The organism is Alcanivorax sp. NBRC 102024 (genome assembly GCF_001602235.1).
Lineage (GTDB): Bacteria > Pseudomonadota > Gammaproteobacteria > Pseudomonadales > Alcanivoracaceae > Alcanivorax.
The window spans coordinates 1-41,542 of the sequence record NZ_BDAS01000017.1 but is presented as its reverse complement, the minus strand read 5'-3'; the positions used below and the strand labels follow the sequence as shown (position 1 = coordinate 41,542).

Below are 41,542 nucleotides of genomic sequence, written 5' to 3'. Positions count from 1 at the left end.
CCTATCAGTGCATGGGGATGCGCATGCCACAGCGGGGCGCCAAGATGGCGGGCCTGCAGGGTGTGGATCGCAAGGCACTGGGGATCCCCACGGAAAAAGAGTATGTGGACCAGTACTGCCAGCGCCGCGGTATCGACCGCATCGACAACTGGGAATTCTATCTGGCCTTCAGTTTCTTCCGTCTTGCTGCCATCTGCCAGGGTGTGGCGAAACGGGCCGTAGACGGCAACGCCTCCAGCAAGGAAGCGGCTCAGGTCGGCGCGCTGGTCGAGCCACTGGCGTCCATGGCTGTACAGATCATCAAAGAAGGGGCGTAAAGCAGCTTCAAGCTGCAAGCCTGAAGCTACAAGGAAAACCGCGTTGACGTTGCGGCGCGGTTTTTCCGTTTTTCGAATGGCTACAGGGTCTGCTCGCGTTGAAGCTTGCAGCTTGTAGCTTGACGCTTTTTATCGGGAGAGTCGTAATGAGTACCACCCTTTTTAACCTTGAGGGCAAGATTGCCCTGGTCACCGGTGCCAGCCGGGGGATTGGCGAAGAGATTGCCAAATTGCTGGCGGAGCAGGGCGCCCACGTGATCGTGTCCAGCCGCAAGATCGACGGTTGTCAGGCCGTGGCCGATGCCATCAAGGCTGACGGTGGCAGTGCCGAAGCCTTTGCCTGCCATATTGGGGAAATGGCGCAGATCGAAGCCGTGTTTTCCCATATCCGTGAGGTTCACGGCAAACTGGATATTCTGGTCAACAACGCTGCCGCCAACCCGTACTTCGGGCACATCCTGGATACCCCGGTGGATGCTTTCGACAAGACCGTGGACGTGAACCTGCGCGGTTATTTCTACATGTCCGTGGAAGGCGCCAAGCTCATGCGTGAGCACGGTGGCGGTGCCATCGTGAACACGGCATCCGTGAACGGCCTGACCCCGGGTGACATGCAGGGCGTCTATTCCATTTCCAAGGCGGCGGTGATCAGCATGACCAAATCCTTCGCCCAGGAATGCGCCCAGTTCAACGTGCGGGTCAATGCCTTGTTGCCGGGCCTGACCAAAACCAAGTTTGCCGGTGCCCTGTTTACCAACGAGGACATCTACGATTCCGCCATCAGCCAGATCCCCATGCGCCGCCATGCCGACCCGAAAGAGATGGCGGGCACCGTGCTGTACCTGGTATCCGATGCCTCCAGTTATGTGACCGGGGAATGCGTCGTGGTGGATGGCGGGATGACCATCTAATCGCTACCAGCACAATTCGGGCTTTCTACAAAGCCGCTGTAGGAACGTAGCGGAGCGGAGTAACGCACGCAGGGCGGCCCCGAAGGGGTGAGCGAAGCGAATAACGCCTCTCGAGGCGCGAACCGCGCGCAGCGCGGAAATCGACCGAAGGGCGATCAGGCATTTCAGAGCTCGACAGATTTCTCCAGAAAACCGGAAGCTTGGTCCGAGTCTGACATCGCGCCGCCAGCGACGCTCCTACGGCCAGTCTGAGCGAGCTGGGTTTATAGCCCGTGGCGAGACTTAATTATCAGGAGAATCTTTCATGGATCCAATCCTCGATTTTACCGGCAAGACGGCACTGATCACCGGCGCTGCCAGCGGCTTTGGCAAGTTGCTGGCGGAAGAGCTGGGCAAGCGCGGGGCCGCGCTGGTGCTGGGGGACATCAATATGGATGCCCTGAATGCGCAAGCCGAAGGGCTGGCGGAGCAGGGTGTCAAAGTGGCGGCGTTGCGTTGTGATGTGTCCCGCGAAGCGGACTGCAAGGCCATGGTGGAAACGGCCCTGGCGCAGTTTGGACACCTGGATATGGCGGTGAACAATGCGGGTATTGCCCATGGCTTTATTCCTTTCGATCAGCTCACCGAGGAAGTGCTGGATCAGCAGGTGAACGTGAATGTGAAAGGGGTGATGTTCGGTATGAAGCATCAGATTGCTGCCATGAAAGAAAACGGTGGCAGCATCGTCAACGTAAGCTCCATGGCCGGGCTCGGGGGAGCACCCAAAATCGGCGCCTATTCCGCTGCCAAGCATGCGGTGATCGGCCTGACCAAAACCGCCGCCGTGGAGATGGCGAAACGCAATATCCGTGTCAATGCGATCTGCCCGTTCTATACCCATACGCCCATGGTGGATGAAGGGGAGCTATCCCAGGACAAGGCAGCAATGCATGCCATGCTGGCGTCCGGCTGCCCCATGAAGCGGCTGGGCCAGCCGGAGGAAATCGTCACCGTCATGTTGATGATGTTGTCGCCGGCCAACAGTTACATGAATGGCCAGGCCATTGCCGTGGATGGCGGTGTGTCTGCGTTCTGATTGATGTTGGCGGGAAGAAAGGCAAAGCCCCGGTCGTGCAAATGTGACCGGGGCTTTTTTATGTTCGCAAGCACCCTGGTTTTTCAGCACGTAGGGTGCACTGAGCCTAGGGCGAACTGCACCATCAAACGCCGGATCGGTGCAGTTCGCCCTAGGCTCAGTGCACCCTACGGTGTTAATACCCCCTCCCAAGCCGACTTGCCAAACAAGCCTCTCTCCCGCAAGAACGGGCGTTACCAATCCAGCGTGATGCCAGAGTAATAGGTTGTGCCCGGGCCGGGTTCGAAGTAGCCGCGGTTTTCTACTGACCGGTCGCTGTTGGCGTTGATGCGCAGGTTGCTGTAGTAGTCACGGTCCAGCAAGTTGTTGATGCCAGCAAACAGGGTCAGCGTTTGTTGGTTCAGTTTCCATGCCTTGCCGCCCCGCAGGTTCACCAGGACCTGGCTGCCGACCCGGGTGCGATTGGTGTTTTCCGCATAGCGGTGGCTGCCCAGTATCGACTCCACTGATGCAAACAGGCCGCTTTCCGCCTGCCAGTCAACCTGTGCAAACAGCTGATGTTGTGGGATGCCAGGTAACTGGTTGCCGCTCACATCCACATTCTGCTGGGTGTCGAAAAATTCCTGGAAACGGAAGTCGGACCAGGTCCAGGACAGAGACAGGGTCAACCGGTCGGTGGTGGCATGTTCCAGCCCCAGCTCCAGGCCATCGCGGCGAGTCTTTCCGGCATTCTGGTAAAAGGTGCGGCCGTCGATCTGGTAGGGGGTGATTTCGTCCTCCACGTCCACCCGGAACAGTGCCGCCTCATAAAAGAGCCGTTCACCGAGTGTGCCACGGGCACCCACTTCCCGGTTGAGTGCGGTTTGGGGCTCCAGGTCCGGATTGAAGCCACCGCTTCCTGAAGGGTTGGCCAGCTCAGTGAAGGTGGGGCTTTCGAAGGCAGAACTGATTGTGGTGTAGAGCGTGTGGGCGGGGCTGACTTGCCAGCTCAGCCCGGCACTGTAGCTGTGTTCGTCAAACTCCCGGCGACCACTGTCGTTGCCATCAGTCAGTAATGCATCGTCGATGGTCATGCGCAGCCGGTCCGCCCGGCCACCGACCGTGAACATCAGATGGTCGGACAGATGGCTGTCCAGTTGCAGGAAGACCCCCTCGGCGCTGGCGTGCTGGTCTTCGTCGGCGGTCACCGCAGTGATGTTGCCGGTGGCACTGACCGCACGGCGGCCACGGTCATCTTCCTGGCGATCCAGGTCCACACCGAGCAGTAGCCGATGGGGGCGCGCCAATATGGTGAAGGGCAGGGTGTAATCCAGGCGGGCGCCGTAAAAACGTCGTTGGTAATCGATCAGGCTGCTGCCGGGAAAGGGCAGTTGCTGGCGGAAGTCCCGCTGGCTGACAAAGGCGCGGGCATTGAGCAACCCATTGGCGAAGGCTTCATCGCGGTAATGCAGCCCGAGACGCTGCTGGTCGACCTGCTGGCCGGCATCCAGCCGGGTAGCAAAGGAGCTGGCTTGTCGCCGGTCCTGGTGAGCCTGTTGTCGGGTCAGCCCCCCCGGGTCCTGGGCAACGGGGGTATCCATGGCGGTAAGGAAGAGCGTCATTGAGCGGGTTTCGGCAAGATCCCAGCCAGCCTGGCCGGTGAACTGGTATTTGCGCACTTCACTTTGTTCACGAAAGCCGCGGTAATCCAGCGCGGTCAGGCTGAGAGCGTGATGGCCCGGGCCATGGCGGCCGCGGGTCTGCACATTGGCTTGTGTCAGCCCGTGGCTGCCTCCGATCATGGATACGCTGGCGGCATCGTTGCGGGTTTTTCCGGATCGGGTGTCGATGTCCACCACGCCACCGGTGGCGTTGCCGTAGAACAGGGAGCTGGGGCCACGCAATACAGTGAGTCGTTCCACTGCAAACAGATCGATGCTGTCCAGTTGCGACTGACCGTCCGGCAGGGTCTCCGGGAAACCGTCCACATTCAGACGCAGCCCCCTGACCCCGAAAGGGGCACGGGAACCAAAACCCCGTGATGACAGGCGCAAGCCCTGGGCGAAGTTGTAACGGTTCTGCAGATAAAGGCCCGGGACCCGGTTGAGGCTTTCATCCAGTTGTAGACGGGTCTGGCCCCGCAAATTGCTGTCGGCATTGACGACCGTTACGGCGGCGGGTGTGTCGGCCAGGGGCCTTTCCATACGGGTGCTGGTGACGGTCACCGGCTCAAGAGTCACCGGATCGGCAAGCAGTGAAAGCGGAGGCAGCAGCAGGAAAACGGTTAAATAACGACGCTTCATGAATCTCATCCCAGGGTTGCTACTGTTCTACAGGACACTGCCGTGGAAGCAAGTGAAGAAGCACAGAAGTCGCTGGGTGGATAGTAAGGTGCCGTTCGCCTTAGGCTCAGTGCACCCTACATGTTCCGTGGAGCATATAAAAAAGGGCCGCACAAAGCGGCCCTGGAAGGAGAGAAACAGACGCGATCAGTGGGCTTTCTTCTTGCCCTTGCGCTGGCTGGCCTGGGCGTGTTGCTCGGTGAGCAGGCCCTGGTCGCCGAAGAGTTTTTCCCGCCATTCGTCCAGCAGGGCGTCGGTGTCATGCTGGGACGGGTGGAAATCGCGCTTGAAGAAGTCCAGGTACTGGGGCGCCAGCTTGGTGAACAGCCCCTTGCGTCCGAACAGGAACTTGATGCCGTTCCAGTTGTTCTTGACGTTCAGCAGGCGACCATCGGAGGCCAGCATGCGTGCCTGGAAGGCAGCCAGTACCGCGAAGAAGATCACGGTAGTGGGAATCATGGCCCCGGCGCGGATGGCATAGTTGCCACTGACTTTTTCGTACACGTCATAGGCCACGGTCTTGTGCTCGTTTTCTTCCAGCGCGTGCCACAGCCACAGCTTGGCAGTGGCGTCGTCGAGAATGCGGGCCTGGTGTTCCGGCTCCCGCAGCAGCTGCTCGGCAATGATGGCGGTGTAATGCTCCAGACAGACCGTGGCGGCCAGCTGGAAGATTTTCGGCGTGCGTTTCTGCACCAGACCGAGCAACTTGCCCAGGGTCTTGTCCAGTTTGTCGGTGGGGTAACCGAATTTCACACCCATTTCGTTCCAGGCTTCATGCTCTTTACTGTGCATGGCTTCCTGACCGATAAAGCCAGCCACCTGGGCTTTCAGTTTGGGATCGGTGATGTCCTTGCGATAGTGGCGCACGGAATCCACGAAAAAGGCTTCGCCTTCCGGGAACAGGGCAGACAAGCTCAGCCAGAATGCGCTCAGGAAGGGGTCATTGTCATAGAAATACCGCGCCGTGGTTTTGTCGTCGAACTGGAAGTCCAGGCGACGGGGCGGAATGTTCACGGTGGCGCCCAACGGCATTTTCTGAGCGCTCTGCTGACCGGCCTTGATGTTGCTGGATGCTGTTGTTGTCATGTGTCCTCCTGGTCCCGACCGGTTATTACCGGTGGATGTCAAACTGTGACATTAAAGAATGTCACGATACTCAGGGTTACAGCACAACAGGTAAATGGCACTTTCGCGCCCCTGCCGGGGCGCTAGTGCCAGTACACAAAAGAGGTCTTTTTGTGTCCGTAAATGACAGGTGAAGAGGTTCTATCAGTGAGGGAGGAACAATGACTGGGTCTCCAGAAACTCCTCCAGCCCGAAGCGGCCCCATTCGCGGCCATTGCCGGATTGCTTGAAGCCACCAAAGGCGCCCTGCAGATCCGGGCCGGCGCCATTGATATGCACCATGCCGGTACGCAAGCGGGCTGCCACCGCCCGGGCGTCACTGTCTTCTCCGTACACATAACCGGACAGGCCATAGTCCGAGTCGTTGGCAATGGCCACCGCCTCGTCCACGTCCTGGTAGGGGATCATCACCAGCACCGGGCCGAAGATTTCCTCGCGGCCAATGGTCATGGTGTTGCTGACCTGGCTGAAGACCGTGGGGCGGGCGAAATAGCCGGCTTCCATGCCCGGTGGTTTGCCGGTGCCACCGGCTACCAATGTTGCTCCTTCCTGGAGGCCTGTCTCGATCATGGATTGCACTCGCTGGTACTGACGGCCGTTGGCGATGGGGCCGATGACGGTATCCTCGTTCTGCGGATCGCCCACCACAATACTGTCGCAGGCCTGGGCGGCAATGGCTTCAGCCTCGGCTAACCGGTCGGCGGGGACCAGCATTCGGGAGGGGGCGTTACAGCTTTGCCCGGTGTTGTTCATCATGGCCCGCACCCCATGGGTCACCGCTTTTTGCAGATCGCAGCCCGGCAACAGGATATTGGCGGATTTGCCACCCAGCTCCAGGGATACCCGCTTGATGGTGGCGGCGGCTTCGCGGCTGACAGACTCACCGGCCCGGGTGGAGCCGGTCAGGGAGACCACATCAATACGCGGATCACTGGACAGCATGGGGCCGACCTGGGCGCCATCGCCATGAACCATATTGAACACACCGGCTGGCAGCCCGGCCTCGTCCATGATTTCCGCCAGAATCTGTGCCGAAAGGGGGGCAAATTCGCTGGGCTTGAGCACCATGGTGCAGCCCGCGGCGATGGCCGGGGCCACCTTGCACATGACCTGGTTCATGGGCCAGTTCCAGGGGGTGATCAGGGCGCAGACGCCGGCAGCGGCCCGCCGGATTTGCGCTTGGCCAAGCTGCTCCTCAAAAGGGAAGTCCCGCGCCACGGCCAGGGTCGTTTTCAGATGACCCAGTCCCATGGGGGCCTGCACCTTGCGGGCCAGGCTAATGGGGGCGCCCATTTCCTGGCTGATGGCCTGGGCGATGTCTTCCAGCCGCGCCTGGTAGCCTTCAGCAATGCGTTCCAGGTATCCCAGGCGGGTTTCCAGGGGTTCGGCACTGAATGCCGGAAAGGCTGCCGCCGCGGCGCTGATGGCGGCATCGATATCCGCCGCGCCACCCATGGCCAGCTCTCCCAATGATTTCTCCGTGGCCGGGTTAATCACGGTGTGGCTGCCGGCGCCATCGGCAGGGGCGACCCAATGGCCATTGATATAGAACTGTTGCAGCGAGCCCATGAGGGTATCCTTTTGTTGGTGACTGATTTGAGTCAGACGTGCCACAATACAATAATGGAACGAAGTTTTAAAATATTGACCGCTTGGCCAATCCCGTGACAAGGTGGATCTGGCTGAAACACAAAATCATTGTGCTTCAGGCGTTCTCTCGTGGCCAACACTGGCTTATGCAGGTGAAACCGCTTTTTGCTATATTTGCGCGGTGAATAAACAACTATAAGTGGAATCTATGCCCGTTATGCCGGGGAAGGATTCCCGATCCCGAAGCCTGAAAGGAAAAACAACCATGCGCAGAGCTGTTGCCGACGTGGGTACTAACGACAAAGACCGGAATTTCGTCACCGCCCTGGCGCGGGGGCTCGATATTCTTCGCTGTTTCGGACCCGCTGACGAATACCTGGGCAATGCGGAACTGGCCAAGCGCACCAATATTCCCCGCCCAACCGTCTCGCGCATGACCGCTACCCTGACACAGCTCGGTTACCTGCGCTATGTGCCACAGCTGGAGAAATACCGGCTGGGCCCGGGAGTACTGGATCTGGGGTACCGTTATCTGGCCAGCGAAGGCGTGCGGGAACTGGCCCGGCCCTTTATGCAGGAGCTGGCCGATGCCACCGACTGCATGGTGGCTATCGGGGCGCCGGATGGTGCCCAGGTGACCTACATTCAGGTATGCCAGGGTAACGGTCCCCTGGTGCTGCGGCTGAATATCGGCTCCCGCGTGCCCATGGCCACCTCGGCCCTGGGCCGGGCCTTTCTGGCGGCCACCCCGGAAGCCGAGCGGGAACAATATTACGAACAGATTCGCCGTCAGGACCCGGCGGCCTGGCCGGAGCTGGAGCGCAGCCTGCAGTCTGCCTATGAGGAGTATCAGGAGTACGGCTTCTGCATTTCCGATGGCGAGTGGAACCGTGATGTGAGCGGCGTTGCCGTGCCGCTGATCCTGGACGGCGGTGCCCAGGTGGTGCCCTTCAATTGTGGCGGTTCGTCACTGCGCCTCAGCCGCCGCACCCTGATTGAAAACCTGGGACCACGACTCAAGGATGTGGTGGCCCAGGTGGAACAGATGGTACAGGGGCGGGCCTGATTCCTGTCTCTGTCGAGGACAAGCCATGGCAGAAGTACCGCCGTCTGCGTTTTCCATGGAAGACGCCAATGCACGTTTCAATATGGGTTTCCCCGCCCTGGTCGGGTTTCATTTTCTGGAATGGGAAAACGGCCGGGCAGTGTTGGGGCTTCAGGTCCGTCCGGAACACCTGAACCTGGGTGGCGTGATTCACGGTGGTGTGCTGGCCACGTTGATGGATGTGGCCGGGGCCTGCGCGGGGACCTACTGTGCTGATCCTGCCCGTATTCGCAAAGCGGTGACACTCTCCATGACCAATACCTTTACCGGCCAGGCCGGTGAAGGGTTGATCCGCGCCATCGGCACGCGACGTGCCGGTGGCTCAAGGATCTATAACAGCACCATGGAAGTGTTTGATCAGCAGGGGCAGCTACTGGCCATGGGCGAGGGCACGTTCCGGTTGCGCTCCAGCAATGTCGGCCCGGCGGGCGAGCCTGTCTGAGGCGAGCTACACTCGTTGTATAAGGAACGATTGAGCGGTTCTCTGGATTTCTACGAAGCCACTGTAGGAGCTATGCTCGCATGGCGAACCGAGCGTAGCGAGGCGGCAAAGATCAAAGTCTGTCCGCAGTGTTTTCTGGAAGCTGTCGAGCACTGATAGTCCTGATCGCCCTACGGACGATTCCCGCGCAAGCGCGGTTCGCCATGCAAGCATAGCTCCTACATGAAAGGCCTCAATGCTCCGCCGGCTGCAGGCTGATCCGCAGCATCCCCTGACGATCATCGAATAACGTTACGTCCACATTGTTGCGATGCTCGCCGGGCAGTACTGCCAGTGGCACAGGCAGCGATAACTGGCTGGGGCCGGGCAGGATGGCCTTGATGTTACCGGCGATGATGTTGGTCAATTCCGTGAGGGCGTCGATGATATCTTCGCCGGTGACGGCGTCATCTTCTTTTCGGAACATTCGGGCTGCGATTCGCGGGCCCAGAGCGTCGCAGGTGCAGACGGTCACGCAGCCTTTCCATTTCCCCGAAATCGCAACCTCCGCGCCATGTTGCACGGTGGGAGGAGGGCCACTCTGGGCCCGAACCGGAATGTTCAGGAAATCGCTGAGCACATTGGCTCCGATGCGGGCAATTTTCTGTGACAGCATGGCGGGTTGCGATGACATTTCCATAGGTGCACCCTCAAACAGGTTGGTAAAAAGGACGATGGCTGCGGGGAATGGCCGGAATGAAACCGGCGGATTTTTCCAGACTCTCGGTGGCGCCGAGGAGCAGGTAGCCGTCACTGACTGTCTGTTCGCGTACCCGACGAAGTACTCGCAGGCGATCGTCCATGGAAAAATAAAGCAGCACGTTGCGCAGCAGCACGATGTCAAATAACGGCAGTTCCTCTGGCCATTCCCGGATCAAATTGATTTTTTCAAAGCGAATGCGTTCGCGGATCTCGGTTTTTATCTGCCAGTCCAATCCCTGTTGCTCGAAATAAAGCGCCATGTTGCGCGCGGGCAAGCCGCGGTTCATTTCGTTAAGGCCATAGCAGCCCTGTTTTGCCTTGCTCAATGCGGACTGGGAGAAATCACTGGCGATCAGGGTGACCTGCCAGTTTCTCAATTGTGGAAAATGCTGGTCCAGCAACATGGCAACGCTGTAGATCTCCTGGCCGGTGCTGCAGGCGGCGCTCCAGATGCGCAGGGTTTTTTCCGCCCGCCGTTTATCCAGCAGGGTGGGGATCATGGTGTCCAGGAAACTCTCGCTGAGAATCGGGTCGCGGAAAAAATACGTCTCATTGATTGCCATGGCTTCTACCAGCTCGATGCGCAGTGCATCCTCAGCCACGGTGGAGGCCTTCTCTATGAGCGCATTGATGTCCCCCCGGGTGTGCTGGCTGGCCAGATTCTGCAGCCTGGCCTCTGCCAGGTACACCTTGTCCGCTGGCAGGCTGAGCGCGATCTGTTCAGAGAGTAGGGCGCAGAGAGTGAGATAGCTGTTTTCACTGATACAGCTCATCCCTGTGCCTCGGGGTTCATGGCGGCACGCTGTCGCGCGCGGAAGGTGGGGCGGCCACGGTTAACCCGTCGCATGATTTCCGTCGACATGTCCTGCAAGGGGAGCTCAGCGCAGGCAAGCCCGGCTCTTGATACGACTCCGGGCATGCCCCATACCGCGCTGGATGCCTGGTCCTGCACCACTATCTGGGCACCGGCCCTGGCCAGTTGGCGGCAACCGTCCAGGCCGTCCTGACCCATGCCGGTCAGCACCACGGCCAGGACATTGGAACCAAAATGCCTGGCGGCGCTGGAAAAGAGAATGTCCACAGCAGGGCGACAGAAATTCACCGGCTCACTGCGCAGTGGGGCAATCAGTGTGTTGTCGCCCTGTTTATCCACGGTCATATGGTAGTCGCCTGCGGCCAGCCATACCTGACCGGGCTCGGCGTGCTGCCTGCTGTCGCACTCAGCCACATTCAGCGCGGCGTTCTGGTTCAGACGAGTGGCCAGGGCACGGGTGAATACCGCCGGCATGTGTTGCACCACCAGAATGGGAACCGGAAAGTCGCCGGGCAGTGACGGGATCAGCTGACCCAAGGCGCTTGGTCCGCCCATGGACGCGCCGATCACCACCAGGTCCACCCGGGAGGGGATACGTTGATGGGGGAGTTGTGAGGCAACCGGACGGGGCGTTTTGGCAGGTTCAGCGTATGCCACAGACGGCTTGTTGTAACGTTGCAGCAGGGTTTTGATTTTTCCCAGCAGGCTGTTCTTGATGTAGTCCCTGGCCTCGGCGGCGGTGCCCACCATGGCGGGTTTGGGCACATAGTCGCTGGCACCCAGGGACAGGGCCTCGATGGTTACCATGGCGCCGCGCTCGGTAATGGAACTGAACACCAGCACTGGCAGTTCCGGACGGCTGACCTTCAGTTCCTTGAGCATTTCCAGGCCGCCCATACCGGGCATTTCCACATCCAGAATCAGCAGATCCGCTTCCACGCGATGCAATCGATCAAGTCCCTGGCGTCCATCGGCAGCGGTGCCCACCACAACGATGTCCGGGTCTTCCTCGAGGATCTGGGTGAGGATATGCCGCACGGCGGCGGTATCATCCACCAGAAAGACACGGATGGTGCTCATGCTCTCTCTGTCCGTTGCAGGCCCATCATTTCCAGCTTGCAGGCCATTGCCTCCGAGGAAAACGGTTTCATCAGGTATTCATCGGCGCCGGCGGTGAGGGCTTCGACCATCTGGCTCACTTCCGCCTCACTGGTCACTACCAGTAATTTCATCCCGTTATAGCAAGGCTGCTGCCGCACGGCGCGGATAAATTCCAGGCCGTTCATGACCGGCATATTCCAGTCCACCAGGGCCAGGGTGGGAAGGGTGTCACCCCCTTCCAGCAGGGCCATGGCCTCTTGGCCATCGCCGGCTTCCGAAATTTCGTAGCCCAATTGCTGAAGCAGGTCGCTCAGAATCAGGCGCATGGCCCGGGAGTCATCAATGACCAGTGCGTGTGTATTCGCCATCTGATTGGCCTCGTATTATTTCTGGTTATCGGCGCGTCCGGTGCGTTCCGCATCCACCACCAGGGTTTGCAGGTCCGCGGCAAGTTTGGCCAGGTCGGTGGCAGCCTGACGCATGCTGTCCACCCCGGCGTTGGTGCTTTTCGCCGCTTCCGCCACGCCGCCGATATTGCCGGCCACTTCGTTGGTGCCCTTGGCGGCGTCGGCGACACGCCGGCCCATTTCGTTGGTGGTAATGGTTTGCTCTTCCACCGCGGAGGCAATGGAGCCCTGTACCTGGCTGATGTGATGAATCACTTCGCTGATGCGGGCAATGCCTTCGATGGCACCTTTCACATCCACCTGGATGGCCTCGATCTTCTGGCCGATGTCCTCGGTGGCACGGCCGGTTTCCTTGGCCAGTTCCTTCACTTCGTTGGCCACCACCGCAAAGCCGCGACCGGCATCCCCGGCGCGGGCCGCTTCGATGGTGGCGTTGAGTGCCAGCAGGTTGGTTTGTTGAGCAATCCCGGTAATCACCTTGATCACCTTGCCAATTTCCGCACTGCTGGTGCCCAGGCTGCTGATGGTGGTGTTGGTGCCTTCGGCGATGCTGACCGCTTCATCGGCCACGCGGGCCGCATCGGTGGCGTTCTTGGCGATTTCCTTGATGCTGGCGCCCATTTCTTCAATACCACTGGACACCGCCTGCACGTTCTCGTTGATATCTTCGGCGGTGCGTACGGCAGAGATGGCCTGGCTGCTGGTGACACCGGCGTTGGACCCCATCTGGTCACTGGTGGCAATCATTTCCTCGGAGGAGGTGGCCAGCACTTCCACGGTGCCGCGAATCCGCTCTTCCAGCAGCACTTTCTCGGTGATGATTTCCCAGGTGAGCATGGGGCCCACATAGTTGCCTTCCGCGTCGTAGATGGCATTGACCAGCAGATCAGCCTTTTCTTCGCCAATGTTGATGCGGGCGCGGTAAGGCAGGTTGGTGGGGTCGGAAAGAATGCGCCGTTGGTGTTCCGGATGCTTGTGGAAAATATCAATGTTGGCACCCAGCAGTTCGCTGGCCTTGATGGGCAGGTAGGATTCCAGCTTTTCCATGGTGGCGGTGGCGGCCGGGTTCAGATAGATGATCTGCAGGTCACGGTCGCACAGGAAAACGTTGGTGGGCATCTGGTCCACCATGTTCATCACGCGGCGGAATTCGTTTTCCTGACGCAGCTCGGTGGTCACATCTTCCCAGCAAACGGTGTAACCAATGATTTTTTCTTCCGCACTCATTACCGCATTGATACGGGTGCGCAAGGTCACGCCACCGAAGTTGAAGTCCGCGGAATGGGGCATGGCCTTGGGGTCACGAAGAATGCTTTCCACCCGTTTGGGATCACGGTGAAACCGGTGAATATGGCCGTTGAGGATATCTTCGATGCGAACGCCAAAGGTCTTGAAGATCGGCTGCGCAATGGTTGACAGGGTTTCGGCAGCGCGGGGATTGATGTAGACGATATTGAGGTTGGTGTCCGCCACAAACACATTGGCCTGAAGACTTGCCATGGTGCCCTTGATGCCTTCCAGGCTGTCGGTGACAGACTTGCTGGTATCCACATCACGAAGGACGGTATCGCCGGAGTTTGTCGAATTGCTGCTGGTTGTGTCCATGCTGTTCTCGTTCACGATGTCCCCCTTCAAAGGCGCAACGGTATTCATGATGGCGTCGATGTGGGCGGAGTCCACGCCCAGCGATGCCAGTGTCTCGTTAAGATGATCGGCCACCCGGTCAAAATTCCGGGCGGTGATATGGAGGTTCTTGTGGGCATCGGCCATGGACGGGCCCTGATAAATCGTTGGGCCTCCCAGCGCCTGGGTAAAAAACCGGACCTGGGATTCTTCCAGCCCCTTGCGCTGTTTGTGGCGGAAATAGGGCGCCAGGGCCGGGTCTTCCAGCACCCGGTTGTAGAATTCGGTTACCACGGCCCGGACAGCAGTTTCACCACCTACCTGGCTATAGAGTGAGTTGTTGTTTGCGTGATCCAGATTGTCGGTCATTGCTGTCTATCCCCGTCTTCCTATTGCAATAGTGAGTGTGCCGCGCGGCTGGCTGAGCGGCTGCATAATTCGTCCGCCAGTAAGGTGTCCAGATCCAGTAGCAGGTACAGGGTGCCCTGGACAGGAAAGACGCCACGCATGAACTTCCGTGGCGCCCCCTTGAGCGTTTCCGGTGGGGGTTCAATCTCTTCCGGCAGCACACTGACAATGTCACCAATGCGATCCACCATCAGGCCTACCTGCTCGCCACCATGATTGATGATGATGTTGATGGTGTTGTCGTCTTCGTTTTCACCGGGCAATCGCAATACTTTGCGCAGGGCAATGGCTGGCACGATGCGGCCGCGAATATTCATTAATCCCAGTACTCCCGGGGGAGCCAGTGGAATATCGGTAATCTGGTGGTTGGCGAGCACTTCCTGAACATGGTCGACCACCACCCCGTAATGTTTCTCCGCCACCGAAAAGGTGCAGATCAGTTGATTAGCTTCCATTGCTGTCCTCATTGCCGTGCGTGCCATGGAACCGCTTGAAAAGGGAATCACAGTCGATAAAGTCGGTGACGCGGCCTTGCAGAATGCCGGTGCCCAGAATGCCTTCGGTTTTGCCGTTCTTTTGCATGGCGGCCTCGTCATCGCTGACGATGTCGATAATGTCGTTGACCACCAGGCCCACCTCGCCAAATTCCGTGGGCTGTACAACAATGCGGATAATGTCCTGGTCGTCCGGGCGGTTATCGTGGTGATTGTCGAGGCGGATCAGCGGCAGAATACCGCCGCGATACTGGATCACTTCCCGACCGGCAGAGTATTCGATCCGATCGGTGCTGATTTCTTCCAGCCGTGACACCTTTGACAGGGAGATAGCGGAGCGACCGGAGGTGCCATCCGGTCGAACCAGCAGATAGTTTTCGGCGGCACGAATGGGTTGGGTATCTGCGGCCAACGGATTTTCCTGATGACGGAGTTTGCGCTCATGGCGGGTGACACCGGCAAAGTCGGCGGTGGATTTCACATCCAGAATCAATGCCACGCGACCATCGCCCATGATGGTGGCACCGGCAAAACAGGGGTTATCCTTGAGCAGTTTTCCCAGCGGCTTCACCACAATTTCTTCGGTGTCGCGAACGTCGTCCACCAACAAACCAAACTCCTGCTGATCGGCGGTGAGGACAAGAATGAACTGGTCTTTCTCGGTTTCCCTGTCCCCCATCTGCATCAGGGAGCGCATGTCGACCAGCGGCAGCAATCGGCCCCGTAATCGATAGACCAGGGCGTCGTGGACCGTTTCGATATCCTTGTCGAGACGGTCGGACTCCACGTAGACCACTTCCATCAAATTGGCCTGGGGAATGGCAAAGCGTTGATGAAGACAACGCACGATCAGCGCCGGGACAATGGCGAGGGTGAGCGGAATTTTCAGTTTCAGGGTGGTGCCACGGCCGGTGAGGCTCTTGATATCGATGGATCCCCCGATGCGTTCCACATTGGTGCGCACCACATCCAGGCCCACGCCGCGACCGGACAGGTCACTGACCGTTTCTGCGGTAGAAAACCCGGGTTCAAAAATATAGCGGATCTTTTCCTGTTCGCTGAGCTGCTCCACCTGTTCCGGCCGAACCAGGCCGATCTCCAGGGCCCGGCGGATAATTTTTTCACTGTCGAGCCCGGCTCCGTCATCGCTGATTTCCACCGTGACATTGCCGCTTTCGTGGTAAGCGCTCATGGTCAGCGTGCCGGTTTCCGGCTTGCCCTGTGCGCGACGTTTTTCCGGACTTTCGATGCCATGGTCCACGGCATTGCGCACCAGGTGAATAAGGGGGTCGCGAATGGCCTCCAGAAGACTACGGTCCAGCTCGGTGTCGCCGCCCTTGAGTACCGGCGTCACCCGTTTACCGGTTTTCCTCTCCAGATCCAGTAACAGGCGAGGGTAGGTGGACCAGGCATTCCGGATGGGCTGCATGCGGGTTTGCATCAATCCTTCCTGCAGCTCGCTGGTGACCATGTTGAGACGCTGGGACAGATTGACCAGCTGGGCGTCGTTCTGACTGGCGGTGTGTTGCAGCAGCTGGTTACGGGTAAGCACCAGTTCGCCCACCACGTTCATCAGTTTATCCAGCAGCACCACGTCCACACGTACGGTGGTTTCGGCCATGGCGGTGGGTGCACCGCCATTGTTTTCCGGCGTGATGCTGTCGTTTTCCGGCTCTTCGTCATGGAGGGGCGAAAGCGGAGGTTCCGGTTGTTCCAGGGATTCCGGTTCAGAATTCAGTGAGGCCGATGGTGGCGGGTGGGTTGCGGCACCGGTTTGCGCGCGGTCCGGTATCAACCGATGCAACCGGAGCATCAGCGCCTGTGGAGCGGGGTCCCCATCGTTGCCGTCATCATGGATACGTTTGAGGAAAACACGAATTTCATCCACCCCATCCAGCAGCACGGTGGCATGGGGCAAGTCCATCTGCACATCGCCGTCGCGCATGGCGCCAAGGAGATCTTCCAGGGCATGGCTAAGGGTCTCCAGATGACTGAACCCAAAGAAGCCACAGGTGCCCTTGATGGTGTGGATTGCCCGGAAGGCGCTGGCGATACGGTCATTGTCCCGGGGGGAGCGCTCCAGTGCCACGATATCCTGTTCCAGTTGCCCCAGGTTCTCGTCACTTTCGATCAGAAAGCTTTGCAGTGCCTTGTCGTTTTCCTGCATCGGGCCTTCTCCCCTGGAACCTGTCGTAGGTTTGTTATGCGTATCGAGGTTGTTGTTCAGCCAGCGGCGAGTTTTCGCAACGAAGCCAGGCGTAATATGGAACGCAGATCGGCGTCATGCGGGGGTTTGACCAGATAGTTGTCGCAGCCGGCCTGGCGACCGGCCAGATGCGCCTCCGCGGAGGTCATGCTGGAGAGCATGGCGATACGGGCCGGGTTGCCTTGCTGTCGCAGGGCGCTGCAGGCCTCGAGGCCACCCATTACCGGCATTTCCACATCCAGGAAGATCAGATCGAAAGGGTGCTTCCGGGCACAGGCCAGAGCCTCACTGCCGTCTGCGGCCTGGGTAATGTTCAGGTCATAGGAGCCGGCTGCCAGTTCGTGCAACTTGGCAGTGATAAGGCTGCGGATGGTGGTGCTGTCGTCCACCACCAGGATACGGAGTCTGTCCATGACTCTTCCCTGTGGAGCGGCTACTTCCATTCTGTTCCCCCGGATCTCGTTGTGAGATCTCTGAAGCAGGTTGAACTGCTTCCCCATTCAGAACAGGCGCTATGATTTTTATATATGCAAAAAATGGAATTAACAGACGAAAAGGATAAACGGTGCGGTTTTATGGATGTTCGCGTTAACCGATCTGCAGCCGTTTTTCCAAATCTGATTCACAAAAATTGCCATGCGCCATCGATAGGAACAGAAGTACCATGTTTTCCTTCACGCTGGCGTCGCGCAGGGGACAGGCGAAAATCGAATGGCGATGAACGGACGTCGGTTGGGGGCTGTCAGGAGGGAAAAGGGGCTGCCAGACGCCACTCCGGGTGGCGCCTGACAGGTTCAGACTGAATCAGTGCGGTGCGTTTTCTTTCGGCTTGCCGTTCAAGGGAACGCCGGCGAGCTTGCGGACCACCACATAAAACAGCGGAATAAAGAAAATCGCCAGCACCGTGGCGGTGAGCATGCCGCCGAACACCCCGGTACCGATGGCGTTTCGGGCGCCAGCGCCGGCGCCGGTGCTGATCATCAGCGGAGTCACCCCGAGCATGAAGGCCAGGGAGGTCATCAGGATGGGTCGCAGTCGCATGCGTACCGCTTCCAGAGTGGCCTTGACCAGGTGCTCGCCTTTCTGCTCCAGCTCCAGGGCGAATTCCGCTATCAGAATGGCGTTCTTCGCCGATAGCCCGATAGTGGTCAGCAGGCCTACCTGGAAGAATACATCGTTTTCCAGCCCCCGGAAGGTGGCAGCCAGTACGGCACCGATAACCCCCAAGGGCACTACCAGCATCACCGCAAAGGGAATCGACCAGCTCTCATAGAGGGCGGCCAGACAGAGAAATACCACCAGAAGCGACAGGGCATACAGTGCCGGAGCCTGATCGCCGGACTGGCGTTCCTGATAGGACAGGCCGGTCCATTCGAAGCCGAAACCGGCCGGCAGCTTGGCGGTGAGCTCTTCCATGGCATCCATGGCATCACCGGTACTGTAGCCGGGGGCAGCGTTACCCTGGATGTTCACTGAGGAGACACCGTTGTAGCGTTCCAGCTTCGGCGACCCGTAGGTCCAGTGGCCGGTGGCAAAGGCGGAGAAAGGCACCATTTCGCCCTGATTATTGCGCACATACCAGTCATCAATGTTTTCCGGCAGCATGCGATAGGGCGCGTCGGCCTGCACATAGACCCGCTTCACCCGGCCCCGGTCCACAAAGTTGTTCACGTAGCTGGAGCCCCAGGCAATCTGCAGGGTGCTGTTGATGTCGCTGATGCTGAGCCCCAGGGCCTTGGCTTTCTGCTGGTCAATGTCGAGCTGGTACTGGGGGCTGTCTTCCAGACCATTGGGACGTACCCCGGCCAGGCGCGGGTCCTGGCTGGCCATCCCCAGTAACTGGTTGCGTGCCTGGATCAGGGCCTCGTGACCCCGACCGGCCTGATCGAGAAGCTGAAAGTCAAAGCCGCTGGCGTTACCCAGCTCCGGAATCGAGGGAGGGTTCAGGGCAAAGATCATGGCTTCGCGGATGCTGGCGAAGAAGCCCATGGAGCGGCCCACTACCTGGTCGACCCCATCCACGGACAAGTCCCGCTCGCTCCAGTCTTTCAGGTTCACAAATGCCAGGCCGGCGTTCTGGCCCTGGCCGGTGAAACTGAAACCGGCAACGGTGAACAGGCCATCCACGGCGGAGGTTTCCTCGTTGAGGTAGTAATTCTCCATCTTCTTCAGCACGTCCACGGTCTGCTCCTGGGTGGACCCGGCGGGCAGGGTGACCAGGGTGAACATGATGCCCTGGTCTTCTTCCGGCAAGAAGCTGGAAGGCAGGCGCATGAAGGAATAACCCAGCACACCCACGATCACCACGTAAATGGCCAGATAACGACCCCGGCGGCCGAGAATCTTTTCCACCCGCCCCTGATACGCCTTGCTGCTGCGATCAAAGGTGCGGTTAAACCAGCCGAAGAAACCTGAATCGGTCTGGTGCTCCGCGTCCTTGGCCTTGAGCATGGTGGCGCACAACGCCGGGGTGAGGATCAGGGCAACCAGCACGGACAGCACCATGGCGGACACAATGGTGATCGAGAACTGGCGGTAAATCGCCCCGGTCGATCCGGGGAAGAACGCCATGGGGATAAAGACCGCGGACAGTACCAGGGCGATACCCACCAGGGCGCCGGTAATCTGCCCCATGGATTTGCGGGTGGCTTCCTTGGGTGGCAGCCCTTCCTCGTGCATGACCCGTTCCACGTTTTCCACCACCACGATGGCGTCATCCACCAGCAGGCCAATGGCCAGCACCATGCCGAACATGGTCAGGGTATTGATGGAGAAACCGAAAGCCGCCAGTACACCGAAGGTGCCGAGCAGCACCACCGGCACCGCAATGGTCGGGATCAGGGTGGCGCGGAAATTCTGCAGGAACAGATACATCACCAGGAAGACCAGGATGATGGCTTCGAACAGGGTGTGGACCACTTCCTCAATGGAGATCTCCACGAACGGGGTCGTATCGTAGGGATAGTCCATTTCCATCTTTTCCGGGAAGAAGGGTTTCAATTCTTCCAGGCGGGCGCGCACCGCATCAGCGGTATCCAGCGCGTTGGCCCCGGAGGCCAGGCTGATGGCCAGACCGGCGGCAGGCTGGCCGTTATAGCGGCCCACCACATCATAGTTCTGGGCCGCCAATTCCACCCGCGCCACATCACGCAGAAACACCTGGGAACCATCCGGATTGACCTTGAGCAGGATATTCTCGAACTGCTCGGTACTTTGCAGGCGGGTCTGGGCAATGATGTTGGCGTTCAGTTGCTGGCCTTCCACCGCCGGGGCACCCCCAAGCTGGCCGCTGGCCACCTGGTTGTTCTGTACCTGAATGGTCTGGGTAATGTCCTGGGGCGTCAGATCGTATTTGTTGAGCTGGTTCGGATCGAGCCAGATGCGCATGGCATAGGGAGAGCCGAACAGCTGGATCTTGCCCACACCCGGTACCCGGCTGATCGGGTCCTGCACATTGGAGGCCACATAATCGGCCAGATCGGCCCGGGTAAGGCTGCCGTCCTCGGAGGAAAACGACACCACCATCAGGAATGAATCCGAGGATTTGCTCACCTGCAGACCCTGCTGTTGCACTTCCTGTGGCAGTAGCGGTGTGGCCAGTTGCAGCTTGTTCTGCACTTGAACCTGGGCAATATCCGCGTCGGTCCCCGGGGCGAAGGTGAGCGTGATCTGGGCGTTGCCGAAGGAATCGCTGCTGGAACCGATATAGAGCAGATTATCGATACCGCTCATCTGCTGCTCAATCACCTGGGTGACCGAGTCTTCCACGGTTTTTGCCGAGGCCCCCGGGTAGTTACCGGCAATGGTCACCGCGGGCGGGGCCACTGCCGGGTACTGTTCCACCGGCAGGGTGTAAATAGCCAGGGCACCGGCCATCATCATGATGATGGCGATAACCCAGGCAAAAATCGGGCGGTCAATAAAGAATCTGGCCATGGTATTCCCGTTTCTCGTTACGTCGAGTTAGTGTGCGCCCAGTGAGCCGCGTGCGGTTATTGTCCCGTGCCTTGAGCCCCGCCTTGCGCAGCGGGTGCCTGGGAGGGTTGTGACTGCTGTTCGGTATCTACCGGGCTGACCGGAATACCCGGCTGAATTTTCTGCAGCCCATCCACGATCAGGCGATCCCCGTCTTTCAGGCCACTGGCAATCAGCCACTCACTGCCCACGGCCCGTTCGGTGACCACGTTCACTTTTTTCACCGTATTGTTCTCGTCAATCAGCATGGCGCTGGCCTGACCAGTAGGGTCACGGGTAATGCCTTTCTGGGGCACCAGAATGGCATCGTCGCGCTGGCCCTCCGGAAGCCGGCCGCGCACAAACATGCCAGGCAACAGATCACCATCCGGGTTGGGGAAGAGGGCGCGCAGGGTCACCGAGCCGGTGCTTTCGTCCACTGCATATTCGGAGAATTGCAGGGCACCGGCCTTGCTGTACTCGCTGCCGTCTTCCAGGATCAGGGTAATGCGTGCTTCATCATCACTGACCTGCTGCAGTTCACCGGCTTCCATGGCCTGGCGCAGACGGCGCAGCTCAATGCTGGACTGGGTCAGGTCCACGTAAATGGGGTCCAGCTGGCGGATGGTGGCCAGGGCGTTGGCCTGGTTGGCGGTGACCAGGGCGCCGGCAGTGACGGTGGAGCGCCCGATGCGGCCGCTGATCGGTGCCTCAATGGTGGCGTAGTCCAGGTTGATCTGCGCGCTTTTCAGGTTGGCGCGGGCGGCGGCCACCGCGGCCTTGTTCTCGTCCAGGGCAGCTTTGGCTTCGTCATATTCCTGTTGGCTCACGGAGCGGCGTTCCAGCAGGGTCTTGAAGCGATCCACGCGCAGGGTGTTGGAGTTCAGGGTGGCCTGGGCCCGTGCCAGCTCCGCCCGTGCAGAGTCCACGGCAGCCTGGTAGGTCCGGGAGTCGATCTTGTAGAGAGGTTGCCCGGCTTCCACCTTCTGGCCTTCCTCGAACAGGCGCTGTTCGATCACGCCGCTGACCTGTGGGCGCACTTCGGCAATCTGGTGAGCGGTGGTGCGCCCGGGCAGCTCCCGGCTGAGGGTGGTGGATTGAGCCTTTACCGTAATGAAGCCAACCTGCGGCGCCTGTTGCTGCTGTTGCTGTCCGGCCTGGTCGCCGTCACTGCAACCGCCGAGCTGCAGGGCAAGGGCGCCTGCCAGGAAGGAGAGAATCAAACCGCTGCGCATAATCACCTCTAGTTTTAATACACGCCGTCAGGCACCGGCTCGGTGAGCGGGCGCTGCTTGCAGGAAATATGAATCAGGTTCAGTATATACATTCAGTGATGTATGTATAGACCCGAACGCGGAATCCATTTGATTTTTTCACGTCCATAAGAGTCTCCCATGGTCAGGCGAACGAAGGCAGAAGCGCTGCAAACCCGGGCTCAGATCCTGGATGCCGCCGAGCAGGTTTTTCACCGTAAAGGGGTACTGTCCGCCTCTTTAAAGGATATTGCCAGCGAGGCCGGGGTGACGCGAGGGGCGATCTACTGGCACTTCAAAAACAAGCATGATGTGTTCATGGCCATGGTGGATCGCAGTCGTCTGCCGTTCGACAGCCTGGCGGAGCGGGCAGAGGACGCCAGCGAGCCGGATCCACTGGGGCGCCTGCGCGAGTTTATGGTCTTTCTGTTACAGCAAGCGGTCTGTGATCCCGGCCAGCGACGGCTTTTCGAGATCATGTTCCAGAAATGCGAGTTCAGCGGTGAGAATGCCGATTTGCTGGATCGCCAGCGTGAGGCCTGTCGGGACTCCTCCGCGCGGTTGGCACGGACCTTTGCCAACGCCATTGCCCGCGGCCAGCTCCCGGAAAGTCTGGATACGGGAAAGGCCGTTAGCTGGTTACACAGCCAGCTCACCGGCGTGATCATGACCTGGCTACTCGATCCAGAGGTGCTGGACATGGAGCGGGTAGCCACGGATTTTGTCGATACCTGCCTGTTCGCCCTGCAGCATGCTCCCTCCCTGCGTCAGCGTCCCGGAGATTGATCCCGGCCCCTGAAGATCCCACTGAAATACCGGTCCGCATTTCCGATGGTCGGTCTGGGCAGAGCACATACCCAGTGGTATGTTTTTGGACCTGCCGAGATAAAAGCGCCTTTCCAGCCAACTTCAGATTTCGTTTCAAAAAACGAAACGTCATTCCAAAATAGTATTGACGACCCTCCCGAGCCATGTCAGATTGACTGGCGAGTCAACATCTTGTTTCCGCTGAAGGGCGGTGGGACCGCCGATTCCCTTCAGCATTCGCTACAGCAGCAACACAAATAAAAGGCGCTTATAAAAGCGCCGCGGGAGAGCACAACATGTTTGATCGGCACTATGCGGTCTGGCCGGAGAATATGCCGCGCCACCTCAGCCTGCCGCAGACCAGCCTCTATACCAATCTGGAGGTTTCGGCCCTGCGTTATCCCCACCGGGATGCAATCAACTATTACGACAGCCCCATCACGTTCGCGGAGCTCAAGCAGCAGGTGGATGCCCTGGCGGGTTACCTGCAATCGCTGGGCGTGGAGAAGGGTGACCGGGTGCTGCTGTTCATGCAGAACGCCCCCCAGTTCATCATCAGTTACTACGCCATCCTCCGTGCCAATGCCATTGTGGTGCCGGTGAACCCCATGAACCGGGCCGCCGAACTGGAGCATTACCTGGAGGATACCGATGCTGCCGTGGCCATCTGTGGCCAGGAATTGTTGCCGGCGGTGGCCCCGGTGGTGGGCATGGTGAACCTGCGCCATGTGATCGTGGCGGCCTACAGCGATTACCTCACCCGTGACACGGACCTGCCGCTGCCCGCCGAGGTGGAAGCGCCGGCAGTAGCGCTGAATCATCCCGCGCACATTGCCTGGAAAGACGCCATTGGCGCCGGTGAATCCCCCGGCGAACTGTTGGTCGGCCCGGACGATCTGGCGGTGTTTCCCTACAGCTCCGGGACCACCGGGGCGCCAAAGGGGTGCATGCACACCCATGGTTCGGTGATGGCCACCTGTGTCCAGGGGGCGATCTGGAGTCATGGCACCACCGAGTCGGTGACCCTGGCCACGCTGCCGTACTTTCATGTGACCGGCATGCAGGGCTCCATGAATACGCCGATCTATGGCGGCTCATTGATCGTCTTGATGACCCGCTGGGATCGTCGCGTGGCGGCCACGCTGATTGAGCGTTACAAGGTCAGCCGCTGGGTGAATATCGTCACCATGGCCATCGATCTGCTCTCCGATCCGGACGTGGAGAAATATGACCTGTCTTCCCTGGAAAATATTGGCGGTGGCGGGGCGGCCATGCCCGCGGCAGTCTCCGACAAACTCTTCCAGCTCACCGGACTGCGTTACATGGAAGGCTATGGCCTGTCCGAAACCATTGCCGGCACCCACATCAATCCCACCGACAACCCCAAGTCCCAGTGTCTGGGGATTCCGGTATTCGATATCGATTCACGCATTGTGGCAGTGGAAGACGACGGCCAGACCGGCAGGGAACTGGGGCCGGGTGAAGTGGGGGAAATCCTCATCCATGGCCCGCAGGTATTCCAGGGCTACTGGAAGCGTCCCCAGGAAACGCAAAAGGTGTTTGTCGAGCTGGATGGCAAGCGTTTCTTCCGCACCGGTGATCTGGGTTACCACGACGAAGAGGGCTATTTCTTCATCGTCGATCGGGTCAAACGGATGATCAACGCGTCCGGCTTCAAGGTCTGGCCCGCCGAGGTGGAAAGCCTCATGTACCGCCACCCGGCCATCCAGGAAAGCTGCGTGATTTCCACTCCCCACCCCCGTCGCGGTGAAACCGTGAAAGCCTGTGTGGTTCTGCGCAACGAGATGAAAGGCACGCTCACCGAGCAGGCCATCATCGACTGGTGCAAGGAAGAAATGGCCGCCTACAAGGTGCCAGAGGTGGTGGAGTTTCGCGATGAGCTGCCCCGTTCGCCCACCGGCAAGGTGATGTGGCGAGCACTGCAGGAGCAGGAATGGGCCAGTGAGCAGAAACAGCAGGCTTGCTAGCAGGACAACACCCGGTCAGCACCACAATAAAACCTACGCGGCAGCGCTACGTCGCAGGGGCTGACATAACAAAGGAAAAACGGGAAACGCCAATGCCACTGAGCGGCGGGTCCCCCATACAGGAGGCTTTGCCTTGGACTTATTCATGCAGCAAGTGCTTAACGGCCTGACGCTGGGCAGCATCTACGGGCTGGTGGCCCTGGGGCTGACCCTGGTGTACGGCATTTTGCACGTACCGAACTTTGCCCACGGGGCGCTCTATATGGTGGGCGCCTATGTGTCCTACGTGATCATGGTCGATTTTGGCGCCAACTATTGGCTGGCCATGCTTGGCGCCGCCGTTGCTGTGGCGTTGCTGGCGGTGTTGTGCGAGCGACTGGTGTTCAACCCCTTGCGTGATGCGCCGCCAATCCACGACAAGATTGCCGCCATCGGCATCATGCTGTTTCTGGAAGCGCTGGTGCAGATGCACTGGGGCGCGGAATTCCGCCGCATGCCCACGCCTTACACCGGCATTGTGGAATTTGCCGGCCTGACCCTGCCGGCCCAACGGATACTGATCATTGTCGGCGCCTTCTCGCTGATGGCGGTGTTGCACCTGTTCCTGAAGAAGACCCTGACCGGCTCCACCATTGTGGCTATGGCCCAGAACCGGGAAGGGGCCTTCCTGGTGGGGATCGATGCCAACCGGGTGGCGATGATGACCTTTGCCATCTCCGGGGTGCTGGCGGCGGTGGGGGCCACCCTGTTCGCGCCGATTAACCTGGTGTATCCGGCCATGGGGCATCTGCTGATCATGAAAGCCTTTGTGATCATCATCCTCGGCGGCATGGGTTCCATTCCCGGTGCCATTGTCGGCGGCTTGATCATCGGTTTTGCGGAAGCCTTTGGTGGCTTCTACATCTCCACCGACTACAAGGACATCATCGCCTTCGCCTTGCTGGTGGTGATTCTCTCCATCAAGCCCACCGGTCTGTTCACCAAGGGGGTGCGCTAATGAACGCCCTGCACAAGATTTCCGATTTTTTCATGACGCCGGCGATGAAGATCGTGATGATCCTGGCGGCACTGCTGTTCCCCTTCGTGGCGAGCAATGAATACCAGATCTACGTGATGGCACTGGCATTTGTCTGGGCCATTGCGGTCTACGGCATGAATATCATCACCGGGCTTTGTGGCCAGTTGAATCTGGCCCATGGCGGCTTCTTTGCCATCGGCGCCTATACCCTGGCGATTCTCACCGTGGATCATGGTTGGGCGTTCTGGTGGGCCTTTGTGGCAGCGGGTATTGCCGGCGCCCTGTTGGGCTTCCTGGCAGGGGTGGTGTCGTTGCGCCTGAAAGAGCACTACTTCGCCATCTTTACCCTCTGTGTGGGCTTCATCATTTATCTGTTGATCGATAAATGGGAGGAGCTGACCCACGGTGCCCTGGGCATTATCAATATTCCGGCGCCGAGCGGATTCGGCCTGGTGGATTTCACCGAAACCACGCCGTTCTATTACTTGGCTCTGGTGTTCATGGTGCTGTCCATCTGGCTGGCGGCGCGGATTGCCAACTCCCTGTTGGGCCGAAGTTTCCGTGCCATTCGTATCAGTGACGAGCTGGCCGCGTCCCTGGGTATCAACCTGATGCGCAACAAGGTACTGGCATTCGTGCTGTCCACCACCTACGCCAGTGTGGCCGGTGCGTTGTATGCCGGCATGGTGCGCTTTATCGGCCCGGCAGAAGCCGACGTGGTGCATACCTTCGACATGATTACCTTCCTGCTGGTGGGTGGCATCGGCACCCTGATGGGGCCGCTGTTCGGCACCCTGGCGATTACCTGGCTGACCCAGTCCCTGCAGTTCCTGGAAGAGTACCGGATGATCGTGTTCGGCCCGCTGCTGGTGGTGCTGGTGATCTTTTTCCCTCGCGGTGTGGTGGGCACCTTCCTGACCTGGCGTGGTCGCCGTCTGGCCGCAGCCCATGAAACCGCCCAAAAGGAATCTGCCAGCGAAAAAAAGTCGCAGACGAAAAAGGCGGTAACACCTCGCAATCAGGAGGCCGGTAACCATGCTTAAGATCAATAACCTGACCAAACGGTTCGGTGGTCTGGCGGCGGTGAACAACGTCAGCATCGAATTCGACGCCAACAAGATCAACGCCATCATTGGCCCCAACGGTGCGGGGAAAAGCACTTTCTTCAATCTGGTGGCCGGCGCCATGGCGCCCACGGAAGGCTCCATCGAATACCAGGGTATGGATATCACCGGTATGGCCTGTGACCGCATTGCCCGGCTGGGTATCGCGCGGACCTTCCAGACCACCTCACTGTTCGATGAATCTACTGTGCTGGACAACCTGATCGTGGGCCACCGTCTTCGCACCCAGTCGCGCCTGTGGGACGTGATCATCAACTCCAAGCGTCTGCGTGATGAAGAGAAAAAATGTCGTTCCCGGGCCCAGGAAGTGCTGGATTTCGTCGGCCTGTCCCATATCGGTCACCGCATTACTGCGGACATCAGCCAGGAAGAAAAAAAGCGCGTGGCCTTTGCGCTGGCCCTGGCCACCGACCCGGAGCTGGTACTGCTGGATGAACCCGCCGGTGGCATCAACCCGGAGGAGACCGAGAACCTGGCAGCACTGATCCGCAAGATGGTGGAGCACGGCGTCACCGTCTGCCTGATTGAGCACAAGATGGACATGATCATGAGCCTGGCGGACAAGATCATGGTGCTGGACCACGGTGAAAAAATTGCCGAAGGCACCCCGGAACAGATCCGCAACAATCCGGTGGTAATCGAAGCCTATCTGGGGAGTGATGACGATGCTGCAGCTTAACGATGTGGAAGCCCGCTACGGCAGCTTCAAGGCCCTGGAAAAAGTCTCCATGACCGTGGGCGAGGGTGAACTGGTGGTGTTGCTGGGCGCCAATGGCGCTGGCAAGAGCACCCTGTTCAACACCATCAGCGGCCTACTCAAACCCACCGCCGGCAAAATTTCCCTGAATGGCAAGGATGTCACCGGCCTGAAGCCCTCTGGCCTGGTACAAAGTGGCGTGGTGCAGTGTCCGGAGGGACGCAAGGTGTTCCCGGAAATGTCGGTGCTGAAAAACCTGATGCTGGGTGCCTATGTGCATCGCCGGGACAAGGCCGCCATGAAGAAGACGCTGGACCAGGTGCTGGCGTTGTTCCCGATCCTGGATGAGAAGAAGGATCATCCCGCCGGATCCCTCAGTGGCGGCCAGCAACAGATGGTGGCCATTGGTCGCGCCATGATGGGGCGGCCGAAACTGCTGCTGCTGGACGAGCCTTCTCTGGGGCTGGCCCCGCTGGTCGTGAAGCAGATGTTTGAAACCATCAAGGGCATCAACGAACAGGGCACCACAGTGTTGCTGGCGGAGCAGAATGCCTTCGCCGCACTGAAAATTGCTCACCGCGCCTACGTGATCGAAAACGGTCGCCTGGTGATGGAGGGTGATAAAGACGCGATGCTGGGTAATGAAGAAATTCGCAAGGCCTACATCGGGGCCTGAGGCGATCACCCGCAACGTGTGCGCTACACAACAAGATTGAAATAATAACGGGAGAGTTTCATGAGCAACGGAAAAAATACACTGGTTAAGCGCTTCTGCCGTCTGGCCTGCGCCAGCGCCATCGCACTGGCCGCCAGCGGCGCACAGGCGGCCGAAACCGTGACCATCGGTTTCACCGGGCCACTGAGTGGCGGTGCCGCCTTGTACGGGCAGAACACCCTGGAAGGCCTGCAAATGGCTGCCCGGGAAATCAACGACAAGGGTGGTTTCAAGGTGGGTGATGACACCTACGAGATCAACCTGGTATCCCTGGATGACAAGTACGCCCCCAGTCAGGCGGCGGTGAACGGCAAGCGCCTGGTGCAGCAGTACAATGCACCGGTGATCTTTACGCCGCATTCCGGTGGCACCTTTGCCCTGCAAGCGTTCAATGAGCGGGATGATTTCCTGGTGATGTCCTATACCTCGGTGCCCACTGTGACCGAGAAGGGCAATGAACTGACCGTGCGTATCCCGCCCACCTTTACCGGCTACATGAAGCCGTTCACCAAGATCGCCATGGAACAGAATGGCAAGAAAGTGGCCATCGCCAATGCCACCCATGACTACGCCAAGTACTGGACCAAGGCATTCGTGCCCACCTGGGAAGCCATGGGCGGCACCGTGGTGGCGGATAACCCCATGGACTACAACAAGTCGGCGGACTTCTATACCGGCGTCAGCAAGGTGCTGGCAGAGAAGCCGGACGTGCTGTTCATTGGCGGGGCGTCCGAACCCACAGCGCTGGTGGCCAAGCAGGCCCGCCAGCTGGGCTTCAAAGGCGGCTTCGTGATCATGGACCAGGCCAAGATGGGCGAAATGTCCAAGATCATTGGCGGCTACAAGATGCTGGAAGGCTCCGTGGGTGTGGTCCCGCTGACCATGTACGAGGAGCAGGGCGCCAAGGATTTTGTTGCCAAGTACCACACGCAGAATGACGGCAAGGATCCCACCACCGAAGTGGCCTACAACTATTTCGCCATGCATACCGTGGTTCAGGCAATGAAGGAAGCCGGTACCGTGGAGGACGCCAAGGCAATCCGGGCGGCCATGGGCGATGCGCTGAAAAACCTGGCGGAGGAGCATAACCCCTACGGCGTGACTGAAATCGATGCCAAGGGTGGCATGATGGCCGATCCCAACATCGCTACCGTCAAGAAAGGTGGCACCGTTGAGCTGCAGCGTATTTCCGAGGTGCTGGGCGAGTAACCTGGCGAGGAGGGGAAGCAGGGCGCCTGGCGCCCTGTTTTTTCGTCTTCTTCAGATAATGAAATATTATTCCAAAATAATTGAAAGCGGTCCGGCTTTGCTTATACTGGGGGCAGTTAACAGTTATGTGCGTCGCCATTAGGCATCGCAGATCAGTGTTATCAAGCGGCAATGAAATACCTGTGCAATAGCAGTGGTCCTCTGCCGCAGGAGCGTAGCGCAGTGGAGCAACGACCGCAGGTCGGCCCGAAGGGTGAGCGGAGCGAATAACGTCGCTGGCGGCGCGATAACAGTTTCGAGGCACGAGTTTCGAGTCGCGAAAACCGGAAACCTCCGCGCTTTGAGGTTTTGTCTTTCGAAACTCGTTTCTCGCAACTCGCAACGGTTTTCGCGCCGCCAGCGACGCTCCTGCAACCTGCAAGGTTGATAGCACGTCGAGATTTCATCTTCCTGACCCGGCCTCAGACCGGGCAGGTACTGCCTGGCTTCACCGGAGCATGGCAGTTCAATGAGGAGAGTACTATGAGTCATCCGGTCAGCCTCAGTCGTGATAGCGATATTGGCGTAATCCGAATCAACTATCCCCCCGTCAATGCGCTGGGCCATGGGGTCCGGGAAGGACTGCAGAACTGTCTGCGCGAGGCCCTGGCGGACGATGGCATCCAGGCGGTAGTGGTGATCGGCGAGGGCAAGACCTTCCCGGCCGGCGCCGATATCCGTGAATTCGGCAAGCCGCCCCAGCAGCCGGTACTGCCCGCGGTGATTGATGAATACGAAGCCAGCGACAAGCCGGTGATCGCTGCCATCCATGGCACCGCCCTGGGTGGCGGGCTGGAAGTGGCGCTGGGCTGCGATTATCGCGTGGCCCTGGACAGCGCCCGCCTGGGTCTGCCGGAAGTGAAGCTGGGCCTGCTGCCCGGTGCCGGTGGCACCCAGCGCCTGCCGCGTCTGGTGGGGGCACAGAAAGCCCTGGAAATGATCGTGGGCGGCAACCCGATCAAGGCAGCCGAGGCCCGGGAGCTGGGTCTGGTGGACGAGGTGGTCAGTGGCGATCTGCTGGAGGGCGCACTGGCCTTTGCCCGCAGGCTGGTGGCCGATGGCGCGCCGCTGCGAAAACTCTCCGAACTGGACGTGCCCGGGGATACCAGTGCCGAGCTGTTCGAGCATTTCGAGCAATCCATTGCCAGAAAACAGCGCGGCTTCAAGGCGCCGTTTTCCTGTATCAAGGCGGTCAAGGCAGCGGTGGAGTTGCCCTACGACAAGGGCGTGGAGCGGGAACGGGAGCTGTTCTTCAAGCTGCTGGTTTCCAGCGAATCCGCGGCCCAGCGTCATGTGTTCTTTGCCGAACGGGAAGTGGCCAAGGTGCCAGGGCTCGACAAGGACACCCCCAAGCGCGAGATCAAGCAGGCGGCGGTGATCGGCGCCGGCACCATGGGTGGCGGTATCGCCATGAACTTCGCCAATGCGGGCATTCCGGTGAAGATTCTCGAGGTGAAAGAAGAGGCCCTGGAAAAGGGCATCGCCATCATCCGCAAGAACTACGAAAACACCGCGAAGAAAGGCCGCATTACCCAACAGCAGGTGGAGCAGCGCATGGCGCTGATTCAGCCCACCCTCAGCTACGACGACCTGAGCGATGTGGACCTGGTGATCGAAGCGGTGTTCGAGAACATGGACGTAAAAAAGGCCGTGTTCAGTGAGCTGGATCGGGTCTGTAAACCCGGCGCCATTCTCGCCACCAACACCTCCACCCTGGACGTGAACCGCATTGCCAGCTTTACCCGCCGTCCCGAAGACGTGATGGGCATGCACTTCTTCAGCCCCGCCAACGTGATGAAGCTGCTGGAAAACGTGCGTGGCGAAAAAACCTCCGATGAAGTGATCGCCACTGTCATGGACCTGAGCCGTCGCATCGGCAAGGTCGGTGTGCTGGTGGGCGTGTGCCATGGTTTCGTCGGCAACCGCATGCTGCACAAGCGCCAGGCTGAGGCCATTCAACTGGTCAACGAAGGCGCCAGCCCGGAGCAGGTGGACAAGGTGCTGTTCGATCTGGGCTTCCCCATGGGGCCGTTTGCCATGTCTGATCTGGCCGGTATGGATGTGGGCTATCGCATCCGCGAGGAACTGCGCAAGGAAGACCCGGATAACGCACCGCCGCGCAACTGGACTGACGAACTGGTGGAAGCCGGTCGTCTCGGTCAGAAAACCCAGGCTGGCGTTTTTGACTATAAAGACGGCGACCGCACCCCTGTTCCTTCACCGGCTGTTGAGAGCATTATTGCTACATATCGTAGTGATAACGGGATCAACCCCCGTGAAATCAGCGACCAGGAAATCCTGGAGCGCTGCATGTACGTGATGGTCAACGAGGGGGCGAAGATCCTGGAAGAGGGCATCGCCGCTCGCCCGCTGGATGTGGATGTGATCTGGATCTACGGCTACGGCTTCCCGGTGTACCGCGGCGGTGTGCTGTTCTGGGCGGACCAGGTGGGTGTGAAAACCATCCACGACAAGATCAACGAGATCTATCAGCAAACCGGCTCGGATGCCTGGAAGCCGGCCAAACTGCTCAGCGACCTGGCAGAGCAGGGCAAGGGCTTTTACAAGTAATCTGAATAACGAACGGCTGCAGAGGGAGTCAGTTGAAAGTTAAAAGTTGAAAGTTAAAACGCGAATTAGTGGGGTTGCCAACTGAATAGGGACTGAGCCGCGCCGCCTGACTTTAATTTGTAGCAAATAAAGTCTGGGTCGCGGCCACCGAGTTTCTCGATTGCTGGTGACCTTGACCGCGCTTTTAAACTTTGAACTTTATACTTTCAACTCGATGACCACGGTGGTGAAAACGCTCAACAACCTTTCAAGAGGTTCTGAAAGATGGATATCAACTACACCCCGGAAGAACTGGCGTTTCGCGATGAAGTGCGCGCCTTTCTGGATGAAAAGCTGCCCAAGGACATCGCCAGCAAGGTCAAGAACAGCCAGCACCTGGGCAAGGAAGACACCATCCGCTGGCAGAAAATCCTTAACGAAAAGGGCTGGATGGCCATGCATTGGCCCACAGAGCACGGCGGCACAGGCTGGTCTCCCATCCAGAAGCACATCTTCGAGGAAGAGTGCGCCGAGTATGGCGCTCCTACCGTGCTGCCTTTCGGCGTGAACATGGTGGCGCCGGTGCTCATCAAGTTCGGCACCGACGAGCAGAAACAGAAATACCTGCCGCCCATCCTCAACAGTGATGTGTGGTGGTGTCAGGGCTACTCGGAGCCGGGTGCCGGCTCTGATCTGGCCGGCCTGAAAACCAAGGCGGTTCGCGAAGGCGACCACTATGTGGTTAATGGCCAGAAAACCTGGACTACCCTGGGGCAGCATGCGGACTGGATCTTCTGTCTGGTACGTACCGATCCGAATGCCAAGAAACAGGAAGGGATTTCCTTCCTGCTGATCGATATGGAAACTCCGGGCATCACCGTACGTCCGCTGATTACCCTGGACGGCGAGCACGAAGTGAACGAAGTGTTCTTCGACGACGTAAAAGTGCCGGTGGAAAACCTGGTCGGTGAAGAGAACAAGGGCTGGACCTGCGCCAAGTACCTGCTGACTTTCGAGCGTACCGGTATTGCCGGTGTGGGCCAGTCCAAGGCGGCGCTCAAGCACTTGAAAGAGGTGGCTCGCAAGGTCCAGCAGAACGGCAAACCGTTGATTGAAGACCCGCTGTTCCGCAACCGTCTGGCGGATGTGGAAATGGAGCTGATGGCACTGGAAATGACCAACCTGCGTACCGTGGCCGCAGCCCAGGCGGGCGGTGTCCCCGGCGCAGAAAGTTCTTTCCTGAAAATCATGGGCACCGAACTGCGTCAGGAAATTACCGACCTGTTCCGTCGTGCGGCGGGTCCCTACGCCCAGCCGTTCCTGCCGGAAACCTTTGACGCAGATTACGACGGTGAAATGGTGGGCCCCGACTTTGCCAACAGTGTTTCCACCAAGTACTTCAACATGCGCAAGCTGTCGATCTTCGGCGGCTCCAATGAAATTCAGAAGAACATCATCGCCAAGATGATTCTGGGACTGTAAGGAGACGACCATGGACTTCAAACTGAGCGACGAACAACGCATGCTCGAGGAAACCGTGGGCCGTCTGGTTCGCGATGGTTACCCCTTCGACGTACGCGAAAAAGCCCGCACCAGCGAGTTGGGTTATTCAACAGAAATGTGGCAGCAGTTCGCCGAACTGGGCCTGCTGGGTGTGCCATTTTCCGAAGACTTCGGTGGCTTCAATGGCGGCGGCCCGGAACTGATGGTAGTGGCTGAAGGCTTTGGTCGCGGCCTGGTGCTGGAACCCTATCTTGCCACTGTGGTGCTCAGTGGCACCCTGATCAATGCCCTGGGTAGCGACAGCCAGAAAGAGGCATTGATCAGCGCCATCGTTGGCGGTGAATTGCGCCTGGCCCTGGCCGCCTATGAACCAGAAGGTCGTTATGACCATACCCATGTGGCGACAACGGCGGAAAAGAGCGGCGATGGCTATGTGATCAGCGGTAGCAAGGCGGTGGTCCTGCACGGGGATAGCGCCGACAAGCTGGTCGTGATTGCCCGTACCGCTGGAAATGCCAATGACCGCAAGGGCCTGTCCGCCTTTGTGGTGGATGCTGCCGCCGAGGGCGTGAGCCGCCGCGGTTATGAAACCATTGATGGTCTGCATGCGGCGGAAATTAGTCTCAACAAGGCGCCGGCGGAGCTGCTGGGTGAAGAAGGCAATGCCATTGACGCCCTGGAGAAATCCCTGGCGCTGGGTATCGTTGCCCTCTGTGCGGAAGCCACCGGCGCCATGGAAGTGGCCTGTGACCACACCTTGAACTACATCAAGGAACGTCAGCAGTTCGGCGTGCCCATCGGCAAGTTCCAGGCCTTGCAGCACCGCATGGTGGAAATGCGCATGGAGCTGGAAAAAGCCCGTTCCATGACCATTCTGGCAGCCTGCTCCCTGGAGTTGTCGGCACCGGTATGTGCCAAGCGCCTGGCGGCGGCCAAGGCGATCATCGGCAAGTCCGGGCGCAAGGTGGCGGAAGAAGCCATCCAGCTCCATGGCGGCATGGGCATGATGGAAGAAACCGCCGTGTCTCATTACGCCAAGCGTATCGTGATGATTGATCACCAGCTTGGTGATCTGAGCTATCACATGCAGCAGCTGGAAAACCTGCTGGATGTGGACGAAGACGCTGCGTAACGCAACACGCCAAGGCGGCTTCGGCCGCCTTTTTTGATGATAAAAAATATTTCCTAGCCGTAGGAGCGTCGCTTGCGGCGCGATAAAAGACCAGGATCAAAAGCACTCTCACCACAGAGGGCACAGAGTACACAGAGAAGAACCCGTTTTTTCCTCAGTGATCTCTGTGTCCTCTGTGGTAAATGCCGCTTTTCAGGTTTTGGGTTTATGCACTTCGTGCACCCTGCGGGCCGCCCTGGCGGGCGTTACCTGCACTTCGTTCCGGTTCGCGCCGCAAGCGACGCTCCTACAGGTAGGTTTGAAATCCGGGAGAGCACCATGACGATCAACCGCCAGATTATTCTGTCCGAGTACCCCAAAGGCATGCCGCAGGCTGAGCATTTGCCCCTGCGCGAAGGTGAGATGCCGTCGCCGAAAGACGGGCAGGTTCTGATCAAGACGATCTACCTGTCCCTGGACCCCTACATGCGCGGTCGCATGAGCCCGGCCAAGTCCTATGCCGCCAGTGTGGAGCTAGGTGATGTGATGCAGGGGGCCACCGTGGGGCAGGTGGTGGAGTCGCGGCTGGAAGGCTATGAAGCCGGTGATTACGTGCTCGGCTTCGGGGGCTGGCAGGAATACTCCGTGCAGGGCAAGGCCATGCTGCGCAAGCTGGATCCGAAGCAGGCGCCCATCAGCACCGCCGTCGGGGTGCTGGGCATGCCGGGCTTTACCGCCTATGCCGGCCTGCTGGAAATCGGCCAGCCGAAAGAAGGCGAAACCGTGGTCGTGTCCGCCGCCAGCGGGGCCGTGGGGCAGGTGGTTGGTCAGATCGCCAAGCTGAAAGGCTGCCGTGTGGTGGGCGTGGCCGGGGCGCCGGACAAGTGCCAGCATGTGGTTGAGGCCTATGGCTTCGATGCCTGCGTCAACTACAAAGACGAGGATTTTGACGCGCAGCTCAAGGCAGCGTGCCCGGATGGCATCGATATCTATTTCGAAAACGTTGGCGGCAAGGTGTTCGATGCGGTGATGAAGCAGGTCAACGATTTCGCCCGCATTCCCCTGTGTGGTCGCATCGCCCACTACAACGATACCGAAGCGCCTCAGGGACCGGATCAGTTGCCCGCGTTTCTGACCAAGCTGTTGGTCAAGCGGATCCTGATCAAAGGCTTTATCCAGTTCGATTACGCCCACCTGATGAAGGACTTTATCCGTGACATGAGTACCTGGATGCAGGCTGGAAAAATTCAGTACCAGGAAGATATCGTCCAGGGTCTGGAAAACACCGTGGATGCCTTCCAGGGCCTGTTGACCGGACGTAATCGCGGCAAGCTGCTGGTGCAGGTCAGCGAGGACCCCACCCGGTAATGGCGTCGGTAGAGGCCCAGGTCGAACGGTTGTTCGACCGTTATGGGCCACGCTACCGCTGGCTGGCCACCATAACCGTGATGCTCGGCACCATGTCCGTGGTGCTGGCGTCCACCATTATCAATGTGGCCATTCCCACCATCATGGTGGAGTTTCGGCTGGCCCAGGATCAGGTGCACTGGCTGGCCACCGGCTTTCTTGCTGCCATGACCGTGGGCATGCTGCTCAATGCCTGGTGTGCCCAGCGATTCGGTGCCCGTGGTGCCTATCTGCTGGCCATGGGGTTGTTTATCGTCGTGTCCATTATCGGTGCTGTCAGTGAGCAGTTTCCTCTGCTGGTGGCGGCCCGTATCGGACAAGGTCTGTTGGCCGGGCTGGTACAACCGTTGGCCATGATTACCATCTTTCAGGTCTTCCCGCTTAACCGGCGCGGCCAGGCCATGGGAATCTATGGGCTTGGCGTGGTGTTGGGGCCGGCGATTGCCCCTGCCATCGGAGGGGTGCTGGTGGATACCCTGTCCTGGCGGGCGGTGTTCCTGGTGGTACTGCCGGCCTGTGTGGTGGGCATGGTGATGGCCTGGCGCTACCTGCCCGGCAAGGATCGCCAGCTGGCACCGGTTCGCCTCGACCGTGCTGGCGTGCTGTTGCTGGCCCTGGGTATCACGGCAGTGCTGTGGGGTCTGGCCAATGGCCATCGCCGTGGTTGGAGCGACCCCTGGTTGCTGACCACGTTGCTTGTTGGCACTGTCTCGTTGGCATGGTTTGTGGTGTGGCAGCGGCGCCATGCCCACCCTCTCATGGATCTGAGGGTCTTTGCGTATCCGGGCTTCACGGGCAGCTTTCTCATGTCCATGGTGATTGGTGCCGGGGTGTTCGCCTCCACCTATGTGACGCCGCTGTATTTTCAGCAGGTACTGGGCGAAAGCGCCGCCAGTGCCGGCCTGATGTTGATGCCGGCGGGACTGGCCATGGCGTTCACCTTTCCGGTGGCCGGACACCTGACCGACCGATTTTCCGAGACCCGCATCATGATCATCGGTCTGCTGTTGTTTGTCCTCAACATGGCGCTGATGGCGGGTGCCACCTTGGCGACATCGGCGGTATGGCTGGTGTGGTGGACCCTGCTGGGCAGGGTGGGGCTGGGGTTGATGATGCCGCCATCGTCCACCGGGGCACTGGGCTTGCTGCCACCGGCATTGATTCCACAGGGCTCGGGCATTTTCAATTTCGCCCGGCAGATCGGCGGTGCCCTGGGCGTGAATCTGTGCGCCCTTTGCATACAATTTTTCAGTGATCGCTATGGGCAGACTGATCCTGGGTTGTCGCTGGCAGAGGCCTTTGAATTTGGTTTTGATCGGGCTTTCTGGTTGTTGTTAATCGTTTTCCTGCTGTCGTTGTGGCCCTTGCATGCCATGCGGCAGGGCTTGATAAAGAGACACTGTTATGACGGATAAACCTCGCATTCTGATCGTCGGTGCCGGTGCCATCGGCAGCTTTTATGGGGCCATTCTTAAACGGGCTGGCTGTGAGGTGAGTGTGGTGCTGCGCTCGGATTATGACGCGGTTAAGGAGGGCGGCTTTCGTTTTACCAGCCCCCTGGGGGAGTTGTCCTGGCAGCCGGAGCGGGTGTATCGCCCGGATGACACCCCGGACGCGTTTCCCGATTATGTTCTGCTCTGCGTCAAGGTGTTGCCCGGCATGGATCGTGCAGCGCTGGTGCGTCCCTGGATGGGCGACCACACCGGCCTGGTGCTGATTGAGAATGGCCTGGATATCGAACGGGAGCTGGCCGATGCCTATCCGCAGCATCCCCTGGTGAGCTGTCTGGCATTTATCGCTGTCAGCCGCACGGGCCCCGGTGAGGTTCATCATCAGGCCTACGGCCAACTGGTAATGGGCAATTTTCCCGCGGGGTTTGATGAGCACTGCCGCCGCTTGAGCGCCCTGTTCAGGGAAGGGGGCATTGAGGTTAACGATAGCGAAGCGGTTGTGGGGGAGCGCTGGCGCAAGTGTGTCTGGAATGCGCCGTTCAATCCTCTCAGCGTGCTGTGCAATGGGGCCGATACGTTATCGATTCTTGATGCCCCCGGTGGCGAACACCTGGTCCGTACCATGATGAAAGAAGTGATGGCCGTCGCCGCTGCCGATGGCTATCCGCTCCCGGACGATCTGGTGGAAAAAAATCTGGCCGGTACCCGCAAGATGGGCGCCTACAAAAATTCCATGGCACTGGACTACCTGAACGACCGGCCCATCGAACTGGATGCCATCCTGGGTAATGTGGTGGCGATTGCCGAACGCCATGGAGTGGCTGTCCCTCACTTGAAAACGGTGCTGACCGCACTGCGTATTCGTTACCAATAAGGCGGCGTTCTGTTCGCAGCATGATACAAAACGTCATGTTGCGGTTTTTCTTGTCAACCAGGGATTACGAACAAAGTTTTAGTGCGGAATCCCTGAGCAAAAATCCCCTTTTCAAAAGCCGTTGAATTACTTGGGAATTTGCTGCGTGAAGTATACGTGAATGCAGAAAGTGTCTATTTATCAGGTAGATAAAACGCACCATTATGTGGATTTTTGCTTACAAACGATAACTTGTCCCCGTCCCCGCGCCACTGAATCCTGTCCCCGTAATCAATAGAAAAATCTGCCTCCAAAAACAAGAAACGGGTGAAAGGATGCGCACAATATCGATACAGCGTCTGGCTGTTTTATGTCTGCTTTATCCCCTGCTCAATGCCTGTGAAGACGACCCGGATGTGTTTATCCCTCCGGAGCCGGGTGAGGCGCTGATCTACGCATATCCGTCTGACGGCATGGTGGATCTGCCCCTGGGCAGCAAGTTGCTGCTGACTTTTTCCAGTGCCATTGATGAGGCTGCCGCCAAGGCAGAATGTCAGCCTGACGGTGAAAATTTTGCCGGCGCCCTGTGTCTGGCCGACAGTGAAGGGAACCTGGTGGATCTGTCCAGCGCCCAGGTCTCCAACCGCAACCATACTTTTACCTTTTCCATGTCGGGTCTGCGCCCCGGTGAAGAGTACCGGTTGTGGGTGTCGCCGCAGATCGCCTCCGGCATCGTCAACCTGGATGATCAGGACGGCCCGCTGATTACGTTTCGCACCCGCCAGTACCACCCGCTGCCCGATCAGGTTCCCGAGGTGCTGGCCATCAACCAGGAGAATCCCGGGGCCTATCTGCCGGAGCCGGTTGCAGAAGAGCGTTTCCCGTTCATGGATTTCTCGCCGGTGCGCATCACCTTCACCGAGCCGCTGGTGGAGACCACCGTCCGTTACGGTGACACGGTCAAGCTGGAGCATCAGCAGTCCGGGGAACTGGTGGATGTGAGGATTCTCAATGAGCGCCACTACATCACCCTGGACCCCAAAGAGGACCTGATCGGCGGCGACACCTACACACTCACCCTGCAAGGTCTGGAAGATTTTGATGAAGACGTTCTGGAGACAGTGACCTATGAGCTGACGCCCACGCTGTCCAAGGATGACGTGGTCGATCTCAACCCGCCCATCAAGCAGCTGATGAAAGCCCAGCCGGCCCTGGGGGACCCGGGCTACCCGCAAGCCTCACGGCTGCACGGGTTGCCGCTTAACCAGTTCAACCTGGTTACCGAGGCACTGGGTGTGACCCAGGTAAATGCCATGCCGCTGGTACTGGAGGGCTGGATGGGCCGTCCGGACGTGCATGTGGACGCGGTGCCCGTGGTCGCCCGAGCCGGCCAGCAGCTGCGCATTACCGGTATTGATCCGATCAAGCTGGGTGGCGAGGTGCGCACTCCCATGTTTACCGGCGACATCATCGGCACTTTTGTGACCGACGTGACCGGTTATCTGGTGACCAACCCCTATCGCCCCAAGGGGTTCCAGCCCGATGATGATTATGCGCCGATGTTTGTGTACATGAATTTTGATCTGGCCATGCATGCAGTCGAACCACGGGGCAATGCTTCAGTGAACCAGAACCTGATGCACATCCAGGCGGTTGGCGTGGTGGATGTGAAGGATGGCGCGCTCACCTTCGAGGTATTCCGAACCCTGGAACTGGATATTCTCAGCGGAGCTGCCAAAGTCAGCGCGGACTTTGCACTTGGCGTTCGTGCAGACGTGGACTTCGAGTTCGATCAGTTCAACCGCGACCCACTTCAGGCAACCGGATCGTTCCCGGAACATAATCAGACCCAGGTGGAGCCGAGCAACAACATCGTTGTGGTGTTCAACGAGCCAGTGCATGACGAAGGAATGGAGCAGGTGAAACTGTTCCGTCAGGACAGCAGCGAACCGGTGCCGGTGCAGGTCCGTAGCAGTGGTTCCAACCTGGTGATTACGCCGCTCAATGCGTTGGCGGCCGGGCAGCGCTATTACCTGGATCTTGGCGATGGCTTGAAAGATCAGGACCTGTTTGATCCTTCGCATCTGCAGTTCGTGCCCGGGGATGCCACCGATGGCACGGGTCAGATTGTTTTCGATACGGCCAGCTACGCGGCGGACAATGGTGCGCCGGTACTGCCACCGGTGGTGTTGGGGGCCTACCCGGGCATCGGGTGTGCGTTGGAAGACCGTGGTGTGGAACGCCAGGATGCCGATGGCAACACGGTGCAAATGGCTGGCCGGTGTGTGGGCGGCCTGGCGTCGGACTCACTGTATTACCCCTTCTTCTACGACGTCAGTCGCCCCATCGAGATCAGTTTCAATATGCCCATGGAAATGGCCTCCATGACGTTCGGCACCATTGCCGCCGATGGCCAATCCTGTGAAGGCGGGGCCATGTGTCTGGGTGAGCAGGTGAATGGCCAGTGGCAGAACATCCCCATGTCAGCACGACGCAACAGTCTGCGTCTGCGGGCTCAGCCGGCACCGGATACCATTACGCCCGGCAATGCCTATCGGCTGGTGATCAATGGCGGCGACAGTGGCGAAGCGGTGTTCCGCAGTCATGATCGTTTCGGCAACCTGGGCATCAACACGGACCCACTCAATGGCATGGGCACCTGTGGCCCGCTTTCCAACCAGCCCTGTGTAGGAGGGCCGCCGATTCTGCTCGATTTCACTGCCACCCCGGATGAAGGGGCTGCCTATGCCACTGTTCTGACCCGGGAGTACACCGACGTCAATGGCAATGGCAACTGGGATAACGATGAAGTGGAAGCGGTCAACAACCATGCCCGCGGTCATGTGAAAAGCACCGGTGGGCTGATTGGCGGCGCCAACCTGGATCAAGGTGACCAGATCTTTACCCATGCGGCGTTGCCCATGGCGTTTCTGCCAAAGCAACCGCTGGACCTGAGTTATATCGGTCTGGTCGATGAAGGCAATGGCCGCTGGTGCGCCACCCAGGAAGATGCCGATGGCGAAATCTTCTGTATCCAGACCGTAGGAGAGTCGGCGATTCCGGTGGAGATCAATGCCCAGCATGTGATGGGCACATCTCTGACCGCCAACGCGACGCTGGCCATTCCGATTCTGGGCGATCTGATTCCCTTGCCCCTGGAAACCGGCGCATTGGTGCTCCGCT

At 59.1% G+C, this 41,542-nt stretch carries 31 protein-coding genes and 1 pseudogene; 19 read left to right on the top strand and 13 right to left on the bottom strand.

The window, feature by feature from the left end; genetic code table 11:
- The 3 genes and pseudogenes from A0251_RS16585 to A0251_RS16575 form a co-directional block, all read left to right on the top strand.
- Positions 1–317, top strand: a pseudogene (locus tag A0251_RS16585) (phosphotransferase family protein); the annotation flags it as partial.
- Positions 318–463: 146 nt separating this feature from the next.
- Positions 464–1,228 carry an SDR family oxidoreductase gene (locus tag A0251_RS16580; protein WP_062817952.1) on the top strand — a complete coding sequence of 255 codons (765 nt, stop codon included), beginning with the start codon at positions 464–466 and terminating at the stop codon, positions 1,226–1,228.
- Between the two features lie 304 nt (positions 1,229–1,532).
- Positions 1,533–2,303: an SDR family NAD(P)-dependent oxidoreductase gene (locus tag A0251_RS16575; RefSeq protein ID WP_062817951.1), complete on the top strand. Its 771-nt coding sequence runs from the start codon at positions 1,533–1,535 to the stop codon at positions 2,301–2,303.
- 233 nt (positions 2,304–2,536) lie between these two features.
- Here A0251_RS16575 and A0251_RS16570 read toward each other — a convergent pair whose 3' ends face one another.
- The 3 genes from A0251_RS16570 to A0251_RS16560 all read right to left on the bottom strand — a co-directional run bounded on the left by A0251_RS16570 (position 2,537) and on the right by A0251_RS16560 (position 7,318).
- Entirely contained in the window at positions 2,537–4,585 is a 2,049-nt protein-coding gene (locus tag A0251_RS16570; RefSeq protein WP_231874269.1) for a TonB-dependent receptor, read from the bottom strand.
- 186 nt (positions 4,586–4,771) lie between these two features.
- Positions 4,772–5,710, bottom strand: coding sequence for a metal-dependent hydrolase (locus A0251_RS16565; protein WP_062817949.1), 939 nt, complete (start codon positions 5,708–5,710; stop codon positions 4,772–4,774).
- A 183-nt stretch (positions 5,711–5,893) separates the two neighbouring features.
- The gene (locus A0251_RS16560; RefSeq protein WP_062817948.1) at positions 5,894–7,318 is read right to left on the bottom strand and encodes an aldehyde dehydrogenase family protein; all 1,425 of its coding nucleotides are present in this window, start codon (positions 7,316–7,318) and stop codon (positions 5,894–5,896) included.
- A gap of 286 nt (positions 7,319–7,604) precedes the next feature.
- On the opposite strand from A0251_RS16560, the gene A0251_RS16555 reads away from it, so the two are divergent.
- Both A0251_RS16555 and A0251_RS16550 read left to right on the top strand, forming a co-directional pair.
- Entirely contained in the window at positions 7,605–8,405 is an 801-nt protein-coding gene (locus tag A0251_RS16555) for an IclR family transcriptional regulator (protein WP_062817947.1), read from the top strand.
- A gap of 25 nt (positions 8,406–8,430) precedes the next feature.
- Positions 8,431–8,886 (top strand): PaaI family thioesterase, encoded by a 456-nt coding sequence (locus tag A0251_RS16550; protein ID WP_062817946.1) that lies wholly within the window; start codon positions 8,431–8,433, stop codon positions 8,884–8,886.
- Positions 8,887–9,118: 232 nt separating this feature from the next.
- On the opposite strand, the gene A0251_RS16545 is transcribed toward A0251_RS16550, so the two are convergent.
- The 10 genes from A0251_RS16545 to A0251_RS16500 all read right to left on the bottom strand — a co-directional run bounded on the left by A0251_RS16545 (position 9,119) and on the right by A0251_RS16500 (position 21,869).
- Positions 9,119–9,565, bottom strand: a complete 447-nt coding sequence (locus tag A0251_RS16545; RefSeq protein ID WP_082810943.1) for a chemotaxis protein CheX — start codon at positions 9,563–9,565, stop codon at positions 9,119–9,121.
- Positions 9,566–9,575: 10 nt separating this feature from the next.
- A complete protein-coding gene (locus tag A0251_RS16540) occupies positions 9,576–10,400 on the bottom strand; it encodes a protein-glutamate O-methyltransferase CheR (protein WP_062817944.1) in 825 nt (274 codons plus the stop codon).
- Positions 10,397–11,521 carry a chemotaxis response regulator protein-glutamate methylesterase gene (locus A0251_RS16535; RefSeq protein ID WP_062817943.1) on the bottom strand — a complete coding sequence of 375 codons (1,125 nt, stop codon included), beginning with the start codon at positions 11,519–11,521 and terminating at the stop codon, positions 10,397–10,399. Before A0251_RS16535 ends, A0251_RS16540 begins: the two co-directional genes overlap by 4 nt.
- Positions 11,518–11,910, bottom strand: coding sequence for a response regulator (locus tag A0251_RS16530; RefSeq protein WP_062817942.1), 393 nt, complete (start codon positions 11,908–11,910; stop codon positions 11,518–11,520). Before A0251_RS16530 ends, A0251_RS16535 begins: the two co-directional genes overlap by 4 nt.
- Before the next feature lie 15 nt (positions 11,911–11,925).
- The gene (locus A0251_RS16525; RefSeq protein WP_062817941.1) at positions 11,926–13,941 is read right to left on the bottom strand and encodes a methyl-accepting chemotaxis protein; all 2,016 of its coding nucleotides are present in this window, start codon (positions 13,939–13,941) and stop codon (positions 11,926–11,928) included.
- A gap of 20 nt (positions 13,942–13,961) precedes the next feature.
- Positions 13,962–14,435 (bottom strand): chemotaxis protein CheW, encoded by a 474-nt coding sequence (locus A0251_RS16520; RefSeq protein ID WP_062817940.1) that lies wholly within the window; start codon positions 14,433–14,435, stop codon positions 13,962–13,964.
- Positions 14,425–16,641, bottom strand: a complete 2,217-nt coding sequence (locus A0251_RS16515; RefSeq protein ID WP_062817939.1) for a chemotaxis protein CheA — start codon at positions 16,639–16,641, stop codon at positions 14,425–14,427. Before A0251_RS16515 ends, A0251_RS16520 begins: the two co-directional genes overlap by 11 nt.
- A 56-nt stretch (positions 16,642–16,697) precedes the next feature.
- Positions 16,698–17,093, bottom strand: coding sequence for a response regulator (locus A0251_RS16510; RefSeq protein ID WP_062817938.1), 396 nt, complete (start codon positions 17,091–17,093; stop codon positions 16,698–16,700).
- Positions 17,094–17,484: 391 nt separating this feature from the next.
- A complete protein-coding gene (locus tag A0251_RS16505; RefSeq protein ID WP_062817937.1) occupies positions 17,485–20,616 on the bottom strand; it encodes an efflux RND transporter permease subunit in 3,132 nt (1,043 codons plus the stop codon).
- Positions 20,617–20,672: 56 nt separating this feature from the next.
- On the bottom strand, positions 20,673–21,869 hold the full coding sequence (locus tag A0251_RS16500; RefSeq protein WP_062817936.1) for an efflux RND transporter periplasmic adaptor subunit: 1,197 nt from the start codon (positions 21,867–21,869) through the stop codon (positions 20,673–20,675).
- Between the two features lie 159 nt (positions 21,870–22,028).
- Between A0251_RS16500 and A0251_RS16495 the strand changes: the two genes are divergently transcribed.
- From A0251_RS16495 to A0251_RS16430, 14 genes are all read left to right on the top strand, one after another.
- Entirely contained in the window at positions 22,029–22,673 is a 645-nt protein-coding gene (locus A0251_RS16495) for a TetR family transcriptional regulator (RefSeq protein ID WP_062817935.1), read from the top strand.
- A gap of 317 nt (positions 22,674–22,990) precedes the next feature.
- Entirely contained in the window at positions 22,991–24,682 is a 1,692-nt protein-coding gene (locus tag A0251_RS16490) for a long-chain fatty acid--CoA ligase (protein ID WP_062817934.1), read from the top strand.
- A 145-nt stretch (positions 24,683–24,827) separates the two neighbouring features.
- A complete protein-coding gene (locus A0251_RS16485; RefSeq protein WP_231874268.1) occupies positions 24,828–25,679 on the top strand; it encodes a branched-chain amino acid ABC transporter permease in 852 nt (283 codons plus the stop codon).
- Positions 25,679–26,743, top strand: coding sequence for a branched-chain amino acid ABC transporter permease (locus A0251_RS16480; RefSeq protein WP_062817932.1), 1,065 nt, complete (start codon positions 25,679–25,681; stop codon positions 26,741–26,743). The genes A0251_RS16485 and A0251_RS16480 overlap by 1 nt, the downstream gene beginning before the upstream one ends.
- Complete coding sequence (locus A0251_RS16475; protein WP_062817931.1) at positions 26,736–27,503, top strand: ABC transporter ATP-binding protein; 768 nt, start codon at positions 26,736–26,738, stop codon at positions 27,501–27,503. Before A0251_RS16480 ends, A0251_RS16475 begins: the two co-directional genes overlap by 8 nt.
- Positions 27,490–28,197: an ABC transporter ATP-binding protein gene (locus A0251_RS16470; protein WP_062817930.1), complete on the top strand. Its 708-nt coding sequence runs from the start codon at positions 27,490–27,492 to the stop codon at positions 28,195–28,197. The genes A0251_RS16475 and A0251_RS16470 overlap by 14 nt, the downstream gene beginning before the upstream one ends.
- Positions 28,198–28,257: 60 nt before the next feature.
- Entirely contained in the window at positions 28,258–29,445 is a 1,188-nt protein-coding gene (locus tag A0251_RS16465) for an ABC transporter substrate-binding protein (protein ID WP_062817929.1), read from the top strand.
- 522 nt (positions 29,446–29,967) lie between these two features.
- A complete protein-coding gene (locus A0251_RS16460) occupies positions 29,968–32,055 on the top strand; it encodes a 3-hydroxyacyl-CoA dehydrogenase NAD-binding domain-containing protein (protein ID WP_062817928.1) in 2,088 nt (695 codons plus the stop codon).
- A gap of 264 nt (positions 32,056–32,319) precedes the next feature.
- Positions 32,320–33,516, top strand: a complete 1,197-nt coding sequence (locus tag A0251_RS16455) for an acyl-CoA dehydrogenase family protein (RefSeq protein WP_062817927.1) — start codon at positions 32,320–32,322, stop codon at positions 33,514–33,516.
- Between the two features lie 10 nt (positions 33,517–33,526).
- A complete protein-coding gene (locus A0251_RS16450) occupies positions 33,527–34,669 on the top strand; it encodes an acyl-CoA dehydrogenase family protein (protein WP_062817926.1) in 1,143 nt (380 codons plus the stop codon).
- 318 nt (positions 34,670–34,987) lie between these two features.
- Positions 34,988–36,016, top strand: a complete 1,029-nt coding sequence (locus A0251_RS16445) for an NADP-dependent oxidoreductase (protein ID WP_062817925.1) — start codon at positions 34,988–34,990, stop codon at positions 36,014–36,016.
- A complete protein-coding gene (locus A0251_RS16440; protein ID WP_062817924.1) occupies positions 36,016–37,470 on the top strand; it encodes a DHA2 family efflux MFS transporter permease subunit in 1,455 nt (484 codons plus the stop codon). Before A0251_RS16445 ends, A0251_RS16440 begins: the two co-directional genes overlap by 1 nt.
- A complete protein-coding gene (locus A0251_RS16435) occupies positions 37,460–38,380 on the top strand; it encodes a ketopantoate reductase family protein (protein ID WP_062817923.1) in 921 nt (306 codons plus the stop codon). Before A0251_RS16440 ends, A0251_RS16435 begins: the two co-directional genes overlap by 11 nt.
- A 314-nt stretch (positions 38,381–38,694) precedes the next feature.
- Positions 38,695–41,542, top strand: a 2,848-nt coding sequence (locus A0251_RS16430) for an Ig-like domain-containing protein (RefSeq protein WP_062817922.1), incomplete at its 3' end; no start/stop codon positions are given.

Excerpts from the sequence above, each read along its gene's own strand:
- A0251_RS16580 (WP_062817952.1), top strand. The coding sequence starts at position 464 with ATGAGTACCACCCTTTTTAACCTTGAGGGCAAGATTGCCCTGGTCACC.
- A0251_RS16575 (WP_062817951.1), top strand. The coding sequence starts at position 1,533 with ATGGATCCAATCCTCGATTTTACCGGCAAGACGGCACTGATCACCGGC.
- A0251_RS16570 (WP_231874269.1), bottom strand. The coding sequence starts at position 4,585 with ATGAAGCGTCGTTATTTAACCGTTTTCCTGCTGCTGCCTCCGCTTTCA.
- A0251_RS16565 (WP_062817949.1), bottom strand. The coding sequence starts at position 5,710 with ATGACAACAACAGCATCCAGCAACATCAAGGCCGGTCAGCAGAGCGCT.
- A0251_RS16560 (WP_062817948.1), bottom strand. The coding sequence starts at position 7,318 with ATGGGCTCGCTGCAACAGTTCTATATCAATGGCCATTGGGTCGCCCCT.
- A0251_RS16555 (WP_062817947.1), top strand. The coding sequence starts at position 7,605 with ATGCGCAGAGCTGTTGCCGACGTGGGTACTAACGACAAAGACCGGAAT.
- A0251_RS16550 (WP_062817946.1), top strand. The coding sequence starts at position 8,431 with ATGGCAGAAGTACCGCCGTCTGCGTTTTCCATGGAAGACGCCAATGCA.
- A0251_RS16545 (WP_082810943.1), bottom strand. The coding sequence starts at position 9,565 with ATGGAAATGTCATCGCAACCCGCCATGCTGTCACAGAAAATTGCCCGC.
- A0251_RS16540 (WP_062817944.1), bottom strand. The coding sequence starts at position 10,400 with ATGAGCTGTATCAGTGAAAACAGCTATCTCACTCTCTGCGCCCTACTC.
- A0251_RS16535 (WP_062817943.1), bottom strand. The coding sequence starts at position 11,521 with ATGAGCACCATCCGTGTCTTTCTGGTGGATGATACCGCCGCCGTGCGG.
- A0251_RS16530 (WP_062817942.1), bottom strand. The coding sequence starts at position 11,910 with ATGGCGAATACACACGCACTGGTCATTGATGACTCCCGGGCCATGCGC.
- A0251_RS16525 (WP_062817941.1), bottom strand. The coding sequence starts at position 13,941 with ATGACCGACAATCTGGATCACGCAAACAACAACTCACTCTATAGCCAG.
- A0251_RS16520 (WP_062817940.1), bottom strand. The coding sequence starts at position 14,435 with ATGGAAGCTAATCAACTGATCTGCACCTTTTCGGTGGCGGAGAAACAT.
- A0251_RS16515 (WP_062817939.1), bottom strand. The coding sequence starts at position 16,641 with ATGCAGGAAAACGACAAGGCACTGCAAAGCTTTCTGATCGAAAGTGAC.
- A0251_RS16510 (WP_062817938.1), bottom strand. The coding sequence starts at position 17,093 with ATGGACAGACTCCGTATCCTGGTGGTGGACGACAGCACCACCATCCGC.
- A0251_RS16505 (WP_062817937.1), bottom strand. The coding sequence starts at position 20,616 with ATGGCCAGATTCTTTATTGACCGCCCGATTTTTGCCTGGGTTATCGCC.
- A0251_RS16500 (WP_062817936.1), bottom strand. The coding sequence starts at position 21,869 with ATGCGCAGCGGTTTGATTCTCTCCTTCCTGGCAGGCGCCCTTGCCCTG.
- A0251_RS16495 (WP_062817935.1), top strand. The coding sequence starts at position 22,029 with ATGGTCAGGCGAACGAAGGCAGAAGCGCTGCAAACCCGGGCTCAGATC.
- A0251_RS16490 (WP_062817934.1), top strand. The coding sequence starts at position 22,991 with ATGTTTGATCGGCACTATGCGGTCTGGCCGGAGAATATGCCGCGCCAC.
- A0251_RS16485 (WP_231874268.1), top strand. The coding sequence starts at position 24,828 with ATGCAGCAAGTGCTTAACGGCCTGACGCTGGGCAGCATCTACGGGCTG.
- A0251_RS16480 (WP_062817932.1), top strand. The coding sequence starts at position 25,679 with ATGAACGCCCTGCACAAGATTTCCGATTTTTTCATGACGCCGGCGATG.
- A0251_RS16475 (WP_062817931.1), top strand. The coding sequence starts at position 26,736 with ATGCTTAAGATCAATAACCTGACCAAACGGTTCGGTGGTCTGGCGGCG.
- A0251_RS16470 (WP_062817930.1), top strand. The coding sequence starts at position 27,490 with ATGCTGCAGCTTAACGATGTGGAAGCCCGCTACGGCAGCTTCAAGGCC.
- A0251_RS16465 (WP_062817929.1), top strand. The coding sequence starts at position 28,258 with ATGAGCAACGGAAAAAATACACTGGTTAAGCGCTTCTGCCGTCTGGCC.
- A0251_RS16460 (WP_062817928.1), top strand. The coding sequence starts at position 29,968 with ATGAGTCATCCGGTCAGCCTCAGTCGTGATAGCGATATTGGCGTAATC.
- A0251_RS16455 (WP_062817927.1), top strand. The coding sequence starts at position 32,320 with ATGGATATCAACTACACCCCGGAAGAACTGGCGTTTCGCGATGAAGTG.
- A0251_RS16450 (WP_062817926.1), top strand. The coding sequence starts at position 33,527 with ATGGACTTCAAACTGAGCGACGAACAACGCATGCTCGAGGAAACCGTG.
- A0251_RS16445 (WP_062817925.1), top strand. The coding sequence starts at position 34,988 with ATGACGATCAACCGCCAGATTATTCTGTCCGAGTACCCCAAAGGCATG.
- A0251_RS16440 (WP_062817924.1), top strand. The coding sequence starts at position 36,016 with ATGGCGTCGGTAGAGGCCCAGGTCGAACGGTTGTTCGACCGTTATGGG.
- A0251_RS16435 (WP_062817923.1), top strand. The coding sequence starts at position 37,460 with ATGACGGATAAACCTCGCATTCTGATCGTCGGTGCCGGTGCCATCGGC.